This is a genomic window from Streptomyces sp. NPDC014623 (assembly GCF_043088245.1).
Classification (GTDB): Bacteria; Actinomycetota; Actinomycetes; order Streptomycetales; family Streptomycetaceae; genus Streptomyces.
In genome coordinates this window covers 228927-285313 of sequence record NZ_JBIBZU010000008.1, presented here as the reverse complement: position 1 = coordinate 285313, position 56387 = coordinate 228927, and the positions used below count along the sequence as shown (strand labels likewise).

The window sequence follows — 56387 nt, the reverse complement described above, 5'->3', positions numbered from 1 at the left end:
GGTCCGCCACGGAACCGGGCACAGACGGTTCCGCGGGCTCGTCGAGCGGCGGCGATTCGGGCGGATGCGCACCATGAGCGCCGACTCGCGCCGGCGCCGCCGGCCGGCGGAGAGGTGCTGGACCTGCTCGTCCAGGTCCGCCCCGCTCGTCAGACCCGGCGAACCGGGCGGCACGGCTTCCACCTGATCGGCGCCGAGCGCCTGGCCGTAGGAGTCCCGGGCGGCGCACTCGGGCCGGCCGGACACGGTGTCCTGGGCCGGCAGCCACACCGGGACCCCGCCCTGGTGATGCTGGCCGCGTCCGGTTCGTCGGCTCGGCCGGCAGGCGGGACGGCGTCGGATTGCCGACGCCGTTCTCCCCGGTCGGTCCGGCGTGGTGGCCGGGGGACGCGGTGAGGGGGAAGCCGCCGGCCACCCGCCCGGCGCCGAGGGGGCGAACGACCTCGCGTGCGAGCAGGGCTGCGGGTGCGTCGGGCATCGGAGTGACCTCGTGCGACACACGGGCGGGGACGGACTTCTGCCCCGGCGGACATGGGAACAGGAACGGCGCAGCGCCTCGCGGCAACGGCACTGTCCCGCACCGGCCGACGAGCGGTCATGTCCGGGTGTCACCCGCAGATGCCGTCGTCCCCCGGCATGTCCTGCCTCCCCGTCGAGAGGCCGATGTCCAGGACGACCCCGGCAACGGAGGTGGCCCCCCGTGCGGAAGGCCGTGTTCACGGGCAGTGCGGGGGAGGACCGCAAGGGCGCCGGGCCCTTCCCCGGCCGCAAGAGACCCGGGCCCGCCAGGAGCCCTGCCGGTTACGCCACCTGGTGGGGTCCCGGGGATGCGGAAGGCCGTGCTTACGGGCAGCGTGGGGGAGTGCCGCAGCTGCTGAGAACCCGGTGGATCCCCGTAGGCCTCATCGTGCTGGCCGTGGTGGTCGACCTGGTCACCCCGCACGATGTGACGTCCGCGCCGCTTCTCATGGCGGTGCCCGTCGCCGCCGCGCCGCTCTTCGGGGTCCGGGGGATCATCGGCGTCGGCCTCACGGCGATGGTCGTCCACGCGTTCCTCGCGCGGCTCGACGGGACCTTCGGCTGGCGCGCCGGCGTGGCCAGTCAGATCACCCTGGCGGCCGCCACCGCGCTCGCCGTCCTGATCCATCGCACGCTGCGCGGGCAGGACGCCCGCGCGCGGCGGGCGCAGCACGTCGCGGCAGTCGCCCAGCAGGCCGTGCTGCCCAGACCCCCCTCACGCCTCGGGGACCTCCACATCGACGCGCGTTACGTGCCGGCCGAGAGGGAAGCCCTGATCGGCGGAGACCTGTACGTCGTGCAGAGCACCCCGTACGGAATCCGGATGATGGTGGGTGACGTACGGGGCAAGGGGCTCGGAGCGGTCAGTGCCGTCAGTGCCGACCTGGGCGCCTTCCGGTACGCGGCGGACGAGTCCGAGGATCTCCCTCAACTGGTGGCCCGGCTGGAGAGGGCCCTTCTGCGCGAAGGCGGCCGACGTGGCGGACAGCAGCAGGAGGAGGGCTTCACCACGGCTCTCATCGCGGAATTCTCCACGGACCTGGAAACCGTACGCCTGGTCAACCGGGGCCACCCGCCCCCCGTGCTCCTCGACGTGCAGGGCCGTGCCACTCTTCTCGAGGCGTCCGAGGAGGCACCCCCGCTGGGCGTGAGTGACCTGGGCGCGTGGTCCTCCCCGGTCGACAGCTTCCCCTTCCCCGCAGGTTCCACCCTGCTCTGCTTCACGGACGGTGTCACCGAGTCCCGCGACGCCACCGGACGCTTCTACGATCCCGTGACCCGTCTGCCGCTCGTGCTCGGCAGACGGGCGCGCTCCGGCGTGCGCCTCACGCCGGGGCAGATCCTGGACACGCTGATCCAGGACGTCCGGCGCCACGCCGGCGGCCGGCCGCAGGACGATCAGGCCATGCTGGCCCTGCATCGCGCCCGTACGCGATCCGGCCCGTGACAGGCAGGCGCGACGCGCGTTCCCGGGGGCGTGATCGAGCCCGGGGAGGGCGTGCTGCACGCGGTGGCACGGGAACTCCTGGAGGAAACCGGCGTCCGAGCGCCGCCCTCGCCCGGCGACGGCCGGGTGAGGCGCGTCTCACCCGGCCGTCGCCGCTTGCTATGCAACCAGTTGCATAGCACGATCGGGTCATGGCCCTCGAACACGCGATCCTCGTCTCCCTGCTGGAGCAACCGGGCTCAGGTTATGAGCTCGCCCGGCGGTTCGAGCGGTCCATCGGTTACTTCTGGACCGCCACCCACCAGCAGATCTACCGCGTCCTCAAGCGCATGGAGAGCGACGGCCTGCTCGACGTCCGAGACGTGCCGCAGGAGCGCAGGCCGGACAAGAAGGAGTACTCCGTCGCCGCCCCCGGGCGTGCCGCCCTCTCCGCCTGGCTGCACGAACCGATCGAACCCGAGAGCCTGCGCCACGATCTCGCCGTGAAGATCCGTGGCGCGGCTTTCGACGACCCCGCCGCGCTGCTCCTCGAGGTCGAGCGGCACCACCGGGTGCACAGTGACCGGCTCGCGCACTACCTCGCCGGGGAACAGCGTGATTTCACCGGGCCCGGTGCCCCCGCACCGCTCGACACGGGCCAGGAACTGCAGCACGTCGTACTGCGCGGCGGCATCGCGTACGAACGCATGACGGTCGCCTGGCTCGACGACGTACTCGCGACCCTTCACAGGCTCGGCGCGGCCGGCCCGCGAATCTGAAGCATCCCGAATCCCCTGCCCGACCCCTCGGAAGGCGTATCACCATGGCAGACCCGCTGCTGTTCAACCCGCGTGCCTACGACCCGGCGCACTTCGACCCCGAGACCCGCAGACTGCTGCGTGCCACCATCGACTGGTTCGAGGACCGCGGCAAGCGCCGGCTCATCGAGGACTACCGGTCCCGCGCCTGGCTGGGGGAATTCCTCGAGTTCGCCGCGAAGGAAGGCCTGTTCGCCACCTTCCTCACTCCCGCCTCCGCCGCGCAGCGGGAGGACCAGCGCTGGGACACCGCCCGGATCGCCGCGCTCAACGAGGTCTTCGGGTTCTACGGGCTCGACTACTGGTACGCCTGGCAGGTGACCATCCTCGGTCTGGGACCGGTCTGGCAGAGCGGCAACGCCGCCGCCCGCAGCCGCGCGGCGGACCTCCTCTCCCAGGGCGAGGTGTTCGCCTTCGGTCTGTCGGAGAAGGCGCACGGCGCCGACATCTACTCCACCGACATGCTTCTGGAACCGGACGGGGAGGGCGGCTTCCAGGCCACCGGTTCCAAGTACTACATAGGCAACGGCAACGCAGCCGGTCTCGTCTCCGTCTTCGGCCGCCGCACCGACGTCGAAGGCCCGGACGGCTACGTCTTCTTCGCGGCCGACAGCCGCCACCCCGCCTACCACCTGGTGAAGAACGTCGTCGACTCCTCCAAGTACGTCAGCGAGTTCCGCCTCGAGGGTTATCCGGTCGGCCCGGACGACGTCCTGCACACCGGCCGCGCCGCCTTCGACGCCGCCCTCAACACCGTCAACGTGGGCAAGTTCAACCTCTGCACAGCCTCGATCGGCATCTGCGAGCACGCGATGTACGAGGCGGTCACCCACGCGCACAACCGCATCCTCTACGGCCGCCCCGTGACGGCCTTCCCGCACGTCCGCCGTGAGCTGGCCGACGCCTACGTCCGGCTCGTCGGCATGAAGCTGTTCAGCGACCGCGCCGTCGACTACTTCCGCTCGGCCGGGCCCGACGACCGGCGGTACCTGCTGTTCAACCCGATGACGAAGATGAAGGTGACCACGGAGGGCGAGAAGGTCATCGACCTGATGTGGGACGTCATCGCAGCAAAGGGCTTCGAGAAGGACACGTACTTCGCCCAGGCCGCCGCCGAGATCCGAAGCCTGCCCAAGCTGGAGGGCACGGTGCACGTCAACCTCGCTCTCATCCTGAAGTTCATGCGCAACCACCTGCTGGACCCGGCCGGATACGAGCCCGTGACCACACGCCTGGACGCCGCCGACGACACGTTCCTCTTCCAGCAGGGCCCCGCCCGCGGTCTCGGCTCCGTACGCTTCCACGACTGGCGGCCCGCCTACGACGCGTACGCCGCGGTGCCCAATGTCGCGCGCTTCCGGGAACAGGCGGACGCGCTGTGCCGCTTCGTGACCGACTCCGCCCCCGACGAGCAGCAGAGCCGCGATCTCGACTTCCTGCTGTCCGTCGGCCAGCTCTTCGCACTGGTGGTCCACGGCCAGCTGATCCTGGAGCAGGCCCGGCTGACGGGCCTGGACGAGGACGTGCTCGACGAGCTGTTCTCCGTGCTCGTCCGTGACTTCTCCGCGCACGCCGTCGAGCTGCACGGCAAGGACTCCGCGACCGGGGAACAGCAGCGCTGGGCCCTCGCCGCGGTACGGCGTCCTGTCGTCGACGACACCCGCTCGGCGCGGGTCTGGGAGCGCGTCGAGGCGCTGTCCGGGGCGTACGAAATGGCTCGGTGATCCCGGCCGGCAACCAGGCCCGTCCGGCCTGCATCGCCCGCGCACCCCGGGGCATATGGAAGTTCCGGCGGCCGGATCGGGCCGGCTGCCAGGGAGGAGACGACCATGGACACGGTCTGGACAGGCCCTGCACAGCTGGACGACGACGTGATCGGATACGGCGTGGAAGCACCGGACGGGAGCGTGGGCACCGTCATCAGGCTCTCGCCCGTGCCGGGCTTCGACCATCTGGTGATCGACGCGGGGGTCTGGAAGTTCGGGAGAAGCGTCGCCGTGCCCGCCGGCATGGTGACCGCCGTCGACGGCACCGAACGGGTGATCAGGGTCAGGTGCACCAAGGAGCAGATCAAGGACGCTCCGCGCTTCGAGCGTGATCAGGACACCGGCGACCTTTTCTACCTGCGGAAGCTCGGCGCGTACTACGAATCGCTGACCGCCGTCCCCGAATGAGCGTGGGGACCGGCGCCACCGGGGTCCGCCGGTGGCGCCGGACCGCTCTCCGGCGCGGGGCCACGCCTGCCGGGAGAGGGGCACCGGGCACCGGCAAGGACCGGAGCCCTCGCGAAGATCCCGTCGGACAGCGTGGTGAGCCGTGGTCCCGTTCCTCCCGGGGCCCGGACGCCGCCCACAGACGGATCAGCCCGGCGCCGGAGCGGCACCGGGCCGGATCGGACCGACGGCGGGCAGGCGGACGGCCCGGCGCCGGCTTCTCTTCCCCATGGCCGCTCAGGCGGTCTGGAGGCTGCCCTCCTGCTGCTTACCGGTGGGCCGGCGAAGGGCGGGAGAGACCGTGGCACGCATACCGAGCATGGTGTCGGCGACATGGAGGGCCTGCGGGACGGCCTGGGTGCCGGTCATCACGCACAGTGTGTAGGCGGCGTCCTCCACGGCCCGGGCGGTCGCGTCCGTGGAGCAGCGCGCGTCCTCGATCCGTGCGTCGGCGTAGCGGGCCAGGGCCACTCTCAGGTCCTGAGGACTGGGGGTCAGCACAGCGGGTTCTCCTCTGAATTCGATCCACGTCCGGTGCGGCGCGCCGGGACACAGGGCCGGTGCCGGGCCGGCCGGGCGAAGTGGGTCCACATGCCGTCATGTGATCCGGCGTCACGCGTCTACCCCCTCGCGAGCGGGGTACACACCCGTCCGCGTGTGCGCCGACGGTTGCCGGTTCCGGCGTTCTACCGTTCACCGATGCGAGCTGTCCCCTGGTGGGCCCTCTTCTCCTCGGTGTCCGCGCCGGTCCTTCTCATCGGCGGCTGGGCGGTCTCGGCCGAGCTCCAGGGATCCGGTTACGATCCCGCGTCGAAGACGATCAGCGTCCTCGCCTCCGACGGCGCCGGAGGGTACTGGGTCATGACATCGGCCCTGCTCGCCCTCGGAGCCTGCCATGTGATCACCGCGTACGGACTGCGACCCGCCGCGCCGGTCGGACGGGCGGCGCTCGCCGGAGGCGGACTCTCGGCGATGCTGCTGGCCCTGTTCCCGGCGCCCAGCAGCGGTGGCTCGTTCGCCCACGGTGTGGTCGTGGCCGTGGGGTTCTCCCTGCTGGCGGTATGGCCGGTCCTGGCCGTGCGACGCGGCGCCTCGGAGCCGCGGGACGCACCGGGACCGCGCGCAGCCGGCGGGCCGCGTGCGGCGGATCCCCCGTGGGGGCTGCGGCCGGGACCGTCCCTCGCGGCCGCCGCGCTGATGTGGCTCGGCGGGGCCTGGTTCCTCCTCGCCCTGTTCGTGCTCGACACCGCGGGAGCGGCGGAGCGGGTCCTCACGTTCGCGCAGTCCCTCTGGCCACTCCTCGTGGTCCTCTCCTGCACCCGGGGCGCAGGCCGGACGGCGTGAGCGCCGGGTCTGCCCGCCGGTCCCGGGCAGGCCCGGTGGGTGCCCCGCCGTCAGGGGCGCGGCCCGATCGGCAGGCCACCGTCGCGGACCACGATCGCCGACGCGGGGCACGAGTCCGCGGCGTCGAGCGCGCGCTCGTCAGGAGTTATCCGCTCACGGACAGGCTTCGCCCGGTCCTCGTCGTCCAGCGTGTACAGATCGGACGCCATCGCCGCACACATGCCCGACCCCATGCACAGATCACGGTCCACCTCGGTCGTCCACGACACGGCTCTCACCACCCGACCGGCATCGTGCGCGGACCCCGCACGAGCATCTCGTTCTTCCATTCCACCTCTCCCGCCACGTGCAGTGCCGGGAAGCGCACGAGCAGTGCCTCCAGCGCCTCCTGCAGCTCCAGCCTGGCGAGCGGTGCCCCGAGACAGTGATGGACCCCGTGCCCGAAACCCAGATGCTGGACGCCGGTCCGGGTGACGTCGAGCCGGCCCGCCGCCTCGAACTTCAGGGCGTCGCGGTTGGCGGCCCCCACCGCGACGAGCACGGGCTCACCGGCTCGGACCAGCGTGCCACCGACCTCCACGTCCTCGGTCGCGTACCGGGGAAAGCCGGCGCCGCTGCCGAGCGGCACGAACCGCAGCAGCTCCTCGACCGCCCCGCGGATCAGCTCGGGGCGCTCCCGCAGCAGTCGCAGCTGATCAGGGTGGTCGAGCAGTGCGTACACGAAGTTCGGGATCTGGGTGGCGGTGGTCTCATGACCGGCTACGAGGATGCCGACACAGAGATCGACCAGTTCCAGTTCGCTGAGACGGTCCCCGGTGTCACGGGCTTCGATCAGCCCCGTCATCAGATCCGGACGGGGACTGCGCCGGTGCTCCTCGATCAGCGAGCCCATATAGGCGCGCAGCTCCTCACGGCTTCGCAGGAACTCCTCGGCCGTCAGGGAACTGGTGGAGAGAGCGGCGTCGCTCCAGACCCGGAACTTCGGACGGTCCTCCTCCGGTACACCGAGCATGCGGCAGATCACCGCGACGGGGATCGGCAGCGCGTAGTGCTCCACCAGGTCGGCCGGCTGTCCCTGGGCCTCCCATTCGTCCAGCAGACCGTGGGCCAGCTCCCGCACCCAGGGGCGCAGCTTCTCCACCTGGTGCACGGTGAACGCCTTCGCCACCAGGGTGCGCAGCCGGGTGTGCTCCGGAGGGTCCATGCTCAGGATGCCGCTGTCCCGCTGCCCGTCCGACTGGCGCGGTTCGTCGTGGCGGAGGGCTTCCGCCCGGCTGAAGCGGCGGTCGCCGAGCACCAGGCGCGCGTCGGCGTACCGGGTGGCCAGCCACGCGGGTTCCCCGTACGCCAGGCGTACGCGCATGAGCCCGGGCCGCTCCAGGGCTTCCTGGTAGGCGTCCGCCAGTCCCAGCCCGGCCGACTCGTTGAACGGATAGGGAACGGGGGTTTGTTCTGCCGTGGCCGTCATCGTGTGGCCTCCCTGCTTCTCGGCTCTGTCAGTGGAAATTCGAGAATCAGGTTCCGGCGTGGAAGTGGTCAACAGCGCCTTGTCGGCCATCGTGCCCGCCGCTCCCCCCGGGGAGCGGCGGGCACGACGGGCGGGTGCTGCTCCGTGGGGCGGGCTACGCCTTGCGGCCCACCGCCACATAGCCGGCACTGATGACGTCGTCCTGGCCGGGGACCGGCTCGCCGAGTTCGGGATGCCAGGCTTCGGCCGCCACGATGCCGGGCTCGACGATCTCCAGCTCGTCGAAGAACCGGGCGAACTGATCACGGGTGCGGGGCGCCAGGGTGAGCGTGTTGGCCTTGTACATCTCGTCGACCTTGCGCGCCGCCGCCGGGTGGAAGTCGGCGGTGAGGTGCGAGATCACCACGTGGCTGCCCGGTGCGAGGACCGCGGTCAGGCGGTCCACCAGTTCGTAGGCGCCGTCCTCGTCACTCACGAAGTGCAGCAAAGCGATCATGGAGAGTGCGACCGGCCGGCTGAAGTCGAGGGTCTTGCCCGCGTGCTGGAGTACGGCCTCCACGTCGCGGGCGTCAGCCTGTACGTAGTCGATGGCGCCCTCCTCGGTTCCCTTCAGCAGGGCTCCGGCGTGTGCCAGGACGATCGGATCGTTGTCGCAGTAGACGACCCGCGTGGCCGGGGCGGCCTGCTGGGCCACCTGGTGGAGGTTCGGCTCGGTGGGTATCCCGGTGCCGATGTCGAGGAACTGCCGGATTCCCTGGCCGGTCAGCCATCGGGTGGCGCGGTGCATGAACGCCCGGTTCACCTTCGCCATGACCGGGACCGCGGGCTCGACGGCAAGCATCTGCCGGCCCAGTGCCTCGTCCACCGGATAGTTGTCCTTGCCGCCGAGGAACCAGTCGTACATCCGGGCGGGATGAGGTCTGCTGGTGTCGATGCGCAGAGCGCGGGCATCGTTCTCCGGTCGGGACATGGCGGACTCCTGGTGTACGCATAAGAGGTGATCAGCTTTCGAACAGAATAGGGAAGCCGGGCGTCAAAAAGGACTGGAAGAAGGCAACTTGATCGTCGGCAGCCGATAACTTTTCGGTCGGTGCGGACACGGACGGCACGGAGAGCGGGGCGGCGGGCCGGGCCGCCGCCCCACTCGGGCCGGTGAGGCTTCCGGGTGTCAGCCTGCTCTGCAGGAGACGGTCGGCCAGGTCCAGTTGCCGTTGGCCTGGATGGTCGCGCCCCAGGTGTTGCCGCTGCCGTTGGACTTGGCGGTCAGTACCTGGGCGCTGGGGTAGGAGGCGGTGGTGTTCCAGGTGGAGAGGATCCTGGCGGGGGAGGGCACGTTCATGGTGACGGTCCAGTTGCTGGAGCCGGAGACCGTGACGTCGAGGTTGTAGCGGTCGTTCCACTTCTGGCCCGCGGACACGGTTGCGGTGCAGCCACCGCCGCCTCCGTCACCACCGCCGCCGGGGCTCCCACCGTCAGGAGCCACGGCGCGGCCGGTCTGCGGAGAGATCATGCCGGCGCAGAGCCCCCGGCTCGCCAGCCCCTGGGCGATACGGGGGATCGCGGCGAGCGTGTTGGCGGACCAGTCGTGCATGAGCATGATCTGGCCGTTGGTGAGCCGGGCGGCGGCCTGCACGATCGCGTCGGTGCTCGCGCCGTTCCAGTCCTGGGAATCGACGTCCCAGATGACCTGTGTCAGACCGTACTTGGCGGCGACGGACTGGACCGTCGAGTTGGTCTCACCGTACGGAGGGCGGAACAGTTTCGGCGTGCCCCCGCCGGCGTTCGCGATCGCCTGCTGGGTGCGGGAGAGCTCGGAGTCGACCTGTGCCTGGCTCTGCTGGGTCAGGTGCGGATGGGTGTAGCTGTGGTTGCCGACCCACATACCGGCGTCGACCTGCGCCCGGACCTGGGCCGGATTGGCTGCGGCGTACTGGCCCTGGTTGAACATCGTGGCCCGTAGCCCGTTCTGCTTCAAGGCGTTCAGCAGGCCCGGCGTGCTGCTGGAGGGGCCGTCGTCGAATGTGAGTCCGACGTAACCGCTGCACGCGGCAGCGGTGGCGGCGTGGGAGGCGGTGGGATCGGCGGTGACGACGGCTGCAGCGGCTGTCGCGGCGACAGCCAGAGCAGTGATCACGGGCCGGAAGGACAGGCGTGGCGTGATGCGCATACGAATGAGCCTTTCTCGTCCTGGTGGACATGGGGGAGACGGCCGGGGTGGGGCGGCGGCGGGCGTGAACCCCCGTCCCGTTGCTGCGATCTGCCGGTTGCCCGGGTGTCAGCCTGCTCTGCAGGAGACGGTCGGCCAGGTCCAGTTGCCGTTGGCCTGGATGGTCGCGCCCCAGGTGTTGCCGCTGCCGTTGGACTTGGCGGTCAGTACCTGGGCGCTGGGGTAGGAGGCGGTGGTGTTCCAGGTGGAGAGGATCCTGGCGGGGGAGGGCACGTTCATGGTGACGGTCCAGTTGCTGGAGCCGGAGACCGTGACGTCGAGGTTGTAGCGGTCGTTCCACTTCTGGCCCGCGGACACGGTTGCGGTGCAGCCACCGCCGCCTCCGTCACCACCCCACCACCGGAAGCCGTGCCCACGGTGATGTCGGAGTCGCCGCCGCTGCGCTGGCCCTCGGTGGCCATGATCATGTAATTGAAGGTGCCCAGGTTCATCCCCTGCCGGGCCCACGTGTCGAAGTGGTTACCGGTGCGGCGGCGGTGCCGGGCAGGGCCGGCACGGCCACGGCGGCCGTCGCCATGGCGAAGACATTGCGGACGGTGCGTCCGGACCGGCCGCGTGTGCGGTTCGCCGGCTGTGCGGGTGCGTCGTTCATGTGCGTCCTTCCCTCCTCGTCCTCGTGGGGCCGGGCGGGGCCCGGACAGCGCGAGACGTCCTCTGCGGGGATGCCGGTGAACAGCCGGTGACGGTGATCGCGCGTCGGTTCGGGGATGGGCCCGGATCGGCGGTGGTTGAAGTCCGTCGACGGCGAACAGTGTTGATCTGCCCCTGGCGGGTGTCAATAGTTTCGGCGCGAATCACGAAAGCATCGTTCCTCGCTGTGGAACGACATGAGTTTGTTTTGACTGTTCAATGCCAGTAAGCGTCAACGGGGAAGCTGTCAGGCGTGGCGATTCCGGAGATCAGATCGATGTTTACGTTCGATGTGATCGAAAGTTTCGAAGGTTCCGGGTCGCTGCGGAATGAGGAGATGTACGAGGAAGGGGGGACTTGGTGAAGAGGGCCGCGGGCCGCCGCTGTGGGGCGCGCCTTGGAGGGCGGCGGTTCCGTCCGGAACCGCCGCCCCGGAGTTGACCGCACCGGGTCCGAGTCGGTCCTTGCCCGCACTCCTGAGCGCGATGCTGAGTTCCAGGACGTCGGCCCGGGGATCGCCCATGGATCCAAGGGTGCGGTCCTCGGTGTACTCGTCCACGGACTTCGCGACCTGTCGGACGGGAAGGCCGTGCCGTTCCGCCACCCGGTGACCGGGGGTGCCTCGGACGGCGCTCCGGACGAGCGAGGTGCGCGGCCCCGCCCCGATCGTCCGGGTGGTGTTCCTGAGAGGCGCGTCCATGGCCGATCGGCCGTTCCTGGTTCAGGAGAGCCCGGCAGCGAGGGGAGGAGCAGGTCGATGATCTTGATGCCGATGGGCGGGGCGATCGGGCCGCCGAGTCCGTGGAACCCGAGGTTGCGGCGGAGCGTCCTGCCGGCGCCGGTCGGTACCGGACGCCTTTCGGGCCGGTGGTGCGAGGGCGAGGATGGTCGGCGCGCTGGAGCCGAGTGCGATCTCGCCGGGCGCCTTCCGCCGGGCGGAGCCTTCGGCCAGGGCGGCCGTCCGGCCGGTGAAGGTCTCACCCGGCTTGGTGGTGATCCGGACGACGGTCCGGTCGGGGGCGCCTTCGTGCCCCGGTGGCCGCGCTGCGGTCGCCGCCGGACTTCCGGATCACCGGAGCGGGGACCCGAAACCGTCCCTGCCGCGATGCCCCCGGGGCCGGTCCTGGTGCCACCTGGCGGCCGAACGGCCATATCCCGCACGGGTACCGGGGCTCGGGCCCCTGGGCCGGCGGGGTGCGCATCCACTCGGCTCCTGTTCTTAGGGTGATTTGCTATTTGCCTAATAGTCTTAGGCAGATGCATGATGGAACTTCCTGAAGGGGATGGTGACCATGGCGCGAGCAGGACTGACCGCGGAACGCCTTACGCGGGCCGGAGCGGAGATGGCCGACGAGGTCGGCTTCGACAAAGTGACCGTCGCGGCACTCGCCCGGCAGTTCGGCGTGAAGGACGCGAGTCTCTACTCGCATCTGAAGAATTCCCAGGACCTCAGGGCGAGGATCGCCCTGCTGGCCCTGGAGGAGCTCGCCGACCGCGTCGCCACCGCCCTGGCCGGGAGGGCGGGCAAGGACGCCCTGGAGGCGTTCGCGAACGCCTACCGCGACTACGCCAGGGAGCATCCGGGCCGCTACGCCGCGGCGCAGATCAGGCTCGACCCGGAGGCTGCCGCCGCCAGTGCGGGCGGCAGGCACGCCCGGATGACGCGGGCGATCCTGCGCGGTTACGACCTGACGGAGCCGGACCGGACTCACGCTGTCCGGCTGCTGGGCAGCGTCTTCCACGGCTACATCAGCCTGGAGTCGGGCGGAAGCTTCAGTCACAGCGCCCCCGGTACGCAGGAGACCTGGACACGGGTCCTCGACGCCCTCGACGCCCTGCTGCGGAACTGGCCCGCTCCCTGACAGCCCCGCGGTACAGCCGGACACCGGCCCGGAACAGGAGACGGAAGATGAGCGTCCACCCCGAACTGACACCCGCCCCGCTCACCGAGGACCTCCTGCGCGGGGCACTCGATCTGGAGCGCACCGAGCACGGCGTGCTGCCGCACCGGCTGCCCGCCCGTGCCCGCGCCCAGAACACCGACGGCCAGCTCGCCATGGCGGAGTCCCAGCCCTCCGGTGTGCGGCTCGTCATGCGCACCCGGGCGACCGTCGTGGAGCTGGACACCCTGCCCACGAAGCGGACGTACGTGGGGGCTCCGCCGCGCCCGGACGGGGTCTACGAGCTGCTGGTCGACGGCCGCCTCGCGGGCCGGGCCGGTGTGCCCGGTGGCAACACCCTGACCATCGACATGAACACCGGATCCGCCGAGGTCCGGCCGGGGCCGGCAGGCACCCTGCGCTTCAGCGGCCTGTCCGGTGATGTGAAGGACATCGAGATCTGGCTGCCGCACAACGAGACCACCGAGCTGATCGCCCTGCGCGCCGATGCCCCCGTCGAGCCGGTCCCGGAGCGGGGCCGCGCGGTGTGGCTGCACCACGGCAGTTCGATCAGCCATGGATCCGACGCCGCAGGCCCCACCACCACCTGGCCCGCGCTTGCCGCCGCCCTCGGCGGTGTGGAGCTGATCAACCTGGGATACGCCGGCAGCGCGCTCCTCGACCCGTTCACCGCCCGCGCCCTGCGCGACACCCCGGCCGACCGCATCAGTGTGAAGACCGGCATCAACCTGGTGAACGCCGACGTGATGCGCCTGCGCGCCTTCACCCCGGCCGTGCACGGCTTCCTCGACACCATTCGCGAAGGCCACCCCGCCACGCCACTGCTGGTCGTCTCGCCCATCCTGTGCCCCATCCACGAGGACACCCCGGGCCCCAGCGCCCCCGACCGCAGTGCCCTGCGGGAGGGGAAGCTGAACTTCCGCGCCGCGGGAGACCCTGCCGAAACGGCCGCCGGAAAGCTCACCCTGAGCACCATCAGGGACGAACTCGCCCGCATCGTCGAGCAGCGGGCGGCCGAGGACCCGCATCTGCACTACCTCGACGGCCGCGAACTCTACGGCGAGACGGACTTCGCCGAGCTGCCGCTTCCCGACGCGCTGCACCCTGACGCCGCCACGCACCGCCGCATCGGCGAACGCTTCGCGAAACTGGCGTTCCACGCCGGTGGCCCGCTCGCCGTCGCAGGCAGGGGGCCGGTTGAGAGCGGGGACGCACAGGAGCATTCTTGAACAGAGGTCGCATATGTGTGTTCGTGGGCGACCTGCCTAGGCGGGGAGGACGAGTGATGGGCCCATGAGCATGGGCGAGGCGGACCGCGGGAACCCGCCTGCCGGCGGTGGTGAGCCCACACCGGCGGCCGGAGGCGGACGGTCCGCCCACGTACTGTCCGAGGAAGTGCGCTGCACGATTCTGGAGCAGCTGCCGGTACCGGTGGCCTACTTCGACCGGAACCAGTTGCTCGCCATGGCCAACGAGGCGGCGGCGGATTCTGTCGGAAGACCGGAGGCGTCCCTGGTCGGGCTGATGCCCGGGGAAATCGAGCCAGGACTGTTCCTGGAGGGCGGGGAAGGGCTTGCCGAAGCCATCGAGCGGGTGCTGAGGACGGGTGTGGGCGAGCCCTATGAGACCCACATCGTGGTGCAGGGCAGCGAGCACATCTGGCAGGCGGCGATGTCACCTGTGCGCGATGCCGCCGGTGAGGTCCGGGGCGTGTCCGTCGTGACGCTCGACACGACGGACCAGTTCTGGGCGCGCCGGCGCCTGGCCGCACTGAACAAGGCCAGTGTGCGCCTGGGCAGCACCCTCGACGTGGGCCGCACCGCCGAGGAACTGGCGGAGCTCGGCATCGAGGACTTCGCCGACTTCGTGACCGTCGACCTGCTCGCCGAGGTACTGGCCGGCGACGAGGCGCGCTCCGTGACGCACAGGGACAAGATCTCCTTCCACCGGGCGGCCCAGAGGTCGGTGCTCGAAGGCTGCCCCGAATCGGTCGTCCCCCTCGGCGCCGTCCATGAGTACGGCCGGGACTCCGTGGTGGGCCGCGCTCTGATCGCCGGTGAACCGTCGCGCCACACCATCGACGAAGAGGCCCTGCGGCGATGGGCGACGAACGAACCGGCACGGACCCGGAACATGAGGGTCAACAAAATTCACTCGGTACTGGTCGTTCCGCTACAGGCACGCGGCGTCACCCTCGGCATCGTGCTGTTCTGCCGCCACCGGACCCCCGGGGGCTTCGGCACGGCGGATCTGCAGCTCGCCGCCGAGCTGGTCTCACGAGCGGCTGTCTGCGTCGACAACGCCCGCCGCTACACCCGCGAGCGGGCCACGGCCCTCGCCCTGCAGCGCAGCCTGCTGCCCCGCCGGGCCGCCCGTCAGAGAGCTGTCGAGGTCACCGCGCGCTATCTTCCGAACACCGACGGCGCCGGCATCGGAGGGGACTGGTTCGACGTCATCCCGCTGTCCGGGGCCCGGGTGGCCCTGGTCGTCGGCGACGTCGTCGGCCACGGGCTCCACGCCTCGGCCACCATGGGGAGGCTCCGAACCGCCGTGCGTACCCTCGCCGACGTCGACCTCGCTCCCGAGGAACTGCTCACCCAGCTCGACGACCTGGTCCTGACGCTCGACCGGGAACAGCCGGCGGACAGCGCCGACGGCGCGACGGTCGCCGGTGCGACCTGCCTGTACGCCGTGTACGACCCGACGGCCGGATGCTGCACGATGGCCAGGGCGGGTCACCCCGAACCGATGCTGGTCCGTCTCGACGGCACCGTCGAACAGCTGCGGCTGCCCTCCGGCCCCTCGCTGGGAGTGGGTGGCCTGCCCTTCGAAGCGGCGGAGTTCGAGCTGCCCGAAGGCAGTCGGCTGGCCCTGTACACGGACGGGCTGATCGACACGGCGGACGGGGACATCGATGCCGCCCTCGCCGAACTGTGTGACCTGCTCGGCCGCCCCTCGTGCTCCCTCGAGGAGACCTGTGACACCGTCATGGACGCACTGGTTCCCGAGCAGCCGAACGACGACGTCGCCCTGCTGCTGGCCCGGACCCGTCGTCTGGACGCGGACCACTACGTCTCGTGGGACCTGGCCGCCGATCCCGCCGTCGTGCCGAACATCCGCAAACGTGCCTCCGCCCAACTGAGGGCATGGGGCCTGGACGACGCCGTGTTCACCACCGAACTGGTCGTCAGTGAACTGGTCACCAACGCCATCCGCTACGGCAGCGATCCGATCCGGCTCCGCCTCATCCGGGACACCGCGCTCATCTGCGAGGTCTTCGACGGCAGCAGCACCGCGCCCCATCTGCGCCGTGCCCGGATCTTCGACGAGGGCGGACGCGGTCTCCTGCTCGTCGCCAGTCTCACCGAGCGCTGGGGAACCCGCTACACCGGCACGGGCAAGACCATCTGGGCCGAACAGCCCCTGCCCGACACGGAAGAGGCGGACCTCGGCTGACTCCGGCTGCTTCCGTGGCAGGGGGGACCGTCCGTCAGCTCGTGTCCGAGTCCTTCGAACGCTTCCGTCACGGCTGTGCGGCGCTTCCGCGCCGACGGAACACCGGTCCGCGCAGGATGTTCGCTTCACAGGCTCTGACGTTCGCTCAAGACGGAGAGGGAGGCGGCCGAAGAAACAGATATGTCGCACGCACGCACACGCCGCACCCTCCTGACGAGCGGTGCCCTGCTGGGCGCCGGCGCCCTGCTCGGCGCGACCCCCGCCGACGCCACCGGTCAGGTCGTCGCCGAACGGCGGCTGGACGAACGGCTGGTCGAGCTGACCGTCGAGTCCCCTGCCCTGGGCGGCCGGAGCACCGTCGCCCTGCTGACACCACGCGGCTGGGACCGGCGCCGCCCCGGTGACCGCTGGCCGGCCCTCTATCTGCTGGCAGGCGGAGACGGTGACCACACCACCTGGACCACCCTCTTCAAGGTGCAGGAACTGGCCGAACTGCGCGATGTCCTGGTGGTCATGCCGGGCATGCCGCTGTTCGGGTTCTGGACCGACTGGTGGAACCACGGCGAGGGCGGCACTCCCCGGGTGCGCACGTACTTCCTCCGTGAAGTCGTGCCTCTGATGGAGTGGGACTACGGGGCCGGGCCGAACAGGGCGGCGGCCGGTGAGTCCCAGGGCGGCTTCGGAGCCCTGGGTATGGCGTCCCGGGTCACGGGCCTGTTCGGTGCGGTCGCGGCTTTCGGGGCACCCGTGCATCCGGTCCGGCACCCGGAGATGTGGCTCTCCGGGGCGAAGTTCGTCGGTGTGGACGGCTACGCGATCTTCGGTGACCCGTGGAAGCAGTGGAGGAACTGGCTCGACTGGGATCCCTACCGTCACGCCGGAGGGCTGCGCCACACCCCCGTCTACCTGGCCTCCGGAGACGGAAAGCCCGGCCCGCTCGACGGGGAGGAGTCCGATCCCCACATTCCCGGCACCGAGAAGTGGGTGGCACTCGCCGACGACGGCGTCACATCCGTCACCGAAGCCGTCTGCGGCGAGGAGACGAGGATGCTCGGCGACCGGCTCACGTCCCTGGGGGCACCCGTGACCACCCACCTGTACCCAGGTGGGCACAGTGGGACCTACGGGCACCGGGAGCTGCGCCGCTCCCTGCCGATGCTGGTGGCTGCGCTGCGCCGGTGACAGCCGGGACTTCTCCCGTCCTGTCCGTCCGGGCGCCGTCCGACGGCTCCCGGCGCCGCCTCGCGGTACCGGGAGCCGCCGGACGGGATCAGGCAGCCGGAGCCGGGTAGGTCGGGTACTCGACGCCGGAGACGTGCTGGACGACCCGGACGACCTGCGAGGAGTAGCCGAACTCGTTGTCGTACCAGAGGTAGAGGATCGCGTTGTCGTCCTCGACCTTGGTCGCGCCCGCGTCGACGATCGAGGCGTGGCGGGAGCCGATGAAGTCGCTCGAGACCGCGTCGGGAGCGGTGATGAAGTCGATCTGGCGCCTGAGAGGCGAGGTCAGCGACACGTTACGGAGGTAGTCGAGGACTTCCTCCCTGCTGGTGCCGCGCTCGAGCTGCAGGTTCAGGATCGCGATCGAGACGTCCGGCACCGGGACGCGGATGGAGCTGCCGGTGATCTTCGCCTTGAGATCGGGCAGGGCCTTCGTGACGGCGGACGCGGCACCCGTCTCGGTGATGACCATGTTGAGGGGGGCCGAGCGGCCACGGCGATCCGAGTTGTGGTAATTGTCCAGAAGGTTCTGGTCATTGGTGAACGAGTGGACGGTCTCCACGTGGCCGCGCACCACACCGTACTCGTCGGCCATCGCCTTCAGCGGCGGGACGATCGCGTTGGTGGTGCACGAGGCGCAGGAGAGGATCTGCTCCTCCGGCTTGATCGTGTCGTGGTTGACACCGTGCACGATGTTGGGGACGTCGCCCTTGCCGGGCGCGGTCAGCACGACCTTCGCGATGCCCGGCTGAAGGTGCTTGGACAGGCCTTCGCGGTCGCGCCAGCGACCCGTGTTGTCGATGAGGATGGCGTCCTTGATGCCGTGCGCCGTGTAGTCCACCGATGTCGGGTCGTCGGAGTAGATCACCTGGATCTCGTTGCCGTTGGCGATGATCCTGCTGTTCGCCTCGTCGACGGTGATCGTGCCCTGGAACTGGCCGTGGATGGAGTCACGGCGCAGCAGCGAGGCGCGCTTCACGAGGTCTTGCCCAGCGCCCCGGCGTACGACGATGGCGCGCAGCCGCAGGCCGTTTCCGGACCCGGTCTTCTCGATGAGCAGCCGGGTCAGGAGGCGGCCGATGCGGCCGAATCCGTACAGGACCACGTCGCGCGCCTCGCGCCGCTCCGTCTTGTTGGCGCCGGTCGCCCCGGCCACGGCCTCGGCGGTGAAGTCGTCCACCGACAGGCCTCGGCCGTCGGTCCGGTACGTCGCGGCGAGCATGCCGATGTCGATCTGCGACGGACCGAGGTCGAGCGCGGAGAGGGCGTGCAGGAACGGCAGCGTCTCGGTGACCGAGAGCTCCTCGCCGGCTATCTGCCGGGCGAACCGGTGGGTCTTGAGGATGCTGACCACCGACTTGTTCACCAGGGAGCGGCTGTGGAGCAGGATCGTGACGTCCCGCTCCCGGTGCAGCTTCCCGATGATCGGGATCATCGACTCAGCGATCTCCTCGCGGGTCTTCCAGTTGGTGAACGAGTCCTCGGTGGCAGTCACAAGTCCATCTTTCGAGCTAGGCGGTGCTCATATGTTAACCGCACCTGATTTCGGCCGTGCAATCGGCATCCAGCCGGGATCCGCCTCGGCATGCCGAAGGACCACGAGCAGCTCGCGGACCACTACGGACCCAGGACGCTCGACGGCCGCCCCGGCCTCCACCACCTCCGCGAGGAGAGCGAGTACGTGAACCTCACAGGCCGTTGGGGCGCCCGCAGGTGATCACGCTGCTCCGGCTCGACGCCCTGTACGCCGGAGGGCCGGTACGAGGTAGGCCGTGGCGTCACCTTCCCTCGTCCTCACCTGTGAGATGGCGGGAAGGCCTGCGTGCGGTGTTCTCCAGAGCCCGCAGAAGCGGCTGGATCTCGGGGTGCCGGGCCAGGAGGTGATCGCTGAAGGGGTTGATGACACCGCGCAGGATCCCGATCGGTTGCCAGCGCCGGGGAACCGTGATGCGGGCCGTGCGGTGCTCGATACCCCGGACCACTCGGCGGGCGACGAGTTCGGGGGTGACCGCGGTGGCGAGGGGACGGGGGAAGGCGGCTTCCCGCATCCGGGTGGTGAGTTCGTGCCCTCCCGGGGCCGGACGGCTCATCGTGGTGTGCACCCATCCCGGGTAGAGAACACCGGCGGTGGCCCCGTGCATGGCCAGTTCGACGCGAAGGGCACGGGTGAACTGTTCGACCGCGGCCTTGGAAGCTGCGTAGGGGGCGTTCACCGCACCGTTGATGTAGGCGTAGGTGGACGAGGTGACCAGGACATGGCCGCGGCTGGCGATGATCTGAGGGAGGGACGCCCGCACCGTGCGCCACACGCCCAGGAGGTTCACTTCGATGATGTGCTCGAACAGCCAGGGTTCGACGGTCGCGACGGTGGCGGGGACGGCGGGAGCGACAGCCGCGTTGGCGAAGACGACGTCGAGCGCCCCGAACCGGTCGACCGTGTGAGTCACCGCGTTCTGCAGGGCTGTCAGGTCGGTGACATCCGCACGCAGAGGCAGTGTCCGGTCTTCTCCCAGCTCACGGGTCAGCTCGGCGAGCTGGGAGACGGTGCGGCCCGTGAGGGCAAGGTTGGCTCCCCGGGCGTGCAGGGCCCGGGCGGTCGCTGCACCGATCCCACCACCGGCTCCGGTGATGAGTACGGTCTTGTCCGACAGGCGGTTCGGTGCCATGGGCCGTTCTTCTGACGAGTGTGCGGGGGAGTGCGGAAGGTCCGCTGCGAAGCGCGGTCCCGGCCGTTTCCCGCACGGGGCCGGATCCGACGGCCGGGCGCGGGCCCTCAGGGGTTTCGTGGTGCGCCGCCTCGTCGCAGGACGTGGCCGGGCGGGGCGTCGCACCCGCCGGCCCGGGTCCGGTTTCCCGAAGACCGCGCCCGTCACGGTGCCCTGCAAGGGACGTGGACCCGAGGGCCGGACCCGGGACGAACGGCCGGAGGCGCCGGACGGGCGGGAGGCGCCCGACGGATGCGGTGTGCCGGCCGGGACGCCCGCGACGTGGTCCTGACCGGCGTCCTGCAGCCGACCGGCCGGCTCCGCCCCTCCGGCCACCGCGGCGGCTCATACCGGCTGGGGTACGTCGTCGGGTGTGAACCGCACCGCCGTGCCGTACAGGTCGAGCAGACCGTGGAAGGGCTGGGCGGGCAGGCCCGGCTTCCACAGCTCGACGGCCATCTCCCCGTGGTACAGAAGGGGCCAGCGCACGTAGGCCCGATCGTCGGCCGGGTCGTTGACGGCGTGGGAGCGGCGGACGGTGTCACGGGCGATCTCGACGGTCAGGTCGGTGCCGCAGCCGAAACCGTAGGGGAACTGCTCGCGGTCTGCCGTGACGGTCTCGACGACCGTGTCGTCGCTGGAGACGACGCCGACGTGGGCATGGATGCCGGCCCGGATGAGGGGGACCTCGCGTTGCCCGCCGGGGTCCAGCACCCAGGCGCCCGAGGCGTCCTTGGTGACGCGGACGGTCGGGCAGGCCTCCATCAGGGCGCAGATCTCCCATGTCTCCACCGAGGGCTGCATCGGCAGCACACCGGCCGGCGCCAGGACGCGCAGGCGCCGGCCGCCGGCCAGGCGCGGCTCGACGGCCACGGTCTGTTCACGCCTCAGGGCGCGCTTGTCGACGTCCCAGGACCCTGAGGCGCTGACCACGAGGCAGTCGAGGCCGGGATCGAAGGCGAACAGCATGCCCTCGCTGGAGCCCCGCATCCCCATGTAGAGCTCGTACATGTCGGCCAGCTGCTCGGAAACGAAGTCGGACACCTTCAACGGTGGTGAGAGCAGTCCCAGCTCACCCATCCGTCGCCCGGCCTCGGCCAGTTGTCCGGGGACGGGGCTCTCCTGCCACGCCTCGGCGGTGATCGCGCCGCGGACGATGTCGTAGTCCTCGGCGACCTGGCGGGCGCAGGCCGCGGTCACCAGCCGGTCGCGCATGCGGTCGGCGATGTCGCTCACCTCGGTGGGATGACCACCTTCCATGGTGCACAGCGTCACCTCCCGTACCCGGCCGGCGTTTCCGCGGGAGACGAAGACGACCTTGGCCTCTCTCCGCCCGTCCACGACCTGCGCGCCCGGTCCGCGAACACCGCCGGAGGGCCGGGGTGTTCAGCCGGGAATCCGCCGGCGGCCGCCTCTCGCAGCCGCCACCAGCTCGGGAACGGTGGCCAGTTTGACCCTGGGGCGGCCGGCACGGCGCCCCAGGGCCAGTTCGGCGCGCTCGATCTCCGCCAGGCCGCGGCCATCGACGACCCTCCGGTTACGCCGCCGCACGAGCCGCTGGAAGGCCTTCGCCCCCTGCCCGGGCGTGGGCAGCGCGCCGCTGACGGCGTCGTCCAGCAGTGTGCCCACGGTCTCGGCGGCGCAGGTGCGGTTGGCCCCGATGCCGCCCGAGGGGCCGCGCTTGATCCATCCCACGACGTAGGTCCCCGGCCGGCCCGTCACCCGGCCGCCCTCGTGCGGAACGGTGCCGCTCGCCTCGTCGAACGGCAGCCCGCTGACCGGCAGTCCGCGCTGGCCGACCGCCCGCAGCAGCAGTCCGGCAGGAATCTCCAGGCCGCTCGTGCTCCTCGTGGCGTCCGCGCCGTCCGTCACCCGTACCGCGCCGACGGCGCCGTCCGCACCGGCGAGTGCCTCGACCGGCGTGGAGTGGAAACGGAACACGATCCGTCGGCCGGCCGAGGGGCGCGACCAGTCCACCACCTCGCGGGTGACGCCCCGCAGGAGCGCGGCCCGGCTGCCCGGGGCCGCGGCGTCGATCGCGGCACCGGTGCGTGGGTCATGATCGTCGACGATCAGCTCCACGCCGTCCAGGTGCTTGAGCGCGAGCAGCTCGGACCTGGTGTACGCCGCGTCCTCGGGCCCCCGCCGTCCCAGCAGCACGACCTCGCGCACCGAGCCGTCCCGCAGGGTCTCCAGCGCGTGACCGGCGATGTCGCCCGCGGCCAGCGCGTCGGGGTCCGAGACCAGGATCCGCGCCGTGTCGAGGGCGACGTTCCCGTTGCCGACCACGACGACCCGCTCCGCGGACACGTCCACGGCGTCCGGGGCGACCTCGGGGTGCGCGTTGTACCAGGAGACGAACGTCGTCGCGCAGACGCTGCCGGGCAGGCCCTCGCCGGGAATCCCGAGCCTGCGCCCGGCAGGTGCGCCGACGGCGTAGATCACCGCGTCGTGATGCGCGGCGAGCTCCTCCGGAGTGATGTCCCGGCCCACCTCCAGGCCGAGGTGCATGCGCACCCTCGGGTGCGTGTGGAACCTGGCGAAGGCGTCCCCGGCCTTCTTCGTCGACAGATGGTCGGGTGCCACCCCGTAGCGGATGAGCCCGCCCGCGACGGGCAGCCGGTCGATCAGCGTCACCTCGGCGCCCGTGTGCAGCAACAAGTCCTCGGCGGCGTACATCCCCGCAGGCCCGGTGCCCACGACCGCGACCCGGATCGGTGCGAAGTCCGCGGGCAGGCTGCGCTTGAAGACCGGCTCCCCCCACACGTGGAAGTTCGGCCCCCCGGGGGTCTGCTCCGGTTCGCGCTCCGCGAAGTACGCCGCGTTGAGCGGGCCGTACTCCTGCTGTGCGGCCGGGAGGCTGTCCACCGGGAACACCGCGTCCACCGGGCAGGCGTCCGCACAGGCACCGCAGTCGATGCAGGACTTCGGATCGATGTAGAGCATCTCCGTCCGGCCGAAGTCCGGTTCCTCCGGCGTGGGGTGGATGCAGTTGACGGGGCACACCGAGACACAGGTGGCGTCGCTGCAGCACGTCTGGGTGATCGCGTAGGTCATGATGTCCGCTCAGATCAGATGGGCGCGCTTGTAGAACATCAGGGCGGGCTTGGTGAGCAGGCGGGCCGAGGCCAGGAAGTCCATCAGCCCCGAACAGCTCGAGCGCATCATCGACTTGTGGTGCTCATTGGCCTTCGCCTCGCCGAGGGCGCGCTTCTTGTCGAGTCCGGCGTTGGCGTAGACGTCCTTGTTCACCATGCTGGTGACGATGACGTACGACGCGATCGCGATGACGAGTGCGTTGATCTGCCGTCGCACCGGGCCTGCGCCGCTGAGGTGCTTACGCGTCTTCGCGCGGGCGAACTTCATGTGCCGGGACTCTTCGACGACGTGGATGTTGTTGATGGTGCGGACGAAGGGCACGACCCGCTCGTCCCGCATCCAGTCGCGCTGCATGACGTCGAGGACCTCCTCCGCGACGAGGATCGCCGCATAAGCGGCCTCGCCGAACGCGAGTGTCTTGAAGGCCCGGCCGAGCTCCACCGCGAGCCGGTGCGGCCGGTAGGGCGGGGCGCCCAGCTTCTGTGCGCCGCGGGCGAACATGATCGAGTGCCGGCACTCCTCGGCTATCTCGGTCAGCGCCCACTGGACGTCCGCGCTCGTGGGGTCCTTCGCGTACACATCACGCAGGACCATCTGCTGCAGGATCATCTCGAACCAGATGCCGGTGCTGGCCACCGAAGCGGCTTCCTGGCGCGTCAGTTCCTTGCGCTGCGCCTCGGTCAGCTCGCCCCAGTACGCGGTGCCGTACAGGGTGCTCCACTCCGGGCTGGCCCCGTGGAACTCCTTGTCCAGCGGTGTGTCCCAGTCGACCTCCGTGGCCGGGTCGTACGCCAGTGTGGCGGCCGATTCGAGCAGGCGGCGGGTGAGGTGGTCCTCGGGAGGCCGGTCCTCGGCGTCCGGCCGGACGGTGCTGCTTGCCATGGTGCGGCTCCTCGGTTCGTCAGGGATGTCCTTGGTGCTGTCACATGTGCGCTGTCGGTGACGGCCCGTCATGCCCCGTGTCGCTGACGGGGGATGGCGGCAGCGTCCGGCAGGGGCCGGTGCCGGCCCCTGCCGGACGGCCCTTCGCCCCGCTTGTTAGACGGAAGGTATAGCAAGGATGCCGGGCAGGCCTACCCCCCAGTAAGAAATGTGCGCTCATCCTCGCGATATCTCCTCGCGTATGCCCGTGCGCGCGTTCCTGTCACCGGCCGGAGCCGGCGAAGGGCTGCTTGTTCGCAGTGCCGAACATCGTTCGCAATTTCAGCGCGAGTCATTGACGCCGCCATTTCCCGGGCCTACGGTCCCGTCCGAAGTGACGGTCGTGCGTCGAAATACCGAACACGCTGCCTTCCCTTCACGCGTCCCCGCACCTCAGAGACGAGCCGAGACGAGCCGCCATGCAACCACCTCTCCTCAGCCGGCGCCGAGCCCTCGCGGGCGGTGCCGGCGCCCTGGCCGCCGCCGGAGCCCTGAGTTCCCTGTCCGGCTGCGCCGCGCCCGCGACCGCAGCCGGCCCTGGACAGACCCTGTTGCGGTACTGGCATCTGTTCGGCGGTGGCGACGGCGTCAACATGCAGGGAATGCTGGACGACTTCAGGGCCGGTCACCCGGACATCGCCCTCGAGGCCTCGACCCTGCAATGGGGCGCCCCGTACTACACCAAGCTCGGCATGGCCGGTGCCGGCGGCAGGGCCCCCGAGCTCGCCGCCCTGCACCTCGCCAGGCTCGCGGGCTTCGCCCCCGGCAGGCTCCTCGACCCGTTCGACCTCGATCTGCTGGCCGGACACGGCGTGCGGGAGGAGGACTTCCCGCCGGACATCTGGCGCCGGGGCCGGATGGGCGGCAAACAGTACGCGGTCCCGCTCGACACCCACCCCTTCGTCCTCTACTACCAGACCGAGGTCTGCGAGAAGGCCGGCCTCATGTCGGGCGGCCGGCTCAGGACGATCAGCGGCGCGGACGATTTCGCCGAGGCGCTGTGCGCCGCGAAGAAGACGACAGGGCGGCCGGGTCTGGTGACCGAGACGCTCGGACCCGACTGCATCACTCCCTGGCGTCTCTTCTCCAGCTTCTACGCCCAGGCCGGTGGCACGGTGCTCTCCGCGGACGGGAAGCGCCTGGCGCTCGACGACGACAAGGCCCTGCGGGTGCTGGAGTATCTGGCCCGGCTCACCGAGGAGGGGCTCATGGTGCGCCGCGTCGACTACCCGGGGTCCGTCGGTGTCTTCAACGGAGGGAAGACCGCCTTCCACCTCAACGGTGAGTGGGAGATCAGCAGCTTCAGGGCCACCGGGCTCCCGTTCTCCATGACCCGTATTCCCGCGCTCTTCGGCTCAGCGGCCACACAGGCCGACTGCCACGCCTTCGTCCTGCCGCACCAGGAGGACCGCGGCGGCGCCCCGAACGAGGCGGCCCACGCCCTCGTCGCCTGGATGCTCAAGAACTCCGTGGCCTGGGCCGAGGGCGGGCACGTGCCCGCCTATCTGCCGGTGCTGGACGATCCGGCCTATCTCGCCCTGAAGCCGCAGTCCGAGTACCGCACAGTGATCAACGATGTGGCGCTGGACGAGCCCGCGTGGTTCGCCGGTTCCGCCTCCCGGCTGTGGATCGAGCTCGGCGCCGTGTTCTCCGGGGTTCTCACCGGCTCCCGAAGCCCGCGCAACGCCCTGACCGAGGCCAGGACGCGGCTGCGGAAACTCCTCGACACCCGCAACCCCCTCCCGGGAGCCGCGTCATGACCTCCACCACCACAGCGGCGGCGCCGGCACCCGTGGCGAAATCCGCCGGGGGCGCGGCCCGGCGTCCGGCCCGCGCTGTGCGCAGGAAGTGGACCGAACACGGCCTGGTGTTCGTCACGCCCTTCTTCCTCGTGTACGCCATGTTCCTGGTCTGGCCTCTGGTATCCGGCCTGGGCATGAGCTTCACCAGTGAGGACATCACCGGTACCGGAGGGGAGTTCGTCGGCCTCGACAACTACGCCGAGGCGGTGCGTGACCCCGAGGTGTGGTCGTCGCTGTGGAACACCGTCTGGTTCACGGTCCTGTCCACCGTCCCCCTCGTCGTCGTCGGTCTCGTGCTGGCACTGCTCGCCCACCAGCTGCGGGTGGTCCAGTGGCTGTGGCGGCTCAGCTGGTTCGCCCCGTTCCTGCTGCCGTCCGGGGTCGTGTGCCTGCTGTTCCTGCACATGATCCTGCCGTCCGACTACGGCCTCGCCGACCAGCTGCTCGCAGCCGTCGGACTGACCCCGGAGATCGGTTGGCTGACCGACGAGCGGTACGCCATGCTCAGCATCGTGGCGACCACCGTCTGGTGGACCGTCGGCTTCAACTTCCTGCTGTACCTCGCCGCCCTCCAGGCCATCCCCACGCATCTCTACGAGGCCGCCGAGCTGGACGGGGCAGGGGCGTGGGACCGGCTCCTGCGCATCACCCTGCCGATGCTGCGCCGTACCACCGGACTGGTCGTGGTCCTCCAGGTACTGGCCTCGCTGAAGATCTTCGACCAGGTCTACATCATGACCGGCGGCGGTCCCGACGAGTCCACCCGGCCGATCCTCCAGTACGTCTACCAGCAGGGTTTCACGGGCTACCGCATCGGCTACGCCTCGGCCGTCTCGTACATCTTCTTCGCCCTGATCCTGACCGTCTCCCTGGTGCAGCCGCTGCTGTCCCGGCGCCGAGCTGAGGAGGCCGCGAAGTGAGCGGTTCCGCCACCGTCACCCCCCGTCCCACCCCGCGGTCCGAGCGTTCCACCGACGCCGGGGGCCGTCGCCTGCGGTGGACGCGCGGCAGGATCGTCCTGCTCGTCATCGCCCTGCTCCTCACCGCGGCGTGGCTCCTGCCGCTCGCCTGGGCCGTCGCCACCTCCCTGAAGCCGGAGGGCGACACCACGAAGACACCGCTCTCCTGGATCGGCTCGCGCGTCACCTTCGACGCGTACAGCAAGGTCTGGGAGTCGGGCGACCTGATGGTCTGGCTGATGAACTCGGCCTACGTCTCCGTCATGACCACCGTGCTGACCGTCGTGACATGCGCGATGGCCGCGTACGGATTCACACGCACCGACTTCCGCGGCCGGCGGCTGCTCTACGGGCTGGTGCTCGCCGGCATCATGGTGCCCCCGCAGGTGCTGATCGCGCCCCTGTTCCGCGAAATGGTCCAGCTGGGCCTCGTCGACACCTACTGGGGCGTGATCCTGCCCCAGGTCGCCGTGCCCGCCATGGTGTTCATCCTGGTCAAGTTCTTCGAAGGCGTACCGAGGGAGCTCGAGGAGGCGGCCTTCGTCGACGGCGCCGGCCGCTGGCGGGTGTTCTGGACGATCGTCATACCGCTGTCCCGGCCCGTGCTGGCGGCCGTGGCGATCTTCACCTTCATCTCCACCTGGAACAACTTCCTGTGGCCGTTCCTCGTGACCACCGACCCCGGTGGCATGACCCTTCCCGTCGGCCTCGTCAACGTCCAGTCGACCTTCGGGGTGCGCTACGCCCAGATCATGGCCTCTCTTGTGATCGCGGGAATGCCGCTCCTGATCGTCTTCGCGTTCTTCCAGCGGCAGATCGTGCGGGGTATCGCCCACACGGGTCTCGCCGGCCAGTAGGAGCGGCGCCGGATTCCAGGCCCGTACGGACGGCATCCGTACGGGCCCAGGCGATCTCCGCGCCCCCGTCGGCAGCACAGCACCACACCCGCCGAGGTCGCCGTCACGGTCCGGCCCGGCGCCGTCCTCCGCGCCGGGCGTGGACCGGCGCACACCACTCGTCGCGGGGTCCGCACCGGTCACCTCCCTCCTCCTCGGCACCGGACCGCGTGTCAGGCGGCCGTACCGGCCGGTCCACGAGGCCGGCGGGGCGGCGAGGAAGCGGGAAGCCGTGTAGAAAGGGTCACATGGCCGGACACTACGGCCGCCTGCGTTCGTTTCTCCCCATGAGAAGCCTCGCTGGTCAGGTCTTTCTCCTGCAGGTGGCGATCGTGGTGCTGCTCGTCGCTGCCTCCGTGGCCGCGCTCGTGCTGCAGTCCCGCGCCGACAGCGACCGCGAGGCCCGTAACCGCTCCGTCGCCGTGGCCGAGGCCTTCGCGAACGGTCCGGGCACGGCAGCCGCCTTGAAGGGCCCCGACCCCACCGCAGTGCTCCAGCCGAAGGCCGAGGCGGCGCGCAAGGGCTCCGGAGTCGACTTCGTCGTCGTCATGAACCTGGACTCCATCCGCTACACCCACCCGCTGCCCGACCGGATCGGCAAGAAGTTCGTCGGCGAGGTGGCACCCGCCCTGACCGGCCGGGTGGTGACCGAGAAGGTGGACGGAACCCTCGGCCCGCTCGTGCAGGCCGTGGTTCCCGTGCCCGGCGCGGACGGCGAGGTCGTGGGCCTGGTGTCCGCCGGAATCACCATCAAGAACGTCAGCGGCGTCGTCGAGGACCAGTTCCCCCTCCTGTTCGGCTCCGCCACCGGGGTGCTCCTGCTCACGACGGGAGGCACGGCACTCGTCACCGGACGGCTGAAACGCCAGACCCACGGTCTCGGCCCGACCGAGATGACCCGGATGTACGAGCACCACGACGCCGTTCTGCACGCCGTACGCGAGGGCGTGCTCATCCTCGGCGGCGACGGGCGGCTCCTGCTGGCCAACGACGAGGCGCGAAGACTCCTGGGCCTCCCACCGGACATCGAGGGCACGCCCGTCACGGAGCTCGGGCTCGGCCCGGTCACCACCGCGCTGCTGGCCTCGGGACGCAGCGCGACCGACGAGGTGCATTCCGTGGGTGACCGCCTCCTGGCCGTCAGCCAGCGGGCCACCGACAGGAACGGCGGACCGCCCGGAAGCGTGACGACCCTGCGGGACACCACGGAGCTGCAGGCCCTCACGGGCAGCGCCGCCATGGCGCGCGGCAGGCTGAAGCTCCTCTACGACGCGGGCACGGAGATCGGCACCACCCTGGATGTCGTACGGACGTGTGAAGAACTGGCGGACTTCGCCACGGCCAGATTCGCCGACCACGCCACCGTGGACCTGGCCGAGGGGGTGCTGCGCGGCGAGGAACCCACAGCCGCCCGCGCGACCACCGAGGGCCTGCGCCGCTCGGCCTTCAGCGGCCGCCGCGACGACACGGGGCTCCATCCGCTGGGCTCGGTGGTCCGCTTCCCGCCGACCACGGTGATCGGGGCCGGTCTGTTCAGAGGCGAAGCCGTTCTCGACACCGATCTGGCGCAGCTGTCAGGATGGCAGCAGCCTGACCCGGCACGAGCCGAGCGCATCATGGAATGCGGATTCCACTCGCTGATCGCCGTCCCGATGCGGGCCAGGGGGGTGATCCTCGGCGTGGCCGTGTTCTGGCGCGCCCAGAGGCCCGAGCCGTTCGAGGACGAGGACCTGTCCGTCGTGGAGGAGATCGTCGCCCGCGCCGCGGTCAGCATCGACAACGCGCGCCGTTACTCGCGTGAGCACAACGTGGCGGTCACCCTGCAGCGCAGCCTGCTGCCGCAGGGGCTCCCCGACCAGAGCGCCATCGACGCCGCCTACCGGTACCTCCCCGCACAGGCCGGGCTCGGCGGACTGGGCGGAGTCGGCGGAGACTGGTTCGACATCATCCCGCTGCCCGGCGCCAGGGTCGCACTCGTGGTCGGTGACGTGGTGGGGCACGGGCTCCACGCCGCCGCCACCATGGGACGTCTGCGCACGGCGGTCCACAACTTCTCCACCCTGGACCTGCCGCCCGACGAACTGCTCTGGCACCTGGACGAACTCGTCGCCCGCATCGACCTGGACGAGACGGCCGAGGGTTCCGACGGAGGCGGTGTCACCGGGGCCACCTGCCTCTACGCGATCTACGACCCCGTGTCCGGGCGCTGCACCATGGCGCGGGCCGGTCACCTCCAGCCGGTGATCGTCAGCCCCGAGGGCGACGCCGTGTTCGCGGACGTGCCCGGTGGCCCGCCCCTCGGGCTCGGCGGTATGCCCTTCGAGACCCTCGACGTGCAGCTCCCGGAGAACAGCCGGCTGGTGCTCTACACGGACGGGCTCGTGGAGGAACGGCACCGGGACATCGACTACGGGCTGGAACTGCTGCGCGAAACGTTGTCCGGGCACCCCGACAGGACGCCGGAGGAGACCTGTGAAACCGTCCTCCGCGTCCTGGTGCCCGCCAGGGCCCGTGACGACGTGGCGCTGCTCGTCGGCCGCACCCGCCGTCTCGCCGCCGAGAACGTGGCCGAGTGGGACGTGCCCTGTGACCCCGCAGCGGTCGCCCGGGTCCGTTCGGACGTCTCCCGCAAGCTCGCCGAGTGGAATCTTGTCGAGGAGGCGTTCACGACCGAGCTGATCCTCAGCGAGCTGGTCACCAACTCCATCCGCTACGCCACCGGCCCCATCCGCGTACGGCTGATCCGTGACCGGACACTGATCTGTGAGGTGTCCGACCGCAGCAGCACCTCGCCCCACCTGCGCCAGGCGGCCAGCACGGACGAGGGGGGCAGGGGACTGTTCCTCGTCGCCCAGCTGGCCGAACGCTGGGGCACCCGCTACACCGACGACGGCGGCAAGGTCATCTGGACGGAACAGCTGCCCCAACCGTAGGCGAAAGGGCCGGAACGACCGGACAGCGTCAGGTCACCGGCGGCAGTGCAGGAAGAGATGGGGTTCCGGCGCAGCCCCCGGACGCGACGGCGTGAACACCGTGTCCGCCTCGTGCACGACGGTGAGCCCGGCGCCGGTCACGAGTGCTCTGAACGCTTCCGGGCCGAAGCTGGTCACCCGCACCTCCTGGCCCATGAAGACGGTGCTCACGTCCTCCACGTCCAGCGGTACGGTCGCCAGGACCAGATGGCCGCCGGGCCGGAGCGTCCCCGCCAGGCGGTGCACGAGGGCGCGCTGCTCGTCGCGCGACATCTGCAGCAGCGAGAAGTAGACGCAGACCGCGTCGAAGCTCTCCTCCTCCAGGGGGAACTCACGGATGTCGGCGCAGCGGAAGGAGGCCTCGGGAACACGGTGGGAGGCCAGTTCCACCATGACGGGCGAGACATCGACACCCAGCACCTCGTGCCCGGCGGCCGCCAGTGTGCGGGCGGTCGGCCGGCCCGTACCGCTGCCGACGTCCAGAATCCCGCTGTGCGGAGCCAGCTGCCCCAGCAGCCGGTTCAGCGAGTCGAGGTGTGCCCCCGAGCCGGCGAACGCCGTCTCGTAGTCGGCCCCGATGGCGTCGAACACCTCGGCTGCCGCAGGCCGGTGGCCCTCGGTCATGATGACGCCCCTTTCCGGACCGTCGCTACGGGATACGGGCGACCGCGACGTAGACGCCGCTCATCTCCCGCTCGGGGGCCGGTGTGCCGCGGAACCACTCGGGAGCCGTCACCAGGCCGGGCTCGACGATGTCCAGGCCTTCGAAGAAGCGGGCGAACTCGGCGCGGGTGCGCAGCGCGAGCCGGATGCCGCCCTTGCCGTACTCGGCCGCTCCCTCTTCCCCGCGCTCGGGGTTCACGTCCGACGCGCCCTGGGACAGCACCACGTAGCTGCCCGGTGCCAGGGCCGCCGTCAGGGTGCGCACGACGGACACCGGGTTCAGGTCGTCGGGCAGGAAATGGAGGAGACCCAGGAGCGAGAGCGCGACGGGGCGGTCGAAGTCCAGGACCTTGCGAGCCGCCTCGATGATCGTGGCCGGCTCGAGCACATCCGCGTGCACATAGTCCGTCGCCCCCTCCGGCCGGCTGATCAGGAGGGCCTCGGCATGCCGCAGGACGATCGGGTCGTTGTCGCAGTAGACGACCCGGGAGCGCGGATTTATCTCCTGGGCGATCTGGTGCAGGTTCGGCGCGGTCGGGATCCCCGTGCCGATGTCCAGGAACTGGCTGACACCCTCACCGGCGAGCCAGGCCGTCGCGCGGTTCATGAAGGCACGGTTCTGGAACGCCCCGGCCTTCGCCTCGGCCGGCAGGTGCTCGGCCACCGCCTGGTCCACGGGGTAGTTGTCCTTGCCACCGAGCAGGGAGTCGTAGACGCGTGCCGAATGGGGCCTGCTGGTGTCGATCGGGGGATGAGGTGTCCCAGTCGTCATGACGAGCTCCGTTGCAGATGAGGTGGACCGCTCCACCTGCGAAGTCTGCCACAACAACTCAACCGTCAGAGACAGCCGTTGAGGCTGCGGGGTGGCAGCGGCGGCCCCCGGGGAGCAGACGTCTCCCCGGGGGCCGCGACGCCGGGACACGTGTCAGGGCGCGTCGACCAGATCGTGCTTGGGGACGGTCACCGTACGGGCGCCGGGCTTGCCGCCCAGAACGACCTTCCGCAGGGCGCTGTTGTTCCCGAGGTCGGTCTCCTTGAGCCGCTTCTCCGGGTTGGCCAGCACCTGGATGTAGTAGGTGCCGTTCGCCAGGCCGGTGATGTCGAAGGACTGGCCGGGGAGGTCCTGGGTGTACGTGTCACCGGAACCCACGTCGAGCACCTCCCGTACGGAGATGGAGTTCTCCTGACCGCACGCCGTGGACAGATCGGTGTTGTCCGGGTGCCAGTTCGCGTTCTTCACCGTGTAGTCGACCGCGTCGGTGTTGGCCAGGCAGAAGGCCTCCTTGCCGCTGCGCACGGTTTCCTTCCGGTCGGCCTTCAGCAGCCGGTAGCTCGCGAAGTCGGTGAAGTGCCAGTGCTCGTGACCCGGCCGGGGGTCCCACTCCATGGTGCCGGTGGGCGTGTAGCCGACCTGCTTGCCCGAGGCGTCGTAGAAGTACTGGTAGGCGTCCATCAGCTCGTTGCCCGGCTTGCGGAAGCCGTCCACCACCAGCTGCGCGGGACCCGCGTTCCACACGTTGGCACTGAAGGCCAGATAGTCCTTGCCCGGCGTATCGGCGTCGCCCTGACCGATGGTGATGCCGTAGGCGGGCAGCGAACGCAGGTCGGGCTTGGGGACGTCCGGCACGGTCGCCCTGCCCGTCGGACGCTGGGCGTTCGGCCGTGCGGCGGGAGCCTGCCGGGACCCGTCCGTGATGCCCGGCCCGTCGCCCTGCGCCGACCGGAGCCCCGCACGCCTGACGGCCCACGGCACGGCGGCGGGGGCGGGCGCGTGGGGGCCGTGGCCCACGTTGTACGAGGGCCCGGCTCCGGTGGTCCCGGACGCCGGAGCCGGTGTACGCGAAGCGGTGTGCCCGGCGTGGCCCGAGCGCCCGGACGTGTGGGCCGCGTGCCCCGGCGCCGAGCGGGCGCCGGGAGCGGCTGCGGTGCTCTCCTCCTCCCAGCTGCGCTCACGCACCGTCACCTTGACGGTCTGGGGCTTGTCGGCGATCTTGAACAGGTCGCGGTAGCGCTGGGTGACGGCCACTTCCGCGGTGTAGGTGCCGGCCGCGAGAGCGACCGGCGTCGCGTAGTAGCCGGCGTACGTGTTGGACGCCCAGCCGTTCTCGACACCCCATACCGAACCGAGCGTGAAGGGGTTCGTGGGGCAGCTCTCGGGATACTTCGACGTGGCCGGGGCGTCGGGCTGGATCCTGCCCGACGCGTTGTTCGGGCAGAACGACTCCGTGCGGCTCAGCACCGACTTGCCGGCGGCGTCCCGGAGCGTGATGCGGACGAAGTCCGGCAGCCCGGAGAAGTCCTTCACCAGTCCTTCGGGAAGGGGCTTGGTCCGGGTCTTCGCGCCCTCCCGGAGGACCTGGGTGGCGATGACCGGATCCTTGTAACTCTTGCGGGTCACCCGCAGCTCGAGCGGGGCGCCCGAGGCGGTGAGGTACGTCCCCAGGTCCAGGTAGACGCCCGGATCCTCCTTCCACGAGTCGAGCGTCACCGACTTCGACGCGGCGACCAGGCCGAGCTGGGGAGCAGGCCCCGCCTCCTTGCTGTCAGGCGCTGCGGCGACGACGCCGGCGGTCACGGTGATCGCCGCGGCGGCGGACACCGCCGGTCGCCACAGGCGGCTGCGGGGGGTTCTGGTGCTCATCGTTCTCCGATGTCCGAGTGCCCCGTGGGGGCGGTGGAGTCGCTTTGCCTGTGAGAGACGGCAACCACGGCCGGAGGTTGTCCGAAGGCAGATCAACCCCGGATTGTTGGCCGAAATCAGGCACGGGGGCGCACAATCAGACATTTCCGAGCTGTTTCCGTCTCATGCTTGAGATAGCTGTGCTAGAAGCTCCGATGCCTGTGTGACCGCTGACGGGCATGAAACGGGCACGTCCACGGGTGTTCCGGGCGGCATCCGGCCGGCCCGCCCGCGACGTGGCGCGGCCACCAGCGTGAAAGCCGCCGTGGAACGGGCATGAACGGGCGCAGCCTGTTGCGCGAATAAGCTGGTCGAACGACCGTTCCTGCTTGTACAAACAATGCGTGAGCCCGAACGGACGCAGGGGCCGCACCGGATTCGTACTAGCGCAGGGATGGTTTCGTGGGCACCGAGGAACGCCGACGAGGAATTCTCGAGACCGCCCGGCAGGACGGTTCGGTCGATGTGAACCGGCTGGCCGAACGGTTCCAGGTGGCCAAGGAGACCATCAGGCGTGATCTGCACACCCTCGAGGAACACGGTCTCGTACGCCGCACGCACGGTGGTGCGTACCCGGTGGAGAGCGCGGGGTTCGAGACCACGCTGGCGATGCGCACCACGCACCACGTGCCGCAGAAATCACGGATCGCGACGGCGGCCGCCGACCTGCTCGGGGACGCCGAGACGGTTTTCGTCGACGAGGGGTTCACCCCGCAGCTCATAGCGGAAGCCCTTCCCCGCGACCGGCCGCTGACCGTGGTCACCGCCTCCCTGGCGGTCGCCACGGTCCTGGCGGACGTGGAGAAGACCTCCGTGCTCCTGCTCGGCGGGCGCCTGCGGGGCAGCACCATGGCGACCGTCGACCACTGGGCCACCCGCATGCTCGCCGACTTCGTCATCGACCTGGCGTACGTCGGCGCGAACGGCATCTCCCGCCAGTACGGGCTCACCACCCCGGACCCGGCGGTCGGTGAGGTCAAGGCGCAGGCCATGCGCAGCGCCCGCCGCCGTGTCTTCGCGGGAGTCCACTCGAAGTTCGGAGCGGTGAGCTTCTGCCGCTTCGCCGGTGTCGGCGACTTCGAGGCCGTCGTCACCGACACGGGGCTGCCCTCGGCCGAGGCCCAGCGCTACTCCCTGCTCGGCCCGAACGTCATCCGGGTCTGACCCGGCCCGCCCTCCTCGCTCTCCCCGCCCCGCCAGGCGGACGGAGGGCGGCCCCGCCACGTCCGGAACCGCCGAGGAGGGCGGGAGGACACGGGCACCGATCCATGAGCCGCTACGACCGATCAGGAGAACTTATGCCCCACCAGCAACGACGCCGCGGCATCCGCGTGCGTGCGGTCGCGGGCACGGCAGTGATGACGTTCCTCGCCGCCGGGTGCGCCGGAGCGGGCGGCACCTCGTTCGGAGGAGGTGACGCACTGAACGTACTCATGGTGAACAACCCGCAGATGGTGGAGCTGCAGAAGCTCACCGCCGAACACTTCACCGAGGAGACCGGCATCAAGGTCCACTTCACCGTGCTCCCCGAGAACGACGTCCGCGACAAGATCAGCCAGGACTTCTCCAACCAGGCCGGCCAGTACGACGTCGGCACCATCAGCAACTTCGAGGTGCCCTTCTTCGCGAAGAACGACTGGCTGCACCCGCTCGACTCGTACGCCGCCGAGGACACCGCCTTCGACCAGGAGGACATCCTCGAACCCCTGCGGGAGTCACTCACCGCCGAGGGCAGGCTCTACGCCGAACCCTTCTACGGCGAGTCGTCGTTCCTCATGTACCGCAAGGACGTCTTCGAGGCGAAGGGGCTGACGATGCCCGAGCACCCCACCTGGAACCAGGTGGCCGGACTCGCGGCGGAGGCGGACGGCGCCGAGCCCGGCATGAAGGGCATCTGCCTGCGCGGACTCCCCGGCTGGGGCGAGCTCATCGCCCCGCTCACCACCGTCGTCAACACCATGGGCGGCACCTGGTTCACCGAGGACTGGGAACCCCGGCTCACCTCACCCGAGTTCAAGAAGGCCACGAAGTTCTACGTCGACCTCGTGCGCGAGCACGGGGAACGCGGCGCGTCCCAGGCCGGGTACGCCGAGTGCCTCAACAACATGACCCAGGGCAAGACCGCCATGTGGTACGACGCCACGGCCGGCGCCGGCTCGCTGGAGGCCGCGGGCTCGCCGGTCAAGGGGAAGATCGGTTACGTACCCGCGCCGGTCGAGGAGACCAAGAGCTCGGGGTGGCTCTACACCTGGGCCTGGGGCATCCAGAAGGCGTCCAAGAAGGCCGACGACGCATGGAAGTTCGTCTCCTGGGCCTCGAGCAAGGAGTACGAGACGCTCGTCGGCGAGACGAGCGGCTGGTCCGACGTCCCGGCCGGCAAACGGGCCTCCACCTACGACAACCCCGAATACCGCAAGGCGGCAGGCGCCTTCGCGGACGTCACCGAGCAGGCCATCTCCGGCGCCGACCCCAGGAACCCGGGCACCCAGCCGCGCCCCGTGCCCGGCATCCAGTTCGTCGGCGTCCCCGAGTTCACCGATCTCGGCACCAGGGTCGCGCAGGAGATCAGCGCGGCCATAGCCGGCCGCCAGTCCGTCGACAAGGCGCTGGCCACCTCCCAGAAGCTGGCCGAACAGGTCGCCAAGGAGTACCGATGACCACAGCAGTCGGCACCACGCCCCAGTCACCACCCCGGCCCCCGGCCGCCCCCGCCCGCAAGAAGACAGGCCCCCGGGCCTGGGCCACCAGGGCTCCGCTCCTGCCCGCCCTGGTCTTCCTGATCGTCGTCACCCAGCTGCCCTTCGTGGCGACCCTGGTGATCTCCCTCTTCGACTGGAACTCCCTCAACCCCGACAAACGCGCGTTCAACGGGCTCGACAACTACGCCTCCGTCTTCACGGACGCCGCGCTCCGCGACTCGGTCGTCACCACGATCATGCTCACCACGGGTGTCGTCGTCGCCACCGTGGTCATCGGCCTCGCCCTGGCGCTGCTCCTGGACCGTACGTTCTTCGGCCGCGGCCTGGTCCGCACCCTGCTCATCACGCCGTTCCTGATCGTGCCCGTCTCCGCCGCGCTGCTGTGGAAGCACGCGCTCTACAACCCGGAGTACGGCCTCCTCAACGGCGCGCTGAGCTGGATCGGGGAGCTCTTCGGGGACACCACCGCGAGCCAGCCGGACTGGATCGCCGACATGCCGCTGCTCGCCGTCATCGCCGCGCTGGTCTGGCAGTGGACGCCGTTCATGATGCTGATCCTGCTCGCGGGGCTCCAGAGCCGGCCCGCGGAAGTCGTCGAAGCCGCGCGCCTCGACGGGGCGAGCGCCTGGCAGACCTTCCGTTACCTGACCCTGCCGCACCTGCGCAGGTACCTCGAACTCGGGGTCCTGCTCGGCGCCGTCTACATCGTGCAGAACTTCGACGCGGTGTTCACCATCACCGCCGGAGGACTGGGCACCGCCAACCTTCCGTACACGATCTACCAGACCTTCTACCAGGCCCACGAATACGGACTGGCGTCCGCCGCGGGAGTCGTCGTGGTGATCGGCACGATCATCATCGCCACCTTCGCGCTCCGGACCGTCTCGTCCCTCTTCAGTGAGGAGGCGAACCGCGCATGACCACCACCACCGTCCCCGCCCCGTCCGCGCGGCGGGTCCTGCGCAGAGCCAAACGACGCAACACCGCGCTCGGCCTGCTGGCCTGGGCGGCAGGACTCGCCTTCTGCCTGCCCGCGCTGTGGATGCTGCTGACGTCGCTGCACGCCGAGTCCGACGCAGCGACCAACCCGCCCTCCCTCTTCGCACCGCTCACCCTCGACGGCTACCGGGCCTTCTTCGGCGCCGACACCGGCGTCACCCCGTGGCCGCCGCTGCTCAACTCCCTGGGCGCCTCCTTCTTCTCCACGGTCCTGGTGCTCCTGCTGGCGCTCCCGGCGGCGTACGCCCTGTCCATCAGGCGCGTCCGCAAGTGGACGGACGTGATGTTCTTCTTCCTCTCCACGAAGATGCTCCCCGTCGTCGCGGGACTCCTCCCCGTCTACCTGTTCGCCAAGAACGCCGGGATGCTGGACAACATCTGGCTCCTCGTCCTGCTCTACACCTCGATGAACCTGCCGATCGCCGTCTGGATGATGCAGTCCTTCCTCGCCGACATCCCGGTGTCCGTCATCGAGGCAGCCCAGGTCGACGGCGCGAGACTGCCGACCGTCCTGGCCCGCGTGGTCGCTCCGATGGCCGCGCCGGGCATCGCGGCGACCGCCCTGATCTGCTTCATCTTCAGCTGGAACGAACTGCTCTTCGCACGGGTGCTCACCGGTGTCGTCGCCCAGACCGCCCCCGTCTTCCTCACCGGATTCGTCACCAGCCAGGGCCTCTTCCTCGCCCAGCTGTGTGCCGCGTCCGTCGTCGTGTCCCTGCCGGTGCTCGCCGCCGGCTACGCCGCCCAGGACAAACTCGTCCAGGGCCTGTCTCTTGGAGCAGTGAAATAATGCGGGCAGCGATCGTCGAAGCCCCCGGCAAGGTCTCCGTCACCACCGTCCCCGACCCCACGCCCGGCCCCCGTGAGGTCGTCGTGTCCGTCGCCTCGTGCGGGCTGTGCGGCACCGATCTGCACATCCTGCAGGGCGAATTCGCGCCCACCCTGCCGCTCGTCCCCGGCCACGAGTTCGCCGGGGAGATCGTGGGCGTCGGGCGTGACGTCACGGAGCTGGCCGTCGGTGACCGGGTCGCCGTCGACCCCTCCCTGCACTGCCACGAGTGCCGTTACTGCCGCAGCGGACGCGGCAACCTCTGCGAGCGCTGGGCCGCCATCGGCGTCACCGTCTCCGGCGGCGCCGCCGAGTACGCCGTCGCACCCGTGGCCAACTGCGTCAAACTGCCCGAGCACATCGACGTCAAGGACGCCGCCCTGATCGAGCCGCTGTCCTGCGCGGTCCGGGGCTACGACGTACTGAGCAGCACTCTCGGTGCCGAGGTGCTCATCTACGGCTCCGGGACCATGGGCCTGATGATGCTGGAGCTCGCCAAGCGCACCGGGGCGGCCGGCGTCGACATCCTGGACGTGAACCCCGAGCGCCTCGCCACGGCCGCCCTCCTCGGCTGCTCCCGGTCCGCGGCCGGGGCCGACGAGCTGGACCGCCCCGCCGGCTGGGACGTCGTCATCGACGCCACCGGGAACGCGGCCGCCATCCAGGACGGCCTGGGACGCGTCGCCAAGGGGGGGACGTTCCTCCAGTTCGGGGTGGCCGACTACGCGACGACGGCGGTCATCGAGCCGTACCGCATCTACAACCAGGAGATCACCATCACCGGCTCGATGGCCGTCCTGCACAGCTACGAACGCGCCGCAGCGCTCTTCGCCACCGGAGTGCTCGACCCCGCCGTCTTCATCAGCGACCGGTTGCCGCTCGAGCAGTACCCGCAGGCCATCGACCGCTTCAAGGCGGGCATCGGCCGCAAGATCGTGGTGGAGCCGTGACGGGCGGGCCCGGCGCCGTCCTCGTGCTGGGGGAGGCCCTCATCGACCTCGTGCCCGTGGCCGGGGACGGCGGCGTACGGGCCGCCCAGTTCGGCGGGGCTCCGGCGAACGTCGCCGTCGGGCTGGCCAGGCTCGGCACCCCCGTGTCGTTCGCCGGGGGGCTGGGCGGCGACGGCTTCGCCCGCACGATCGAGGACCGGCTGAGCGCGGCCGGGGTCGATCTCACGCTCTGCGAACGCTCCGGCCTGCCCACCGCGCTGGCCGTCGCCGAACCGGGGGCCGGGGGGACGGGGTACCACTTCCATCTCCAGGACACGGCGACGTTCCGGCTGCCCGGCCTCTCCGCACGCGCCGCCGGTTTCGGAGCCGTGTACGTGGGCGGCCTCGCGGCCGTCGTCGAGCCGGCGGCATCGGCCGTACGGTCGACCGCCCTCGCGGCCTCGGAGCACTCCCTCCTCGTCGTGGACCCCAACGTCCGCCAGGACCGCACCCTCGGCACGGACCACGGCTCGGCGGCGCTTCGGGAACTGTGCGGTCTCGCACATGTCGTGAAGGCCAGCGACGAGGACCTGGAACGGCTGTGGCCGGGGGCCGATCCCGAGGAGACGTGCCGCAAGCTGGCGGACGGCGGGCGGCTGGTGGTCCTCACCCGGGGTGCGAGGGGCAGCACGGCGTACACGGCGACCGCGCCCCCCGTGTCCGTGGCGGCCACACCGGTGGAGGTGGTCAACACGATCGGCGCGGGGGACGCGTTCGCCGCGGGCCTGCTGAGCCGGATGGGCGCCCTCGGCACCTTCACGGCGACCCCCGGGCCGGGGGAGGTGCGGGACATGCTGGCCTACGCCTCCGAGGCCGCCGCTTCGGTGTGCGCGCAAGCGGGCACAGAGCCCTCCGTGGCGTAGAGGGCGGGCGGACCGTGGACATGCGCACCCGCGTGCGGGTGCGCATCCTGGCTGTGTGACCTGGAGCCCCGAAGGCAGCCGAACGCCCGACGGCCTGTCGCTGGTGCTCGCCCAGGCCGTGGTGAGCGCCGTCGACGCCGTCGGGGGGTACGCGGGCGGGGTCTACCTGCGCTCCAGGACGCCGGGCCTCCTCCTCATGGCGGTGCTCGCGGGGCTGCCCGTTTCCCTGCTGCGTCCCTGGTGGCGGATGCATGTGAACCGGCCCTTCCCGGTGGCCGAGGCCTATCGTTCGAACAGCCCGGTGTATCTGGGCGACGCGGAGGCCGCCATGCGCCGGTTCCCGCAGCTGATGGCGGGACTGCCCTTCCCCTTCGGATCGCTCTACGTGCCCGTACCGGCCGGGACCACACCCGTGGGCGTGCTCGTCGTCCTGCGCTACGCGACCCGGGGCGAGCCGGTCGGGGGAGCCGACCGCCGACGGATGGAGGCCGTCGCCCGGAGCCTCGGCGCCGACATCGCCGCACAGGACGCACCGGCCGAGTGGGAGGGCGAGCCCATGCCCGTACGGCTTCCTTCGGACACCGCGCGGCAGCTGCGCGTCGGTCACTTCGAGTGGGACACGGGCAGCGGAGCGGTCACCGCGGACGACTGCACGCACGAGATTCTGGGCCATGCGCCCACGGACGCACCGGTGCGTTCCATGGAGGCGCTCACGGCGGGGCTGCTGCCCGAGGACCTGTACGGACTGTGGACGCTGGGCAGCAGGGCCGCGCGGTCGGCGGAACCCCATGTGCGCCGGATGCCGCTCTGGGGGCCCGACGGCAGCCCTCTTCTGGTCGAACTCTCCGGCCCCGGGGAGCGCGGAGGCCCGGCGGGCCTGCTGACCGGGGTCCTGTGCGACCCCGGAGCGGGCCCGGCCGTCCCCGACGCGGCCGACCGGATCCCGCGTGGCACGCTCTCCCACGACAGGCTCGGACGGATCACCTATGTCAACCGTGCGGCGGAGGAGATCCTCGGTCACAGCCGGGCGGAGCTGACCGGCCGGCCCCTGGGGGAGGCGCTGCCCTGGCTGGCGAACCCGGCCTACGAGGACCACCGCCGGGCCTCCCTGTTCTCGGACGACCCGGTCCACTTCCTCGCCAGGCGGACGCCGACCCAGTGGCTGTCCGTGGCGATGTTCCCCGGCCGCGACGGTGTCACGATCACCCTCAGCCCCTCCGGGCGGCCCGGCCACACACCGCAAGCCGGTGCCACCCCGGGAGAAGAACTCGGCTCACCGGCCGATCGCTCCACCGTCCTGTACCGGCCGGTCGCCCTGGCCATCGCGCTGACGGAGGCCGTCACGGCGCGTCAGGTGTCGGCGGTGGTCACGGAGGAGCTGCTGCCCGCCTTCGGCGGCCGGCAGCTGGCCATCTACCTCCAGAACGAACGGCGCCTCTACCTGGCCTGGGAGACGGGCTTCCCCAAGGGTTTCCTCGACCGGTTCGACGGGGTCGGCCTCGACACCCACATCCCCGGAGTGGAGACGCTCACGACCGGCCGGCCGCTGTTCTTCGAGTCCATGGAACAACTGGGCGACGCCTACCCCGGCATTCCCATGGACGCCAGTGTCGGCGCCCGTGCCTTCCTGCCGCTCATCGCCTCGGGGCGCCCCGTCGGTTCGTGCATCCTCGGTTTCGACCAGCCCCGCGGTTTCAGCCCGGAGGAGCGCGCCGTGCTGACCGCGCTGGCAGGGCTCATCGCCCAGGCACTGCAGCGCGCCCAGCGCTACGACACCGAGGCCGCGCTCGCCAGGGGGCTCCAGGACGCCCTCCTGCCCCACCGGCTCCCCGTCGTCGACCACGTCGAAACCGTCGGGCGTTACCTCTCGGGCACCCAGGACATCGAGGTCGGGGGCGACTGGTACGACGTCATCGAGACCGGCAGCGGACTGGCCCTGGTCATCGGGGACGTCCAGGGGCACGGTGTCGCCGCAGCCGCCACCATGGGTCAACTGCGCAGTGCCGTACGGGCCTTCGCTCTCATCGGGCACGAGCCGCAGGAAATCATGAGTGCCACCAACCGGCTTCTCATCGGCCTCGACCCCGGCCAGTTCGCCAGTTGCTGCTACGTGCTGCTCGACCCCGCCACCGGCGCCACCTCGGCCGTACGCGCCGGGCACCCCCAGCCCGTCCTGCGGCACCCCGACGGCCGGACCGAGGTCCTGGACCTCCCCGGGGGCGTGGTGCTCGGTGTCGACCCCGGTGCCTCCTATCCCGTCACGGAACTCCTGCTCAGCCCCGGAGGCGTCCTGGCACTGTTCACGGACGGACTCGTGGAGAAGTCGGGTACGGACATCGACGAGGGCATCGAGCGTTTGCGCAGCACCCTGGCCGCAGTGGGCCACATGCCGCTCGCCGTGACCGCGGACCGCATCATCGGACAGGCCGGGCAGGACGACGACCGGCCCGACGACATCGCGCTGCTCATGGCCGCCCGTGAGGGCCCACCCCGCTGATTCCCGCAGGTGGCGGCAGTGTGCGGTGTCCGTCATACGGACGCACCCGGTGCGGACTGCGTCCAAGGCGCCTCGGTGAGGCATCCTCTGCTGGTCGGGCAGAACGGGTCCGTGGCGGTGAGTGGATCATCCGCCGCGGTCTGTGACGGAGAAGGATTCGAAAACCAGATGGCAGACAACACGGACCTGTTGGCCTTCGTGCGGGCGCGTCTCGCCGAGGAGGAGGACATCGCACGGGAAGCGGGCGGTGACGGCTGGCGGACCCCGGCCGAGGCGCCCGGCGAGGTGCACGACCGCACGAGCGGTATCGCCTTCGTCGTACGGTCGCGCGGCTACGACCGGCACATCGCCTTCCAGGACCCGGCGCGCACCCTGCACCGCATCGAGACCACCAGGGTCCTCCTGGACGAGTACGAGGAGATCGCGGCCCTGGACACCGACCGCCCGGCGCAGGACTTCACCTCGGGCCGAGCCGTCGGGCTGGGGTTCGTCGTCCGGCAGATGGCCGCCGAGCACGCCGGTCACCCCGGCTACCGGGTGAAGTGGCTGCCGCGGTTCTCCCACTGGGGGCCGCCCTCCTCCGCGGAGTGAGGCCCTGCCCGGGCCGTGTGACGGCCCGAGGTTCCCGGCTCCGCCGGACGGCGCCCCGGGTGCGGGCCCAGGCGCGGGCCCGCTCGTCTCGTGGGGCGGCATGCCGCCGGTGATGCTTAGGTGGAAGCACCGCCCGTTCGCGAGCCGGTGCCGGGCGGCGCCGTCGCGGTCCACCCGGAGGAGGCACGTATGACGGATACAGCTGGTCCCCTGGAGGGCCGGGTCGCCGTCGTGACCGGCGCCGCGCGGGGTGTCGGCGCCGCCGTCGCCCGGGAGCTGGGGAGCCGTGGCGTCACGGTCGCCCTGATCGGCCGGGAGGCGTCGGGCCTGGCCCGGGTGCGGGGCTCGCTCCCCGGCCCGGCACGGTGCTGGGAGGTCGATGTCACCGACGACGCGGGAATGGCGGAGGCGGCGGACGAGGTCAGGGAGCAGCTCGGGCCCGTGTCGGTCGTGGTCGCCAACGCGGGACTCGCGGAAGGCGGTCCCTTCGCGGAGTCCGACCCGGTGACCTGGCGGCGGGTGATCGAGGTGAACCTGATCGGGAGCGCGATCACCGCACGGGCCTTCCTGCCCCAACTGCACACCACGCGGGGTTACTACCTGCAGATAGCCTCGCTGGCCTCCATCGGAGCCGCGCCGATGATGAGTGCCTACTGCGCCTCCAAGGCCGGTGTGGAGTCGTTCGCGCACTCGCTGCGTGCCGAGCTGGCCCATCAACACGTCGGCGTCGGCATCGGCTACCTGAACTGGACCGACACCGAAATGATCCGCGGCGTCGACCAGCAGCCCGTGCTGCGCGAGCTGCGGGCACACATGCCGCGGCCCGCGCGCAAGGTCTACCCGGCGGAGACCGTGGCGCGCCACATGGTGCGGGCGGTCGAGCGGCGCAGTGCCGCCGTGTACTCGCCCGGGTGGCTCCGGGCCACGCAGTGGGTGCGTGCCGCGATGCCCCCGGTCGTCACGGCGTATTCGAAGCGCGAGCTGCCCAGGCTGAAGCAGAGGGTTCCGTTCGAGCCGACCGGGCTCCTGGGGGCCGGCGGCCGGGCCGACGCCGCGGCCCGGCGGGGAGCGGACGGCTGATGCGCGTCCGCCGGGAGCGGAGAGGTGCCGGGCCGACCGGAGGGGAGCGGCAGGCGTACGGAGTCTGACTGAGTACGGGAAACGGCGCGTCTGAGTACGCGACCCGATCCGCGCACCGGGACTTCGGCGGTCGAATGGGCACCATGGACCCCGAGACGCCGACGCGCCCCCGCATCCGGAACCTGACCTGCGCCGGTACGGCGCTGGCCGTGACCCTGCTCCCGCTCGCCGCCGGCGTCCTGCTGGCCAGGTCGATGGCTCTGGATCCGATGGCACCTGTGAACGCGCTGATCGCCGGTGGCGGCCAGCGCGTCCGTCTCGCGCCTTCGAGCTGGATGCTGAAGGCTCGAACGCGCGATCTTCTTTCCCGGCGGTGAGGGAACTCCTGTCCGGGTAAGCGCTCTCGCTCCTGCTGCACGGCTCCTCGTCGTCGAGGCGGGGACGCCCGGGGGAGCGGGGCCGGATGGAACGGGGCGGCATGACCAGGCGGACGGCTCCCGAAAGGATCGGTGTAACGGTCAACGATTGACAGATGGGTGATCTTCGGCATTCGTGCCGAATGCAGTCGTGTGTGACGGAGATGTCCGCACTTCGTCACGCGGATCAGGGCACTTTCCGGCTATCTCGAAAGCGGGACGAAGGCTGCGTTCCCGGCACGACGCCGGGGTCGGAAAACGCCCGGCGCTTCGTTCCGGGCCTGCATGACGAGGGGTTTCCATGTCCCGTGCCGCACGACGGATCACCGCCACCGTCCTCGCCTCCGGCGCGCTGCTCGCCGCAGCGGCCCTGCCGGCAACGGCCGATGGCCGGAACCGCGGTCACCACCGGTCGGCGCAGCGCTCCGCTGTCGTCCTGGACAAGATCCAGTACGACAGCCCCGGCCGCGACAACGGCTCCGACCGCAGTCTGAACGCCGAGTGGGCCACCGTCACCCACACCAGTCGTCACTCCGTCGACCTCCGCGGCTGGACGCTCACCGACGAGAGCCGGCGCTCGTGCAGGTCCGGTCTGCGGCTGCCCGGCCGCTCCTGCGTCCGCGTCCACACCGGTGCCGGCCGTGACACCCGGCACGACGTGTACCAGGACCGTCGTCACTGCACGGGGGACAGCGGGGACACCGCCACGCTCCGCGACGACCGCGGGCACACGGCCGAATCCGAGTCCTGGGGCCGGCACCGCGACGGCGGCCGCCGCGGCAACCGCTGAGCGGCACCGGCAGGGGGAGCGGCGTTCTCCCTGACCGAAACGGAGTACCACGGCTCGCCCCGTGGGGCGCCGGTTCCGTGCGGCCGCACCCGCTGGGGGGCGGGGCCTGTGCATCAGGAGGCCGCGGGTGATGTCAGGATGGACTCATGACCATCAAGGCGTATTTCGACATCACCATCGACGACCAGCCCGCCGGGCGGATCGTGTTCAACCTCTTCGACGACGTGGCCCCCAAGACGGCGGAGAACTTCCGCGCGCTGGCCACCGGTGAGCAGGGCTTCGGTTACGCGGGCTCGCCGTTCCACCGGGTCATCCCGGACTTCATGCTCCAGGGCGGTGACTTCACCCGGGGCGACGGCACCGGCGGCAAGAGCATCTACGGCGAGAAGTTCGCCGACGAGAACTTCACCTTGAAGCACAACAAGCCGGGTCTGCTCTCGATGGCCAACGCCGGACCGAACACCAACGGTTCGCAGTTCTTCATCACCACCGTCGTCACCCCGTGGCTGGACGGCAAGCACGTCGTGTTCGGTGAGGTCGCGGACGAGGCGAGCATGGAGCTCGTCCGCAAGATCGAGTCCTACGGCTCCTCGACCGGCAAGACCAAGGCGAAGATCGCCGTCTCCGAGTCCGGCGTCCTCTGACGCACGTGACGGTGCTCCTGGCCGGATTCCACCGGTCGGGAGCACCGGCCTGCGCCGCGCGGCCTGCGTGACGGCGGCCGCCCAGCCCTCGAGCGCTGCCGTGGGGCCGTGAGGTCCAGCTCGGCCAGCCGGCCCCTGAAGCCCGGCTGGGCGACCCCGAGCGGCGCGTCCGCGGAGGGGAGGGCGGAGGCGAGCGATGAGGCTGTCAGCCGGCTCCGGGCTCCGGCGAGCACAGGGGTGCCGTCGCTGACGACGTGGCTCACGGACCGCACCACCCGCTCCGGGGGCGCGCCGACCGCTGCGAGCGCGACCAGCGCGCCGGCCATGACCTGGCCGGCCTGACCGCCGGGCCCACAGGGGCCCCCGTCCGGCCGGGAGGGCACTGCCCGGTCAGGTGGGCCGTCCTCCCGCTCCGGCCACGGTGATGTGGTGGCCCGGTATCGCGTGCGGCTCCTCGGGGTCGGTCTCTTGGAGGCGGGAAGGCTCCGAGGCCATGGCGCTGATCCCGCGTCCCGGCCGCCGGCGGTCGACGTGAGCAACGTCTGCCGGAAGGCGTGCCGGGGCGGGGAGTGCCAGGGTGGACACAGCCCCGCACACCGCGGGCACCGGACGAAAGGGCGGCAGGGTGCGTATCGATCTCTCCGGCAGGACCGCGGTCGTGACCGGCTCCTCGCAGGGCATCGGGCTCGCCGTCGCCACCGGGCTGGCCGGTGCCGGAGCGCGCGTCGTGCTGACCGGCCGGGGCCAGGGGAGGCTCGACGAGGCCGTGGGCGCCCTGCGCGGCACCGAACCGGAAGCCGACGTACTCACGGTCGCCTGCGACCTCGCCACCGAGCAGGGGGCGGCAGAGCTGCACGCGGCGGCCCCCGTCGCGGACATCCTCGTCAACAACCTCGGCATCTTCGGCTCCCGGCCTCCGCTGGAGATCACCGATGAAGAATGGCGGGCCTACTTCGACACCAACGTCCTCAGCGCGGTGCGCCTGATCCGCCACTACCTGCCGGGCATGACCGAGCGGGGATGGGGCCGTGTCCAGAACATCGCGAGCGACTCAGCGATCGTCATTCCCGCCGAGATGATCCACTACGGCATGTCGAAGACCGCACTGCTCGCTGTCTCCCGGGGCTTCGCCAAGGAGGCCGCGGGCACCGGGGTGACGGTGAACTCCGTGATCGCCGGGCCCACGCACACCGGCGGTGTCGAGGACTTCGTCCACGAACTCATGGGCGGTGACCTCCCCTGGGACGAGGCCCAGCGCGCATTCATGCGCGTACACCGTCCGCAGTCCCTGCTCCAGCGGCTGATCGAACCGGAGGAGATCGCGAACCTCGTCGTCTACCTCAGTTCCCCGCAGGCGTCGGCCACCACGGGCGCGGCCGTGCGGGTGGACGGCGGTTACATCGACTCGATCGTGCCCTGAAACCCCGGGCTGGCATGATCGGGGCATGGACGAGCGCATCATCGCCGCGTGTGACGGGGCATCGAAGGGTAATCCGGGACCTGCGGCCTGGGCGTGGGTCGTGGCCGACGGCCAGGGGAACCCCCGGCGGTGGGAAGCGGGCCCGCTGGGCACCGCCACCAACAACGTCGCCGAACTCACCGCCCTGCTGGAACTGCTGAAGTCGACCGACCCGGCCGTGCCCGCCGAAGTGCGCATGGACTCGCAGTACGCGATGAACGCGGTGACCAAGTGGCTGCCGGGGTGGAAGCGCAACGGCTGGAAGACGTCGGCGGGAAAGCCGGTCGCCAACCGGGAGCTGGTGGTCGGCATCGACGAGTTGCTGAGCAGCCGGAGCGTGACCTTCCGCTACGTGCCCGCGCACCAGGCGGGCGGTGACCCGCTCAACGCCCTGGCGGACCAGGCCGCGAGTGAGGTGGCCGTTTCGCAGCAGGCCGCGGGGACCGCGCACGGCACCGTGGACATGCCGGTGCCGGCCCCCGCCCGCTCGACGAAGAGCCGGGCCGCGGGCGCCGGGACGGTCAGGGGAGGGGCTGGGGGCGACTCCACGGGCCGGGCGCGCTCCGGCGCCACGATCCGGGCGAAGTTCGCCGGCCGGTGCCACTGCGGCAAGCCGTACGCGGCCAAGGACATGATCGCCAAGAGCCCGGCCGGCTGGGGCCACCCGGAGTGCCGGGCGGCGCTCGCCTGACCGGCGCGAGGAGTCAGAGGACGGTCCGGACGAGCCGGCCGGACACGTTGGTGCGTGTGCCCCATCGTGAGGCCGGCGCGTCCACGAGCATGAGACCACGGCCGCCCCCGGCCACCGCCGCGGGGCCGAAACCGTCGCTCACACCGTCCGGCCGGCCCGGGACCGCCGGGCCGGCGGCCCTTTGTGTCATGAGGCCCGTTCGCCGGAGCGCCGTACGACTCCGGGCTCCGCGGACCGGGCAGCGCCGGTATGGTGCCGCCGGCCGCGGTTCCACACGCAGATGCGCGTCCCCCGGCCGGGGGCGCGCAGCAGGCGGCACCGGAGCCGCCGGCCCGAGTTCCACGGCGTTCGTGACCGGCCCCGGCCATGACCAGGGCCGCCGTTTCGACGCGCTCTCCCCGGCTTCGCATGGCTTCCTGCGCCCGGTGCCTGGCCACGGGGACGCCCCGGGGGAGGCGGAAGAGCCACCCGCTCTGTGCGCTGCGTCCGCCCGAGCCCCCGAGGGCCGGGCGTATGCAGGTGCCCCTTTCCCTCATGTACGCACGCTCCGTGCGGAATACGCGCTTTGCGCGAGGCGGAAGGCCGGGACGGTTCCGGACCGGCACTGATCGATTCAGGACCCGCACGCTTCGCAGCGCGCGAGGAAGGGCACGCCGATGAGGCTGCGGCTCGGCCCCACCGTCCGGCACCGTGTCCTGGTGGGGCGCCTGCGCATACCGCGGGGCCGCGCGGGCGTCAGCCTCCAGGAGACAGCCGTGGTGCTGAGGGCCCACCCCACCACCGTCCGGCGCACCGAGACCGGGCTCGACACGCACCGGGCCGCGTCCTCCTGAAGTGCTACGAGGTGTCCCCCGGCGGAGGCCGAGCCGATCACGGGAGGGCTCACCGAGGGCCGGCCTGCCGGGCTGGTGGCACAGGTGGCGGGACGTGAGGGAGCTGCGGCAGCAGGAGGTCACCGGAATCAAGCCGTCCGGACCTGGCACCCGGCTCCGGTCCCCGGACCGCTGCGCACCCCGGCCTGCGAGGCAGTCCTGTGCCGGGCCCTCACCGCCGGCACCGCTCCGCGGTGCGGGCCGGCACCTCGAACCGCTGGCGCGGCGGCAGTGCCGGCCGGAGGGGCGCGGGGCTGCCCTCCGGGCGCTGGTCCCGGCCGCCCCCCACACGGGCGTCGGCGGACCCGCGGTGACGGCCGGACAGCGGGCGGCACGGGAGGAGCCGTGCACCGGCCGCACCTCACGGTGCGGCTCGTGCCCCTCGGCTCCCCCCGCACCCCGTGACCGGCGTCCCGCCGCTGCACCTGCTGCGCGTCCCGGTCCCGGAGATCGGCGACCGGGCGGTCCTGGAGACCCCCGGGACCCGGGGGGACGTCATCGACGATCCGGCCGCCGCCATGGACCACCGCATCCGGCTGGCCGCCGCGTGCGCGACTGCGCCGCATCCGGGCTCGACCCCGCCGGAAGGGGCTCCGGGTGCCGGAGAACGCTGAAGGCCGGTCCCGCCGGGGTTTCGAACGCCCGATGGCGGTCACGCGCACAGTGCGCACCGAAAACCGCTGCCCAGCAGAGACCGGCGGACCGTTTCCCGTGAGAAGGAGTGAGAGACATGGACAACTGGCGCACGCACGCGGCGTGCCGCGAAGAGGACCCCGACCTGTTCTTCCCCATCGGCAGCACCGGTCCCGCGCTCGTACAGGCGGAGGAGGCCAAGGCCGTCTGCGGTGCCTGCCCTGTGCGGGAACAGTGTCTGGACTGGGCCCTGGAGAACAGCCAGGACGCGGGAGTGTGGGGAGGCCTGGACGAGAACGAGCGCCGCGCCCTCAAGCGCCGCCGTGCCCGGCAACAGGCCAGGAGCCACGGGTGACACCTGCGGCCCCCGGCCGCCCCGTGAGGAGATGATGAGTCATGGACACCTCGGTCCGGTTCATCGCCGGCGCGCTCCTGCTGCTGCTCCTGCTCCTGTTCATGGCGGGCGCCGCCGTCCTGCTGGTGCGGGTCGTCCGGGCCAGGAGACTCCTCGTCGACGCGGGTGTCCCCCTGCGCGACAAGGCACTCGTGTGGGCATCGGTGATCTACACCGTGTCGCCCGTCGACCTGCTGCCGGACCCCGTCTACCTCGACGACATCGGCTTCCTGCTGCTCGCCCTGCGCTCCCTGCGCTCCGCGGCCCACGCGGCCGGCGTGGGGCGGGGGCAGGAGGCCGCGACACCGACGGAGTCCGGTGGCAACCTTTCGGCGTCCGGGAGCAACTGAGGGGGCGTAAGCCGTCCCCGGCCAGAAGGTGCCTCTCGTGGAGCCTCTGCTTCCCCCCGCCGATCCCCGTCCCCGCCGCAGACGCCGTACCATCCGTGCCCGCACGCTGATCGGCGCTCTGGCGGCGGGGCTGCTCGCCGCAGGCGGGCTCGTCGCACTCGGCCCCGCCTCGCAGGCCGCCACCGCCCGGCAGGCGGAGGCGCTCGACCGCGGCGTGGTGAGCGTGCACACCGGCAGCGGGAACCTGGTCAGCTGGCGCTGGCTGGGTACCGACCCCGACAACGTGTCGTTCAACGTCTACCGGGCAGGTACCAAGGTCAACGCCTCGCCGGTCACCGCGTCCACGAACTACTTCCACTCCGGCGCCCCCGCCACCGCCGACTACACGGTGCGCGCGGTCGTCGGCGGCGTGGAGCAGAGCGACTCCGTGCACGCGATCCAGTTCCGTGCCGGATACAAGGACGTGCCGATCAGCCCGCCCGCCGGCGGGACGACACCCGACGGGGTCGCCTACACCTACGAGGCCAACGACGCCTCCGTCGGTGACCTCGACGGCGACGGCGCCCTCGACTTCGTACTGAAGTGGCAGCCCACCAACGCCAAGGACAACTCGCAGTCCGGCTACACGGGCAACACGATCATCGACGGCGTCCGCCTGGACGGCACCCGGCTCTGGCGGATCGACCTGGGGCGCAACATCCGTTCCGGCGCTCACTACACACAGTTCCAGGTCTACGACTACGACGGTGACGGCCAGGCCGAGGTGGCCATGAAGACGGCCGACGGCAGCGTCGACGGCGCCGGTAAGGTGATCGGCAGCTCCTCCGCCGACCACCGCAACTCATCCGGATACGTCCTGTCCGGCCCCGAGTTCCTGACGATGTTCAACGGGAGGACGGGCGCGGCGATGGGCACCGCCGACTACGTGCCCGCGCGCGGCACGGTGTCGTCATGGGGAGACTCCTACGGCAACCGGGTCGACCGCTTCCTCGCCGGCACGGCTTATCTGGACGGCTCCAGGCCGTCCCTGATCATGGCACGCGGCTACTACACGCGCAGCGTCATCGCCGCCTGGGACTGGCGGGGCGGTACTTTCACCCGCCGCTGGACCTTCGACACGAACAGTTCGACCAACGCCGGCAGGGGGTACGACGGCCAGGGCAACCACCAGCTGTCCGTCGCCGACGCCGACGGAGACGGCAAGGACGAGATCGTCTACGGCGCCATGACCGTGGACGACAACGGCAGCGGACTGTGGACGACGAGGAACGGCCACGGGGATGCCATGCACGTGGGGGATCTCGATCCCTCCAGGGCGGGTCTCGAGGAGTTCAAGGTCTCCGAGGACAGCTCGAAGCCGTCCTCGTGGATGGCGGACGCCAGGAACGGCCAGATCCTCTGGTCAACGCCCGCGGGCGGGGACAACGGACGCGGTGTGTCCGGTGACATCTGGTCCGGAAGCGCCGGTGCCGAGTCCTGGTCCTCCGCCGTCTCCGGTCTGCGCGGTCCGAAGGGCGCCGTGGTCACCAGTCGCAAGCCGTCCAGTTCCAACTTCCTGTCCTGGTGGGACGGCGACACCACGCGTGAACTCCTCGACGGCACCCGCATCGACAAGTACGGCACATCGGCCGACACCCGCCTGCTGACCGGGGCGTCGGTCCACTCCAACAACGGCACCAAGGCCACGCCCGCGATCTCGGGCGACCTCTTCGGCGACTGGCGTGAGGAAGTGGTCTGGCCGACCACCAACAACACGGCCCTGCGGATCTACTCCACGCCGCACGAGACCGGCACGAAGATCACCACACTGCTCCACGACACCATGTACCGGACAGCACTGGCCTGGCAGAACACCGCGTACAACCAGCCACCGCATCCCAGCTTCGCCATCGGCAGCGGGATGCCGGCCGCGCCCCGGCCGAGCATCACCACGCCGTAGCGTGCCGCGGGCCGTGACCCCCTCACCCGGGGCACGGCCCGCTCACCCGTGACGCAGGAGCCGGCGGCCGGAACGGCGGATCACCCCGGGGCCGTCTCAGGATGTCGCGGAGCGGCGCGGCCCGGGACCGGTGCGCTCGGCCGGCCGCTCACTCGCCCGTCACCGGGTCGCGCCCGGTGAGGCAGTAGATGCCGCCCGCCGGGTCCCGCATCACCGTCCACCCGTCTCCGTCACGTACGAATCCGGCACCGAGCCGTTCGTGCAGGGTCCGGGTGGCGACGAGGTCCGAACAGGCCATGTCCGGGTGGGCCGAAGCGGCGCGGGGCTCCTCCAGGCGCTGGACGAGCAGACGGACGGGCAGGTCCACGGGCGGGCGGAGAACGTGGAATTCGAGGTGGACGCCCGGGCCGGCGTCCCAGCCGGTCAGCGTGACCCAGAAATCGACCTCGGCCGCGAAGGCGGAGGGTGACACGTCGAGGCAGATCTGGTCCAGGCGGCTCGCGGTCCCTGCGGGGCCGGGGACGACCGGCGGCCGTGTCGTCTGTCCCCGCCATGGCACGACACAGAACGGCTGGCCCCCGGGGGAACGCAGCACCGTTAGTTCCGGATGCGGTGCCTGGGCCTCGGCGCCCAGCCGGCGGGCCCGTACGGTGAAGGCGGACATGTCGTCCACCGCCAGATCGGGATGTGCTCCGCCCGGCCCGTCCACCGCCTGGGTCACCAGGCACGCGTCGGCTCCGTCCGGAAGCAGGGTGGTGAATTCACCCCGCTCGCCCCACGGCGTCGAGACGCGTGTCCCGGTCACCTCGCTCCAGAAGGCGGCGGCGCGGCCGCCCGTGGCTTCAGGGCGGTCGATGAAGGCGTATGTCCAGCGGATCACGGTGCTCCCTCTGCGGCGGTGCGGGGCCTGCTCCCGGTCTTCATCGTGTCAGGGGCGTGGCCCGGAGGGCCGGCTTCACCACTCGTTCACCGGCTGGATCCGTCTGCGGCATTCCCTCGCACGCTGCGGGGACCTACGCTCGGCCGCGAGCCGATCAGCACTGCCCGCGCGAGGCCCGGGTGGTGTTGACAACGTTGTCCCCCCTGTCGGAGGTATCCGAGAACATGCCCTCCAGACCGTCAGCGGCCCGGCGTCCCGCCGCACGGGCCGCCGCGATCGTCCTCACCGGCGCGCTGGCCGGAGCCTTCCTGCCGCCGGCCGCCCAGGCCGGCACGCTCGTCACGCGGCCCACCGCCTACGTGGATCCGATGATCGGCACGGCGAACGGCGGCAACACCTACCCCGGTGCGGTCCGCCCGTACGGCATGATCGCCTGGTCGCCGACCAGTACCACGGGTGACCAGACGAGCACCGGGGCCGCCAACGGTTACGAGTACGGGGTGACCCGGATGCGCGGCCTGAGCCTCACCCATGTCAACGGTGCCGGGTGCAACCCCGGCGCCGCGGGTGATGTGCCGATCATGCCGTTCGTCGGCGATGTCACCTCCTCGCCGTCCGCCGACACCGAGGACGCCGTCTACGCGTCCGGCTTCTCGCACGACGACGAGCGTGCCGTGCCCGGCCGTTACACCGTCGGACTGGACTCCGGCGCCACCGCGGACCTGGCGGTGAGCGAGCGCGCGGGCGTGGCCGACTTCAGCTTTCCGGCGGACGAGCCGGCCAGCCTGCTCTTCCGGGTGTCCAACTCCCTCAACGGCAGTGAGGACGCCGAGATCGAGATCGACACCGCGCACCGCAAGGTGACCGGTTCGGTGCTCACCGGGGCGTTCTGCGGCAGGCGTGCCAACGGCGGCACCAACAACCGCAAGAGCTACTACCGGCTCTACTTCAGCGCCTCCTTCGACCGCGACTTCGCCACCACGGGCACCTGGCACGACAGCGATCTCACTCCGGGTGGGACCAGGTCGAGCGGCGGCGAGGGATACGCCACCGGAGCCGACCGTGCCGGGAGGGGATCCGGCGGCTGGGTCGGTTTCGACACCTCGGCGGACGACGACGTCCGCATGCGGATCGGCATCTCCTACGTGAGTCAGGCCGGCGCCGAGGCCAACCTCCGCAAGGAGATCGCACCGAGGGAGAGCGTCGACGACGTGGCCAGGGCGGGAGCCGCCGCCTGGGACCGCGAGCTCGCCTCCGTGCGCACCGGTGGCGGCAGCGAGGCGCAGCGCACCTCGTTCTACACCGCGTTGTACCACTCGCTGATGCAGCCGAACCTGATCAGCGACACCGACGGCCGCTACCCGGGCATGGACGGGAAGCCGCACCGTGTGACGCGCGGTCAGAAAGCCCAGTACAGCAACTTCTCCGGCTGGGACCAGTACCGTGCCCAGATCCAGCTCCTCGCCCTCCTCAAACCGAGGATCGCGGGCGACTTCGCCCAGTCGCTGTACAACTTCGCCCGGCAGAACGGCGGTGTCTGGGACCGTTGGGTGCACGTCAACGGCGCCACGCACGTGATGACGGGCGACCCGACGGCCGCCACCCTCGCCACCTTCTACGCCATGGGGGTGCGCAACTTCGACTACGAGGGTGCCTACGCGTCCCTGGCCCGCCAGGCCACGGTGCCCCATCCGGACGGCCTCTCCGACGCCGGCTGCCCCGGTCAGTGCACCGGACAGCGGCCCAACCTCGCCCAGTACCTGGAATCCCGCTACGCGGCCCATGACGTCTGCCACTGCTGGGGCGGTGCCGCCGAGACCCTCGAGGACTCGGTCGCCGACGCGGCGCTCGGCCGCTGGGCGCGGCTGCTGGGACGTGACGAGGAAGCAGCCGCCTTCGAGGAACGTGGCCTCTGGTGGCGCAACGTGTTCAACCCCGAGGCCGGCGACGGCGCAGGGACCACCGGCTACGTCCAGGCGCGCAACCTCGACGGCTCCTGGGTGACCCCGTTCAGCCCCGGCGGCGACCGGGGCTTCGCGCAGGGCACCAGTGCCACCTACACCTGGATGGTCCCGCAGGACGTGCAGGGCCTGGCGGAGGCCATGGGCGGCCGGGAGGCCGCGGCGAAGCGGCTGGACGGCTTCTTCCACAAGGCGGACGGCTCCTGGTCGCTCAAGGGCGGCGACGCGCTGCGCTACGACCCGACCAACGAGCCGGGTATCCACGCCCCTTGGCTCTACAACGCGCTGGGACAGCCCTGGAAGACCCAGGAGACCGTACGCGAGATCGTGAACACGGTCTACGGGACCGGCCCGCGCGGCCTGCCGGGCAACGACGACCTCGGCACGATGTCGGCCTGGTACGTCTTCTCGGCCCTCGGCCTCTATCCGCAGACGCCGGGCAGCGCCACCATGCTCCTCGGAGCCCCGCTCTTCCCGTCGGCGGTGCTGGACCGGCCGCAGGGCGGGGACATCCGCATCAGCGCGCCGCAGGCCGATGCGAGACATCCGTACATCGACGCGGTGAGGGTCGACGGGCGGGCGAGCGACAGGTCCTGGACGGACGCCCGGCTGGTCACCCGGGGAGGGTCGCTGACCTACCGGCTCGCCGACCGGCCGAACACGTCCTGGGCCACGGGACCTGAGGGCCTTCCGCGGTAGTACATCAACCGCGGCCTCGGTGAGGGACCCGGCGGGTGGCGTCACGCCGCCCGCCGGGTCCCTCGTGCCCGGCGTGCGGGGCGGGAGTGACCTCGATTTTCTATCGTTGAAAATTCTGTGTGCACGACCGTTGTCAGGTGTTTGAGGCTGTGGCTCAATGTTCGACTATGTGCAGTGCTCCGCGGTTCGGGG

At 70.9% G+C, this 56387-nt stretch carries 52 protein-coding genes and 2 pseudogenes (2 of these 54 cut by a window edge); 36 read left to right on the top strand and 18 right to left on the bottom strand.

The features are described from left to right. A protein-coding gene (locus ACF1FZ_RS16125; RefSeq protein WP_391774009.1) for a hypothetical protein crosses the window boundary here: on the bottom strand, positions 1 to 246 show its 5' portion. It extends 30 nt beyond the left edge of the window; the window shows 246 of its 276 coding nt (coding positions 1–246); it begins with the start codon at positions 244 to 246; its stop codon lies beyond the left edge, outside the window. 616 nt (positions 247 to 862) lie between these two features. On the opposite strand from ACF1FZ_RS16125, the gene ACF1FZ_RS16120 reads away from it, so the two are divergent. From ACF1FZ_RS16120 to ACF1FZ_RS16100, 5 genes and pseudogenes are all read left to right on the top strand, one after another. Beyond that, positions 863 to 1966 carry a PP2C family protein-serine/threonine phosphatase gene (locus ACF1FZ_RS16120; RefSeq protein ID WP_391774031.1) on the top strand — a complete coding sequence of 368 codons (1104 nt, stop codon included), beginning with the start codon at positions 863 to 865 and terminating at the stop codon, positions 1964 to 1966. A 30-nt stretch (positions 1967 to 1996) separates the two neighbouring features. Next, a pseudogene (locus tag ACF1FZ_RS16115) lies at positions 1997 to 2056 on the top strand (NUDIX hydrolase); the annotation flags it as partial. A 101-nt stretch (positions 2057 to 2157) separates the two neighbouring features. Further along, positions 2158 to 2724 (top strand): PadR family transcriptional regulator, encoded by a 567-nt coding sequence (locus ACF1FZ_RS16110; protein ID WP_391774008.1) that lies wholly within the window; start codon positions 2158 to 2160, stop codon positions 2722 to 2724. 44 nt (positions 2725 to 2768) lie between these two features. Further along, positions 2769 to 4487, top strand: coding sequence for an acyl-CoA dehydrogenase family protein (locus tag ACF1FZ_RS16105; protein WP_391774007.1), 1719 nt, complete (start codon positions 2769 to 2771; stop codon positions 4485 to 4487). A gap of 105 nt (positions 4488 to 4592) precedes the next feature. After that, positions 4593 to 4937, top strand: a complete 345-nt coding sequence (locus ACF1FZ_RS16100) for a hypothetical protein (RefSeq protein WP_391774006.1) — start codon at positions 4593 to 4595, stop codon at positions 4935 to 4937. Positions 4938 to 5213: 276 nt separating this feature from the next. On the opposite strand, the gene ACF1FZ_RS16095 is transcribed toward ACF1FZ_RS16100, so the two are convergent. Beyond that, entirely contained in the window at positions 5214 to 5477 is a 264-nt protein-coding gene (locus ACF1FZ_RS16095; RefSeq protein WP_391774005.1) for a DUF5133 domain-containing protein, read from the bottom strand. 198 nt (positions 5478 to 5675) lie between these two features. On the opposite strand from ACF1FZ_RS16095, the gene ACF1FZ_RS16090 reads away from it, so the two are divergent. Beyond that, complete coding sequence (locus tag ACF1FZ_RS16090; RefSeq protein WP_391774004.1) at positions 5676 to 6320, top strand: DUF998 domain-containing protein; 645 nt, start codon at positions 5676 to 5678, stop codon at positions 6318 to 6320. Positions 6321 to 6370: 50 nt separating this feature from the next. On the opposite strand, the gene ACF1FZ_RS16085 is transcribed toward ACF1FZ_RS16090, so the two are convergent. From ACF1FZ_RS16085 to ACF1FZ_RS16055, 7 genes and pseudogenes are all read right to left on the bottom strand, one after another. Continuing rightward, positions 6371 to 6598 (bottom strand): ferredoxin, encoded by a 228-nt coding sequence (locus tag ACF1FZ_RS16085; RefSeq protein ID WP_391774030.1) that lies wholly within the window; start codon positions 6596 to 6598, stop codon positions 6371 to 6373. After that, positions 6595 to 7788, bottom strand: coding sequence for a cytochrome P450 (locus ACF1FZ_RS16080; protein ID WP_391774003.1), 1194 nt, complete (start codon positions 7786 to 7788; stop codon positions 6595 to 6597). The genes ACF1FZ_RS16085 and ACF1FZ_RS16080 overlap by 4 nt, the downstream gene beginning before the upstream one ends. A gap of 154 nt (positions 7789 to 7942) precedes the next feature. Then, on the bottom strand, positions 7943 to 8758 hold the full coding sequence (locus ACF1FZ_RS16075; RefSeq protein WP_391774002.1) for an SAM-dependent methyltransferase: 816 nt from the start codon (positions 8756 to 8758) through the stop codon (positions 7943 to 7945). 198 nt (positions 8759 to 8956) lie between these two features. Continuing rightward, positions 8957 to 9955, bottom strand: coding sequence for a polysaccharide deacetylase family protein (locus ACF1FZ_RS16070; RefSeq protein ID WP_391774001.1), 999 nt, complete (start codon positions 9953 to 9955; stop codon positions 8957 to 8959). Positions 9956 to 10063: 108 nt separating this feature from the next. Further along, positions 10064 to 10482: pseudogene (locus ACF1FZ_RS16065) on the bottom strand (glycoside hydrolase family 11 protein); the annotation flags it as partial. After that, a complete protein-coding gene (locus ACF1FZ_RS16060) occupies positions 10443 to 10607 on the bottom strand; it encodes a hypothetical protein (protein WP_391774032.1) in 165 nt (54 codons plus the stop codon). The pseudogene ACF1FZ_RS16065 and the gene ACF1FZ_RS16060, both read right to left, overlap by 40 nt. Before the next feature lie 285 nt (positions 10608 to 10892). Continuing rightward, positions 10893 to 11345: a potassium-transporting ATPase subunit C gene (locus ACF1FZ_RS16055; protein ID WP_391774000.1), complete on the bottom strand. Its 453-nt coding sequence runs from the start codon at positions 11343 to 11345 to the stop codon at positions 10893 to 10895. A gap of 592 nt (positions 11346 to 11937) precedes the next feature. Here ACF1FZ_RS16055 and ACF1FZ_RS16050 point away from each other — a divergent pair. The 4 genes from ACF1FZ_RS16050 (at position 11938) to ACF1FZ_RS16035 (ending at position 17184) form a co-directional block, all read left to right on the top strand. After that, positions 11938 to 12507 carry a TetR/AcrR family transcriptional regulator gene (locus tag ACF1FZ_RS16050; protein WP_391773999.1) on the top strand — a complete coding sequence of 190 codons (570 nt, stop codon included), beginning with the start codon at positions 11938 to 11940 and terminating at the stop codon, positions 12505 to 12507. Positions 12508 to 12554: 47 nt separating this feature from the next. Continuing rightward, positions 12555 to 13775: a GDSL-type esterase/lipase family protein gene (locus ACF1FZ_RS16045; RefSeq protein WP_391773998.1), complete on the top strand. Its 1221-nt coding sequence runs from the start codon at positions 12555 to 12557 to the stop codon at positions 13773 to 13775. A gap of 64 nt (positions 13776 to 13839) precedes the next feature. Continuing rightward, complete coding sequence (locus ACF1FZ_RS16040) at positions 13840 to 16002, top strand: SpoIIE family protein phosphatase (protein ID WP_391773997.1); 2163 nt, start codon at positions 13840 to 13842, stop codon at positions 16000 to 16002. 180 nt (positions 16003 to 16182) lie between these two features. After that, positions 16183 to 17184, top strand: coding sequence for an alpha/beta hydrolase (locus ACF1FZ_RS16035; protein ID WP_391773996.1), 1002 nt, complete (start codon positions 16183 to 16185; stop codon positions 17182 to 17184). An 88-nt stretch (positions 17185 to 17272) separates the two neighbouring features. On the opposite strand, the gene ACF1FZ_RS16030 is transcribed toward ACF1FZ_RS16035, so the two are convergent. Continuing rightward, on the bottom strand, positions 17273 to 18718 hold the full coding sequence (locus ACF1FZ_RS16030; protein WP_391773995.1) for a glyceraldehyde-3-phosphate dehydrogenase: 1446 nt from the start codon (positions 18716 to 18718) through the stop codon (positions 17273 to 17275). Positions 18719 to 18808: 90 nt separating this feature from the next. On the opposite strand from ACF1FZ_RS16030, the gene ACF1FZ_RS16025 reads away from it, so the two are divergent. Beyond that, positions 18809 to 18940 carry a hypothetical protein gene (locus tag ACF1FZ_RS16025; protein ID WP_391773994.1) on the top strand — a complete coding sequence of 44 codons (132 nt, stop codon included), beginning with the start codon at positions 18809 to 18811 and terminating at the stop codon, positions 18938 to 18940. Positions 18941 to 19001: 61 nt separating this feature from the next. Here the strand turns inward: ACF1FZ_RS16025 and ACF1FZ_RS16020 are convergent, their stop codons facing one another. The 4 genes from ACF1FZ_RS16020 to ACF1FZ_RS16005 all read right to left on the bottom strand — a co-directional run bounded on the left by ACF1FZ_RS16020 (position 19002) and on the right by ACF1FZ_RS16005 (position 23909). Continuing rightward, the gene (locus ACF1FZ_RS16020; protein ID WP_391773993.1) at positions 19002 to 19889 is read right to left on the bottom strand and encodes a short-chain dehydrogenase/reductase; all 888 of its coding nucleotides are present in this window, start codon (positions 19887 to 19889) and stop codon (positions 19002 to 19004) included. Between the two features lie 384 nt (positions 19890 to 20273). Beyond that, the gene (locus ACF1FZ_RS16015) at positions 20274 to 21269 is read right to left on the bottom strand and encodes a hypothetical protein (RefSeq protein WP_391773992.1); all 996 of its coding nucleotides are present in this window, start codon (positions 21267 to 21269) and stop codon (positions 20274 to 20276) included. 45 nt (positions 21270 to 21314) lie between these two features. Continuing rightward, complete coding sequence (locus ACF1FZ_RS16010; protein ID WP_391773991.1) at positions 21315 to 22985, bottom strand: FAD-dependent oxidoreductase; 1671 nt, start codon at positions 22983 to 22985, stop codon at positions 21315 to 21317. A gap of 9 nt (positions 22986 to 22994) precedes the next feature. Next, the gene (locus ACF1FZ_RS16005) at positions 22995 to 23909 is read right to left on the bottom strand and encodes a diiron oxygenase (RefSeq protein ID WP_391773990.1); all 915 of its coding nucleotides are present in this window, start codon (positions 23907 to 23909) and stop codon (positions 22995 to 22997) included. Between the two features lie 458 nt (positions 23910 to 24367). Between ACF1FZ_RS16005 and ACF1FZ_RS16000 the strand changes: the two genes are divergently transcribed. From ACF1FZ_RS16000 to ACF1FZ_RS15985, 4 genes are all read left to right on the top strand, one after another. Continuing rightward, positions 24368 to 25708 (top strand): extracellular solute-binding protein, encoded by a 1341-nt coding sequence (locus ACF1FZ_RS16000; RefSeq protein ID WP_391773989.1) that lies wholly within the window; start codon positions 24368 to 24370, stop codon positions 25706 to 25708. Next, positions 25705 to 26670: a carbohydrate ABC transporter permease gene (locus tag ACF1FZ_RS15995; protein ID WP_391773988.1), complete on the top strand. Its 966-nt coding sequence runs from the start codon at positions 25705 to 25707 to the stop codon at positions 26668 to 26670. Before ACF1FZ_RS16000 ends, ACF1FZ_RS15995 begins: the two co-directional genes overlap by 4 nt. Beyond that, positions 26667 to 27566 (top strand): carbohydrate ABC transporter permease, encoded by a 900-nt coding sequence (locus ACF1FZ_RS15990; protein ID WP_391773987.1) that lies wholly within the window; start codon positions 26667 to 26669, stop codon positions 27564 to 27566. The genes ACF1FZ_RS15995 and ACF1FZ_RS15990 overlap by 4 nt, the downstream gene beginning before the upstream one ends. Before the next feature lie 287 nt (positions 27567 to 27853). Next, complete coding sequence (locus ACF1FZ_RS15985) at positions 27854 to 30538, top strand: SpoIIE family protein phosphatase (RefSeq protein ID WP_391773986.1); 2685 nt, start codon at positions 27854 to 27856, stop codon at positions 30536 to 30538. Positions 30539 to 30571: 33 nt separating this feature from the next. Here ACF1FZ_RS15985 and ACF1FZ_RS15980 read toward each other — a convergent pair whose 3' ends face one another. From ACF1FZ_RS15980 to ACF1FZ_RS15970, 3 genes are all read right to left on the bottom strand, one after another. After that, positions 30572 to 31201: a class I SAM-dependent methyltransferase gene (locus tag ACF1FZ_RS15980; RefSeq protein ID WP_391773985.1), complete on the bottom strand. Its 630-nt coding sequence runs from the start codon at positions 31199 to 31201 to the stop codon at positions 30572 to 30574. Positions 31202 to 31226: 25 nt separating this feature from the next. Continuing rightward, on the bottom strand, positions 31227 to 32012 hold the full coding sequence (locus ACF1FZ_RS15975) for an SAM-dependent methyltransferase (RefSeq protein WP_391773984.1): 786 nt from the start codon (positions 32010 to 32012) through the stop codon (positions 31227 to 31229). A 153-nt stretch (positions 32013 to 32165) separates the two neighbouring features. Then, positions 32166 to 33881, bottom strand: coding sequence for a lysyl oxidase family protein (locus ACF1FZ_RS15970; protein ID WP_391773983.1), 1716 nt, complete (start codon positions 33879 to 33881; stop codon positions 32166 to 32168). Between the two features lie 441 nt (positions 33882 to 34322). On the opposite strand from ACF1FZ_RS15970, the gene ACF1FZ_RS15965 reads away from it, so the two are divergent. The 19 genes from ACF1FZ_RS15965 (at position 34323) to ACF1FZ_RS15875 (ending at position 52655) form a co-directional block, all read left to right on the top strand. Further along, on the top strand, positions 34323 to 35084 hold the full coding sequence (locus ACF1FZ_RS15965; protein ID WP_391773982.1) for a DeoR/GlpR family DNA-binding transcription regulator: 762 nt from the start codon (positions 34323 to 34325) through the stop codon (positions 35082 to 35084). Between the two features lie 134 nt (positions 35085 to 35218). Further along, on the top strand, positions 35219 to 36577 hold the full coding sequence (locus tag ACF1FZ_RS15960) for an ABC transporter substrate-binding protein (RefSeq protein WP_391773981.1): 1359 nt from the start codon (positions 35219 to 35221) through the stop codon (positions 36575 to 36577). Further along, positions 36574 to 37539 (top strand): carbohydrate ABC transporter permease, encoded by a 966-nt coding sequence (locus tag ACF1FZ_RS15955; RefSeq protein ID WP_391773980.1) that lies wholly within the window; start codon positions 36574 to 36576, stop codon positions 37537 to 37539. The genes ACF1FZ_RS15960 and ACF1FZ_RS15955 overlap by 4 nt, the downstream gene beginning before the upstream one ends. Then, on the top strand, positions 37536 to 38408 hold the full coding sequence (locus tag ACF1FZ_RS15950) for a carbohydrate ABC transporter permease (RefSeq protein WP_391773979.1): 873 nt from the start codon (positions 37536 to 37538) through the stop codon (positions 38406 to 38408). The genes ACF1FZ_RS15955 and ACF1FZ_RS15950 overlap by 4 nt, the downstream gene beginning before the upstream one ends. Beyond that, a complete protein-coding gene (locus tag ACF1FZ_RS15945) occupies positions 38408 to 39397 on the top strand; it encodes a zinc-dependent alcohol dehydrogenase family protein (protein ID WP_391773978.1) in 990 nt (329 codons plus the stop codon). Before ACF1FZ_RS15950 ends, ACF1FZ_RS15945 begins: the two co-directional genes overlap by 1 nt. Then, positions 39394 to 40299: a PfkB family carbohydrate kinase gene (locus ACF1FZ_RS15940; RefSeq protein ID WP_391773977.1), complete on the top strand. Its 906-nt coding sequence runs from the start codon at positions 39394 to 39396 to the stop codon at positions 40297 to 40299. The genes ACF1FZ_RS15945 and ACF1FZ_RS15940 overlap by 4 nt, the downstream gene beginning before the upstream one ends. 55 nt (positions 40300 to 40354) lie before the next feature. Further along, entirely contained in the window at positions 40355 to 42796 is a 2442-nt protein-coding gene (locus ACF1FZ_RS15935) for a SpoIIE family protein phosphatase (protein ID WP_391773976.1), read from the top strand. 168 nt (positions 42797 to 42964) lie between these two features. Continuing rightward, positions 42965 to 43387 carry a DUF6221 family protein gene (locus tag ACF1FZ_RS15930; protein WP_391773975.1) on the top strand — a complete coding sequence of 141 codons (423 nt, stop codon included), beginning with the start codon at positions 42965 to 42967 and terminating at the stop codon, positions 43385 to 43387. A 189-nt stretch (positions 43388 to 43576) separates the two neighbouring features. Continuing rightward, entirely contained in the window at positions 43577 to 44467 is an 891-nt protein-coding gene (locus tag ACF1FZ_RS15925; RefSeq protein WP_391773974.1) for an SDR family oxidoreductase, read from the top strand. A 143-nt stretch (positions 44468 to 44610) separates the two neighbouring features. After that, entirely contained in the window at positions 44611 to 44844 is a 234-nt protein-coding gene (locus ACF1FZ_RS15920; RefSeq protein WP_391773973.1) for a hypothetical protein, read from the top strand. 340 nt (positions 44845 to 45184) lie between these two features. Beyond that, on the top strand, positions 45185 to 45673 hold the full coding sequence (locus ACF1FZ_RS15915; RefSeq protein WP_391773972.1) for a lamin tail domain-containing protein: 489 nt from the start codon (positions 45185 to 45187) through the stop codon (positions 45671 to 45673). Between the two features lie 146 nt (positions 45674 to 45819). Further along, positions 45820 to 46317 carry a peptidylprolyl isomerase gene (locus ACF1FZ_RS15910; protein WP_391773971.1) on the top strand — a complete coding sequence of 166 codons (498 nt, stop codon included), beginning with the start codon at positions 45820 to 45822 and terminating at the stop codon, positions 46315 to 46317. Between the two features lie 625 nt (positions 46318 to 46942). Then, a complete protein-coding gene (locus tag ACF1FZ_RS15905) occupies positions 46943 to 47737 on the top strand; it encodes an SDR family NAD(P)-dependent oxidoreductase (protein ID WP_391774029.1) in 795 nt (264 codons plus the stop codon). Between the two features lie 25 nt (positions 47738 to 47762). Beyond that, positions 47763 to 48467 (top strand): ribonuclease H, encoded by a 705-nt coding sequence (locus tag ACF1FZ_RS15900; protein WP_391773970.1) that lies wholly within the window; start codon positions 47763 to 47765, stop codon positions 48465 to 48467. Positions 48468 to 49123: 656 nt separating this feature from the next. Then, positions 49124 to 49300 (top strand): hypothetical protein, encoded by a 177-nt coding sequence (locus ACF1FZ_RS15895; protein ID WP_391773969.1) that lies wholly within the window; start codon positions 49124 to 49126, stop codon positions 49298 to 49300. A 440-nt stretch (positions 49301 to 49740) separates the two neighbouring features. Continuing rightward, complete coding sequence (locus ACF1FZ_RS15890) at positions 49741 to 49953, top strand: hypothetical protein (RefSeq protein WP_391773968.1); 213 nt, start codon at positions 49741 to 49743, stop codon at positions 49951 to 49953. A gap of 116 nt (positions 49954 to 50069) precedes the next feature. Further along, positions 50070 to 50327 carry a WhiB family transcriptional regulator gene (locus tag ACF1FZ_RS15885; protein WP_391773967.1) on the top strand — a complete coding sequence of 86 codons (258 nt, stop codon included), beginning with the start codon at positions 50070 to 50072 and terminating at the stop codon, positions 50325 to 50327. A 41-nt stretch (positions 50328 to 50368) separates the two neighbouring features. Further along, positions 50369 to 50716: a YkvA family protein gene (locus tag ACF1FZ_RS15880; protein ID WP_391773966.1), complete on the top strand. Its 348-nt coding sequence runs from the start codon at positions 50369 to 50371 to the stop codon at positions 50714 to 50716. A gap of 37 nt (positions 50717 to 50753) precedes the next feature. Further along, complete coding sequence (locus ACF1FZ_RS15875; protein ID WP_391773965.1) at positions 50754 to 52655, top strand: rhamnogalacturonan lyase; 1902 nt, start codon at positions 50754 to 50756, stop codon at positions 52653 to 52655. Between the two features lie 148 nt (positions 52656 to 52803). Here ACF1FZ_RS15875 and ACF1FZ_RS15870 read toward each other — a convergent pair whose 3' ends face one another. Next, positions 52804 to 53535: a VOC family protein gene (locus ACF1FZ_RS15870; RefSeq protein WP_391773964.1), complete on the bottom strand. Its 732-nt coding sequence runs from the start codon at positions 53533 to 53535 to the stop codon at positions 52804 to 52806. A gap of 224 nt (positions 53536 to 53759) precedes the next feature. Here ACF1FZ_RS15870 and ACF1FZ_RS15865 point away from each other — a divergent pair, with 224 nt between their 5' ends. Together ACF1FZ_RS15865 and ACF1FZ_RS15860 are read left to right on the top strand one after the other, a co-directional pair. Beyond that, entirely contained in the window at positions 53760 to 56195 is a 2436-nt protein-coding gene (locus ACF1FZ_RS15865; RefSeq protein WP_391773963.1) for a GH92 family glycosyl hydrolase, read from the top strand. A 174-nt stretch (positions 56196 to 56369) separates the two neighbouring features. Continuing rightward, positions 56370 to 56387, top strand: the 5' portion of a protein-coding gene (locus ACF1FZ_RS15860) for a LamG-like jellyroll fold domain-containing protein (protein ID WP_391773962.1). Its footprint extends 3309 nt past the window's final position; the window shows 18 of its 3327 coding nt (coding positions 1–18); its start codon is at positions 56370 to 56372; the stop codon falls past the right edge of the window.

Excerpts from the sequence above, each read along its gene's own strand:
- ACF1FZ_RS16010 (WP_391773991.1), bottom strand. The coding sequence starts at position 22,985 with ATGACCTACGCGATCACCCAGACGTGCTGCAGCGACGCCACCTGTGTC.
- ACF1FZ_RS15975 (WP_391773984.1), bottom strand. The coding sequence starts at position 32,012 with ATGACGACTGGGACACCTCATCCCCCGATCGACACCAGCAGGCCCCAT.
- ACF1FZ_RS15950 (WP_391773979.1), top strand. The coding sequence starts at position 37,536 with ATGACCACCACCACCGTCCCCGCCCCGTCCGCGCGGCGGGTCCTGCGC.
- ACF1FZ_RS16075 (WP_391774002.1), bottom strand. The coding sequence starts at position 8,758 with ATGTCCCGACCGGAGAACGATGCCCGCGCTCTGCGCATCGACACCAGC.
- ACF1FZ_RS15920 (WP_391773973.1), top strand. The coding sequence starts at position 44,611 with ATGGACCCCGAGACGCCGACGCGCCCCCGCATCCGGAACCTGACCTGC.
- ACF1FZ_RS15995 (WP_391773988.1), top strand. The coding sequence starts at position 25,705 with ATGACCTCCACCACCACAGCGGCGGCGCCGGCACCCGTGGCGAAATCC.
- ACF1FZ_RS16105 (WP_391774007.1), top strand. The coding sequence starts at position 2,769 with ATGGCAGACCCGCTGCTGTTCAACCCGCGTGCCTACGACCCGGCGCAC.
- ACF1FZ_RS15970 (WP_391773983.1), bottom strand. The coding sequence starts at position 33,881 with ATGAGCACCAGAACCCCCCGCAGCCGCCTGTGGCGACCGGCGGTGTCC.
- ACF1FZ_RS15945 (WP_391773978.1), top strand. The coding sequence starts at position 38,408 with ATGCGGGCAGCGATCGTCGAAGCCCCCGGCAAGGTCTCCGTCACCACC.
- ACF1FZ_RS16090 (WP_391774004.1), top strand. The coding sequence starts at position 5,676 with ATGCGAGCTGTCCCCTGGTGGGCCCTCTTCTCCTCGGTGTCCGCGCCG.
- ACF1FZ_RS15960 (WP_391773981.1), top strand. The coding sequence starts at position 35,219 with ATGCCCCACCAGCAACGACGCCGCGGCATCCGCGTGCGTGCGGTCGCG.
- ACF1FZ_RS15900 (WP_391773970.1), top strand. The coding sequence starts at position 47,763 with ATGGACGAGCGCATCATCGCCGCGTGTGACGGGGCATCGAAGGGTAAT.
- ACF1FZ_RS15955 (WP_391773980.1), top strand. The coding sequence starts at position 36,574 with ATGACCACAGCAGTCGGCACCACGCCCCAGTCACCACCCCGGCCCCCG.
- ACF1FZ_RS15910 (WP_391773971.1), top strand. The coding sequence starts at position 45,820 with ATGACCATCAAGGCGTATTTCGACATCACCATCGACGACCAGCCCGCC.
- ACF1FZ_RS16040 (WP_391773997.1), top strand. The coding sequence starts at position 13,840 with ATGAGCATGGGCGAGGCGGACCGCGGGAACCCGCCTGCCGGCGGTGGT.
- ACF1FZ_RS15925 (WP_391773974.1), top strand. The coding sequence starts at position 43,577 with ATGACGGATACAGCTGGTCCCCTGGAGGGCCGGGTCGCCGTCGTGACC.
- ACF1FZ_RS16100 (WP_391774006.1), top strand. The coding sequence starts at position 4,593 with ATGGACACGGTCTGGACAGGCCCTGCACAGCTGGACGACGACGTGATC.
- ACF1FZ_RS16055 (WP_391774000.1), bottom strand. The coding sequence starts at position 11,345 with ATGGACGCGCCTCTCAGGAACACCACCCGGACGATCGGGGCGGGGCCG.
- ACF1FZ_RS16080 (WP_391774003.1), bottom strand. The coding sequence starts at position 7,788 with ATGACGGCCACGGCAGAACAAACCCCCGTTCCCTATCCGTTCAACGAG.
- ACF1FZ_RS15980 (WP_391773985.1), bottom strand. The coding sequence starts at position 31,201 with ATGACCGAGGGCCACCGGCCTGCGGCAGCCGAGGTGTTCGACGCCATC.
- ACF1FZ_RS16000 (WP_391773989.1), top strand. The coding sequence starts at position 24,368 with ATGCAACCACCTCTCCTCAGCCGGCGCCGAGCCCTCGCGGGCGGTGCC.
- ACF1FZ_RS15865 (WP_391773963.1), top strand. The coding sequence starts at position 53,760 with ATGCCCTCCAGACCGTCAGCGGCCCGGCGTCCCGCCGCACGGGCCGCC.
- ACF1FZ_RS16110 (WP_391774008.1), top strand. The coding sequence starts at position 2,158 with ATGGCCCTCGAACACGCGATCCTCGTCTCCCTGCTGGAGCAACCGGGC.
- ACF1FZ_RS15885 (WP_391773967.1), top strand. The coding sequence starts at position 50,070 with ATGGACAACTGGCGCACGCACGCGGCGTGCCGCGAAGAGGACCCCGAC.
- ACF1FZ_RS16060 (WP_391774032.1), bottom strand. The coding sequence starts at position 10,607 with ATGAACGACGCACCCGCACAGCCGGCGAACCGCACACGCGGCCGGTCC.
- ACF1FZ_RS15880 (WP_391773966.1), top strand. The coding sequence starts at position 50,369 with ATGGACACCTCGGTCCGGTTCATCGCCGGCGCGCTCCTGCTGCTGCTC.
- ACF1FZ_RS16035 (WP_391773996.1), top strand. The coding sequence starts at position 16,183 with ATGTCGCACGCACGCACACGCCGCACCCTCCTGACGAGCGGTGCCCTG.
- ACF1FZ_RS16045 (WP_391773998.1), top strand. The coding sequence starts at position 12,555 with ATGAGCGTCCACCCCGAACTGACACCCGCCCCGCTCACCGAGGACCTC.
- ACF1FZ_RS15895 (WP_391773969.1), top strand. The coding sequence starts at position 49,124 with ATGAGGCTGCGGCTCGGCCCCACCGTCCGGCACCGTGTCCTGGTGGGG.
- ACF1FZ_RS15985 (WP_391773986.1), top strand. The coding sequence starts at position 27,854 with ATGGCCGGACACTACGGCCGCCTGCGTTCGTTTCTCCCCATGAGAAGC.
- ACF1FZ_RS16005 (WP_391773990.1), bottom strand. The coding sequence starts at position 23,909 with ATGGCAAGCAGCACCGTCCGGCCGGACGCCGAGGACCGGCCTCCCGAG.
- ACF1FZ_RS16025 (WP_391773994.1), top strand. The coding sequence starts at position 18,809 with ATGCCGAAGGACCACGAGCAGCTCGCGGACCACTACGGACCCAGGACG.
- ACF1FZ_RS16020 (WP_391773993.1), bottom strand. The coding sequence starts at position 19,889 with ATGGCACCGAACCGCCTGTCGGACAAGACCGTACTCATCACCGGAGCC.
- ACF1FZ_RS16070 (WP_391774001.1), bottom strand. The coding sequence starts at position 9,955 with ATGCGCATCACGCCACGCCTGTCCTTCCGGCCCGTGATCACTGCTCTG.
- ACF1FZ_RS16050 (WP_391773999.1), top strand. The coding sequence starts at position 11,938 with ATGGCGCGAGCAGGACTGACCGCGGAACGCCTTACGCGGGCCGGAGCG.
- ACF1FZ_RS15930 (WP_391773975.1), top strand. The coding sequence starts at position 42,965 with ATGGCAGACAACACGGACCTGTTGGCCTTCGTGCGGGCGCGTCTCGCC.
- ACF1FZ_RS15915 (WP_391773972.1), top strand. The coding sequence starts at position 45,185 with ATGTCCCGTGCCGCACGACGGATCACCGCCACCGTCCTCGCCTCCGGC.